The organism is Streptomyces sp. NPDC006332 (genome assembly GCF_040612855.1).
Taxonomy (GTDB): domain Bacteria; phylum Actinomycetota; class Actinomycetes; order Streptomycetales; family Streptomycetaceae; genus Streptomyces.
In genome coordinates, this window is the sequence record NZ_JBEXRA010000058.1 from 1 (window position 1) to 51,824 (window position 51,824).

At 70.8% G+C, this 51,824-nt stretch carries 51 protein-coding genes; 19 read left to right on the top strand and 32 right to left on the bottom strand.

Annotation, left to right across the window (positions count from 1 at the left end; genetic code table 11):
* Positions 1-88: 88 nt before the first annotated feature.
* From ABZ027_RS35715 to ABZ027_RS35725, 3 genes are read right to left on the bottom strand one after another with little or no spacing between them, the layout of a single operon-like run.
* Positions 89-868, bottom strand: a complete 780-nt coding sequence (locus ABZ027_RS35715) for a carbohydrate ABC transporter permease (RefSeq protein WP_356775896.1) — start codon at positions 866-868, stop codon at positions 89-91.
* A gap of 50 nt (positions 869-918) precedes the next feature.
* Positions 919-1,974 (bottom strand): sugar ABC transporter permease, encoded by a 1,056-nt coding sequence (locus ABZ027_RS35720; protein ID WP_356775797.1) that lies wholly within the window; start codon positions 1,972-1,974, stop codon positions 919-921.
* 1 nt (position 1,975) lies between these two features.
* The gene (locus tag ABZ027_RS35725; protein ID WP_356775799.1) at positions 1,976-3,253 is read right to left on the bottom strand and encodes an extracellular solute-binding protein; all 1,278 of its coding nucleotides are present in this window, start codon (positions 3,251-3,253) and stop codon (positions 1,976-1,978) included.
* Between the two features lie 337 nt (positions 3,254-3,590).
* On the opposite strand from ABZ027_RS35725, the gene ABZ027_RS35730 reads away from it, so the two are divergent.
* Both ABZ027_RS35730 and ABZ027_RS35735 read left to right on the top strand, forming a co-directional pair.
* On the top strand, positions 3,591-4,343 hold the full coding sequence (locus ABZ027_RS35730) for a DeoR/GlpR family DNA-binding transcription regulator (protein WP_356775801.1): 753 nt from the start codon (positions 3,591-3,593) through the stop codon (positions 4,341-4,343).
* Positions 4,340-5,701, top strand: a complete 1,362-nt coding sequence (locus ABZ027_RS35735; RefSeq protein ID WP_356775803.1) for a 6-phospho-beta-glucosidase — start codon at positions 4,340-4,342, stop codon at positions 5,699-5,701. Before ABZ027_RS35730 ends, ABZ027_RS35735 begins: the two co-directional genes overlap by 4 nt.
* A gap of 75 nt (positions 5,702-5,776) precedes the next feature.
* On the opposite strand, the gene ABZ027_RS35740 is transcribed toward ABZ027_RS35735, so the two are convergent.
* Positions 5,777-6,208, bottom strand: a complete 432-nt coding sequence (locus ABZ027_RS35740; protein ID WP_356775805.1) for a helix-turn-helix domain-containing protein — start codon at positions 6,206-6,208, stop codon at positions 5,777-5,779.
* Positions 6,209-6,293: 85 nt separating this feature from the next.
* Here ABZ027_RS35740 and ABZ027_RS35745 point away from each other — a divergent pair, with 85 nt between their 5' ends.
* From ABZ027_RS35745 to ABZ027_RS35760, 4 genes are all read left to right on the top strand, one after another.
* Positions 6,294-7,136: a class I SAM-dependent methyltransferase gene (locus tag ABZ027_RS35745; RefSeq protein WP_356775807.1), complete on the top strand. Its 843-nt coding sequence runs from the start codon at positions 6,294-6,296 to the stop codon at positions 7,134-7,136.
* A 72-nt stretch (positions 7,137-7,208) separates the two neighbouring features.
* Positions 7,209-7,430: a hypothetical protein gene (locus ABZ027_RS35750; protein WP_356775809.1), complete on the top strand. Its 222-nt coding sequence runs from the start codon at positions 7,209-7,211 to the stop codon at positions 7,428-7,430.
* A 422-nt stretch (positions 7,431-7,852) separates the two neighbouring features.
* Complete coding sequence (locus ABZ027_RS35755; protein WP_356775811.1) at positions 7,853-8,653, top strand: glucose 1-dehydrogenase; 801 nt, start codon at positions 7,853-7,855, stop codon at positions 8,651-8,653.
* A 16-nt stretch (positions 8,654-8,669) separates the two neighbouring features.
* Positions 8,670-9,419 (top strand): glucose 1-dehydrogenase, encoded by a 750-nt coding sequence (locus tag ABZ027_RS35760; protein ID WP_356775898.1) that lies wholly within the window; start codon positions 8,670-8,672, stop codon positions 9,417-9,419.
* Here the strand turns inward: ABZ027_RS35760 and ABZ027_RS35765 are convergent.
* From ABZ027_RS35765 to ABZ027_RS35845, 17 genes are all read right to left on the bottom strand, one after another.
* Positions 9,416-10,510 carry an MBL fold metallo-hydrolase gene (locus tag ABZ027_RS35765; protein WP_356775813.1) on the bottom strand — a complete coding sequence of 365 codons (1,095 nt, stop codon included), beginning with the start codon at positions 10,508-10,510 and terminating at the stop codon, positions 9,416-9,418. The genes ABZ027_RS35760 and ABZ027_RS35765 overlap by 4 nt on opposite strands.
* Positions 10,507-12,045 (bottom strand): class I adenylate-forming enzyme family protein, encoded by a 1,539-nt coding sequence (locus ABZ027_RS35770; RefSeq protein WP_356775815.1) that lies wholly within the window; start codon positions 12,043-12,045, stop codon positions 10,507-10,509. Before ABZ027_RS35770 ends, ABZ027_RS35765 begins: the two co-directional genes overlap by 4 nt.
* Positions 12,046-12,082: 37 nt before the next feature.
* The gene (locus tag ABZ027_RS35775; protein ID WP_356775817.1) at positions 12,083-12,403 is read right to left on the bottom strand and encodes an EthD family reductase; all 321 of its coding nucleotides are present in this window, start codon (positions 12,401-12,403) and stop codon (positions 12,083-12,085) included.
* 19 nt (positions 12,404-12,422) lie between these two features.
* Complete coding sequence (locus ABZ027_RS35780; protein ID WP_356775819.1) at positions 12,423-12,800, bottom strand: nuclear transport factor 2 family protein; 378 nt, start codon at positions 12,798-12,800, stop codon at positions 12,423-12,425.
* On the bottom strand, positions 12,797-13,147 hold the full coding sequence (locus tag ABZ027_RS35785) for a nuclear transport factor 2 family protein (RefSeq protein ID WP_356775821.1): 351 nt from the start codon (positions 13,145-13,147) through the stop codon (positions 12,797-12,799). The genes ABZ027_RS35780 and ABZ027_RS35785 overlap by 4 nt, the downstream gene beginning before the upstream one ends.
* A gap of 102 nt (positions 13,148-13,249) precedes the next feature.
* Positions 13,250-13,876, bottom strand: coding sequence for a TetR/AcrR family transcriptional regulator (locus ABZ027_RS35790; protein WP_356775823.1), 627 nt, complete (start codon positions 13,874-13,876; stop codon positions 13,250-13,252).
* A gap of 279 nt (positions 13,877-14,155) precedes the next feature.
* Positions 14,156-14,944 (bottom strand): enoyl-CoA hydratase-related protein, encoded by a 789-nt coding sequence (locus ABZ027_RS35795; RefSeq protein WP_356775825.1) that lies wholly within the window; start codon positions 14,942-14,944, stop codon positions 14,156-14,158.
* Entirely contained in the window at positions 14,941-15,711 is a 771-nt protein-coding gene (locus ABZ027_RS35800; protein ID WP_356775827.1) for an SDR family oxidoreductase, read from the bottom strand. The genes ABZ027_RS35795 and ABZ027_RS35800 overlap by 4 nt, the downstream gene beginning before the upstream one ends.
* Positions 15,708-16,484, bottom strand: a complete 777-nt coding sequence (locus ABZ027_RS35805; RefSeq protein WP_356775829.1) for an SDR family oxidoreductase — start codon at positions 16,482-16,484, stop codon at positions 15,708-15,710. Before ABZ027_RS35805 ends, ABZ027_RS35800 begins: the two co-directional genes overlap by 4 nt.
* Positions 16,481-17,695: an acyl-CoA dehydrogenase family protein gene (locus ABZ027_RS35810; protein WP_356775831.1), complete on the bottom strand. Its 1,215-nt coding sequence runs from the start codon at positions 17,693-17,695 to the stop codon at positions 16,481-16,483. The genes ABZ027_RS35805 and ABZ027_RS35810 overlap by 4 nt, the downstream gene beginning before the upstream one ends.
* A gap of 12 nt (positions 17,696-17,707) precedes the next feature.
* A complete protein-coding gene (locus ABZ027_RS35815; RefSeq protein WP_356775833.1) occupies positions 17,708-18,679 on the bottom strand; it encodes a phosphotransferase family protein in 972 nt (323 codons plus the stop codon).
* On the bottom strand, positions 18,676-19,887 hold the full coding sequence (locus tag ABZ027_RS35820) for an acyl-CoA dehydrogenase family protein (RefSeq protein WP_356775835.1): 1,212 nt from the start codon (positions 19,885-19,887) through the stop codon (positions 18,676-18,678). Before ABZ027_RS35820 ends, ABZ027_RS35815 begins: the two co-directional genes overlap by 4 nt.
* A gap of 28 nt (positions 19,888-19,915) precedes the next feature.
* Positions 19,916-21,064 (bottom strand): thiolase family protein, encoded by a 1,149-nt coding sequence (locus tag ABZ027_RS35825; RefSeq protein ID WP_356775837.1) that lies wholly within the window; start codon positions 21,062-21,064, stop codon positions 19,916-19,918.
* Positions 21,061-21,432 (bottom strand): OB-fold domain-containing protein, encoded by a 372-nt coding sequence (locus ABZ027_RS35830; RefSeq protein WP_356775839.1) that lies wholly within the window; start codon positions 21,430-21,432, stop codon positions 21,061-21,063. Before ABZ027_RS35830 ends, ABZ027_RS35825 begins: the two co-directional genes overlap by 4 nt.
* Positions 21,417-22,205: an enoyl-CoA hydratase/isomerase family protein gene (locus ABZ027_RS35835; protein ID WP_356775841.1), complete on the bottom strand. Its 789-nt coding sequence runs from the start codon at positions 22,203-22,205 to the stop codon at positions 21,417-21,419. Before ABZ027_RS35835 ends, ABZ027_RS35830 begins: the two co-directional genes overlap by 16 nt.
* 92 nt (positions 22,206-22,297) lie before the next feature.
* Positions 22,298-23,422, bottom strand: coding sequence for an acyl-CoA dehydrogenase family protein (locus ABZ027_RS35840; RefSeq protein ID WP_356775843.1), 1,125 nt, complete (start codon positions 23,420-23,422; stop codon positions 22,298-22,300).
* Between the two features lie 11 nt (positions 23,423-23,433).
* Positions 23,434-24,240, bottom strand: coding sequence for an SDR family oxidoreductase (locus tag ABZ027_RS35845; protein ID WP_356775845.1), 807 nt, complete (start codon positions 24,238-24,240; stop codon positions 23,434-23,436).
* Positions 24,241-24,299: 59 nt separating this feature from the next.
* Between ABZ027_RS35845 and ABZ027_RS35850 the strand changes: the two genes are divergently transcribed.
* From ABZ027_RS35850 to ABZ027_RS35880, 7 genes are all read left to right on the top strand, one after another.
* Entirely contained in the window at positions 24,300-25,367 is a 1,068-nt protein-coding gene (locus ABZ027_RS35850) for an alcohol dehydrogenase catalytic domain-containing protein (RefSeq protein ID WP_356775847.1), read from the top strand.
* A gap of 238 nt (positions 25,368-25,605) precedes the next feature.
* Positions 25,606-26,973 (top strand): FAD-dependent oxidoreductase, encoded by a 1,368-nt coding sequence (locus ABZ027_RS35855; protein ID WP_356775849.1) that lies wholly within the window; start codon positions 25,606-25,608, stop codon positions 26,971-26,973.
* A 161-nt stretch (positions 26,974-27,134) separates the two neighbouring features.
* Positions 27,135-28,004: a branched-chain amino acid ABC transporter permease gene (locus ABZ027_RS35860; protein WP_356775851.1), complete on the top strand. Its 870-nt coding sequence runs from the start codon at positions 27,135-27,137 to the stop codon at positions 28,002-28,004.
* 13 nt (positions 28,005-28,017) lie between these two features.
* Positions 28,018-30,552 carry an ATP-binding cassette domain-containing protein gene (locus ABZ027_RS35865; RefSeq protein ID WP_356775853.1) on the top strand — a complete coding sequence of 845 codons (2,535 nt, stop codon included), beginning with the start codon at positions 28,018-28,020 and terminating at the stop codon, positions 30,550-30,552.
* A gap of 76 nt (positions 30,553-30,628) precedes the next feature.
* Positions 30,629-31,786, top strand: coding sequence for an ABC transporter substrate-binding protein (locus ABZ027_RS35870; protein ID WP_356775855.1), 1,158 nt, complete (start codon positions 30,629-30,631; stop codon positions 31,784-31,786).
* 190 nt (positions 31,787-31,976) lie between these two features.
* The gene (locus ABZ027_RS35875; RefSeq protein WP_356775857.1) at positions 31,977-33,170 is read left to right on the top strand and encodes an MFS transporter; all 1,194 of its coding nucleotides are present in this window, start codon (positions 31,977-31,979) and stop codon (positions 33,168-33,170) included.
* 64 nt (positions 33,171-33,234) lie between these two features.
* Positions 33,235-33,975 carry a maleylpyruvate isomerase family mycothiol-dependent enzyme gene (locus ABZ027_RS35880; protein ID WP_356775860.1) on the top strand — a complete coding sequence of 247 codons (741 nt, stop codon included), beginning with the start codon at positions 33,235-33,237 and terminating at the stop codon, positions 33,973-33,975.
* Between the two features lie 18 nt (positions 33,976-33,993).
* On the opposite strand, the gene ABZ027_RS35885 is transcribed toward ABZ027_RS35880, so the two are convergent.
* Entirely contained in the window at positions 33,994-34,389 is a 396-nt protein-coding gene (locus ABZ027_RS35885; protein ID WP_356775862.1) for a MarR family transcriptional regulator, read from the bottom strand.
* Positions 34,390-34,474: 85 nt separating this feature from the next.
* Here ABZ027_RS35885 and ABZ027_RS35890 point away from each other — a divergent pair, with 85 nt between their 5' ends.
* Positions 34,475-35,992, top strand: a complete 1,518-nt coding sequence (locus ABZ027_RS35890; RefSeq protein ID WP_356775864.1) for an MFS transporter — start codon at positions 34,475-34,477, stop codon at positions 35,990-35,992.
* A gap of 83 nt (positions 35,993-36,075) precedes the next feature.
* A complete protein-coding gene (locus ABZ027_RS35895; RefSeq protein ID WP_356775866.1) occupies positions 36,076-36,360 on the top strand; it encodes a DUF6332 family protein in 285 nt (94 codons plus the stop codon).
* On the opposite strand, the gene ABZ027_RS35900 is transcribed toward ABZ027_RS35895, so the two are convergent.
* The 3 genes from ABZ027_RS35900 to ABZ027_RS35910 all read right to left on the bottom strand — a co-directional run bounded on the left by ABZ027_RS35900 (position 36,321) and on the right by ABZ027_RS35910 (position 39,038).
* Positions 36,321-36,986: a response regulator transcription factor gene (locus ABZ027_RS35900; protein WP_356775868.1), complete on the bottom strand. Its 666-nt coding sequence runs from the start codon at positions 36,984-36,986 to the stop codon at positions 36,321-36,323. The genes ABZ027_RS35895 and ABZ027_RS35900 overlap by 40 nt on opposite strands.
* Complete coding sequence (locus ABZ027_RS35905) at positions 36,983-38,218, bottom strand: sensor histidine kinase (RefSeq protein WP_356775870.1); 1,236 nt, start codon at positions 38,216-38,218, stop codon at positions 36,983-36,985. The genes ABZ027_RS35900 and ABZ027_RS35905 overlap by 4 nt, the downstream gene beginning before the upstream one ends.
* 121 nt (positions 38,219-38,339) lie before the next feature.
* Entirely contained in the window at positions 38,340-39,038 is a 699-nt protein-coding gene (locus tag ABZ027_RS35910; RefSeq protein ID WP_356775872.1) for a TetR/AcrR family transcriptional regulator, read from the bottom strand.
* A 153-nt stretch (positions 39,039-39,191) separates the two neighbouring features.
* Here ABZ027_RS35910 and ABZ027_RS35915 point away from each other — a divergent pair, with 153 nt between their 5' ends.
* Positions 39,192-39,647 carry a nitroreductase family deazaflavin-dependent oxidoreductase gene (locus ABZ027_RS35915; RefSeq protein ID WP_356775874.1) on the top strand — a complete coding sequence of 152 codons (456 nt, stop codon included), beginning with the start codon at positions 39,192-39,194 and terminating at the stop codon, positions 39,645-39,647.
* On the opposite strand, the gene ABZ027_RS35920 is transcribed toward ABZ027_RS35915, so the two are convergent.
* Positions 39,637-40,920 (bottom strand): geranylgeranyl reductase family protein, encoded by a 1,284-nt coding sequence (locus ABZ027_RS35920; protein ID WP_356775876.1) that lies wholly within the window; start codon positions 40,918-40,920, stop codon positions 39,637-39,639. The genes ABZ027_RS35915 and ABZ027_RS35920 overlap by 11 nt on opposite strands.
* A 134-nt stretch (positions 40,921-41,054) precedes the next feature.
* Here ABZ027_RS35920 and ABZ027_RS35925 point away from each other — a divergent pair, with 134 nt between their 5' ends.
* From ABZ027_RS35925 to ABZ027_RS35935, 3 genes are read left to right on the top strand one after another with little or no spacing between them, the layout of a single operon-like run.
* The gene (locus tag ABZ027_RS35925) at positions 41,055-42,410 is read left to right on the top strand and encodes a dipeptidase (protein ID WP_356775878.1); all 1,356 of its coding nucleotides are present in this window, start codon (positions 41,055-41,057) and stop codon (positions 42,408-42,410) included.
* A gap of 60 nt (positions 42,411-42,470) precedes the next feature.
* The gene (locus tag ABZ027_RS35930) at positions 42,471-43,169 is read left to right on the top strand and encodes an MBL fold metallo-hydrolase (RefSeq protein WP_356775880.1); all 699 of its coding nucleotides are present in this window, start codon (positions 42,471-42,473) and stop codon (positions 43,167-43,169) included.
* Positions 43,170-43,179: 10 nt separating this feature from the next.
* Positions 43,180-44,277, top strand: coding sequence for a protein kinase family protein (locus ABZ027_RS35935; RefSeq protein WP_356775882.1), 1,098 nt, complete (start codon positions 43,180-43,182; stop codon positions 44,275-44,277).
* Here ABZ027_RS35935 and ABZ027_RS35940 read toward each other — a convergent pair.
* The 6 genes from ABZ027_RS35940 to ABZ027_RS35965 form a co-directional block, all read right to left on the bottom strand.
* Complete coding sequence (locus ABZ027_RS35940) at positions 44,187-45,305, bottom strand: dipeptide ABC transporter ATP-binding protein (RefSeq protein ID WP_356775884.1); 1,119 nt, start codon at positions 45,303-45,305, stop codon at positions 44,187-44,189. The two genes, ABZ027_RS35935 and ABZ027_RS35940, sit on opposite strands and share 91 nt — an antisense overlap.
* 26 nt (positions 45,306-45,331) lie before the next feature.
* Positions 45,332-46,408 carry an ABC transporter ATP-binding protein gene (locus ABZ027_RS35945; RefSeq protein WP_356775886.1) on the bottom strand — a complete coding sequence of 359 codons (1,077 nt, stop codon included), beginning with the start codon at positions 46,406-46,408 and terminating at the stop codon, positions 45,332-45,334.
* A gap of 28 nt (positions 46,409-46,436) precedes the next feature.
* Positions 46,437-47,429, bottom strand: a complete 993-nt coding sequence (locus ABZ027_RS35950; RefSeq protein WP_356775888.1) for an ABC transporter permease — start codon at positions 47,427-47,429, stop codon at positions 46,437-46,439.
* Between the two features lie 75 nt (positions 47,430-47,504).
* Positions 47,505-49,172 (bottom strand): ABC transporter substrate-binding protein, encoded by a 1,668-nt coding sequence (locus tag ABZ027_RS35955; RefSeq protein ID WP_356775890.1) that lies wholly within the window; start codon positions 49,170-49,172, stop codon positions 47,505-47,507.
* A gap of 83 nt (positions 49,173-49,255) precedes the next feature.
* Entirely contained in the window at positions 49,256-50,287 is a 1,032-nt protein-coding gene (locus ABZ027_RS35960; protein ID WP_356775892.1) for an ABC transporter permease, read from the bottom strand.
* A 387-nt stretch (positions 50,288-50,674) separates the two neighbouring features.
* The gene (locus ABZ027_RS35965) at positions 50,675-51,715 is read right to left on the bottom strand and encodes an NUDIX domain-containing protein (protein WP_356775894.1); all 1,041 of its coding nucleotides are present in this window, start codon (positions 51,713-51,715) and stop codon (positions 50,675-50,677) included.
* Positions 51,716-51,824: the final 109 nt, after the last annotated feature.

Sequence of the window (51,824 nt, forward strand, 5' to 3'; positions counted from 1 at the left end):
GACCTCGTCGTGGAAGGCGTACATCCGCGAGTACACGTCGGTGTCGCGGCAGCTCCAGTCGCCCTCGTAGGCCCCGCGGGCCACGGGTTCAGCGCAGGGCGCCCTTGGTGGCGTCGGCGATGAAACCGCGGGCGAAGAAGGTGAACACCAGCACCAGCGGGATCACCGACAGCAGCACCCCGGACATCACCATGCTGTAGTCGGTGGAGTGGCCGGCGTACAGCTGGGCCAGCGCCACCTGGAGGGTGAGGTGGTCCGGGTTGACCAGCATCACCAACGGCAGGATGTAGTCGTTCCAGGCGGCGATGAAGGTGTAGATACCGAGGAACGCCAGGGCCGGGCGGACGCACGGCAGCACCACGTGCCAGTACAGGCGGAGGAATCCGGCGCCCTCGATCCGGGCGGCGTCCAGCAGTTCGTCGGGGACGCTGGTGGTGGTGTACTGGCGCATCCAGAAGATGCCGAAGGCGTTGGCGGCGGCGGGCACGATGAGTGCCTTGAGCGTGCCCAGCCAGCCCAGCTGCACCATGATCTCGTACTGCGGGATGATCGCCAGCTGGGTCGGCAGGATGTACATCGACAGGAGCAGACCGAACAGGAACTTCTTCGCGGGGAACTCGTACTTGGCGAAGGCGAATGCCGCCAGCGAGTCGAAGAACAGCACCAGCACCGTCGTACAGACCGCCACGGTCAGGGTGTTGAACATCGATCCGAAGAAGTCCATCTTGTCGAACAGGTGATGGATGTTGGTCATCAGGTTGCCGCCGAACCACAGCTTCGGCGGATAGGCGTAGATGTCCTGCGAGGTGTTCGTCGCCATGACGACGATCCAGTAGAACGGGAACACGGAGATGACGACACCGGTCATCAGGGCGACGTGAACGCTCAGTCCCCGGAGCCGGTTGCGGTTCTGGCTGTTCACGGCCGACGGTCCTTTCGCTGCACCAGGCGCCAGTTGACGAGGACGATGAGCAGGATCACCAGGAAGAAGGCCCAGACGATCGCGGCGCCGTAGCCGAAGTCGTTGTTGTCGAAGGCCTGGTGGTAGAAGTACAGCAACGTGGTCAGGCCCGCCTGGCCCGGCCCGCCGGAGTTGGGGTTGGTGGCCGCCTCGCTGCCGAACAGCACCTGCGGTTCGGTGAAGCTCTGCAGGCCGGTGACGGTGGAGATCACCACGGTGAACAGGATGATGGGCCGCAGCAGCGGGACGGTGATGGAGAAGAAGATCCGTACCGGGCGGGCCCCGTCCATCTTGGCGGCCTCGTAGAGCTCCGAGGGGATCGCCTGCAGGCCGGCCAGATAGATGATGGCGTTGTAGCCGGTCCACTGCCAGGTCATCAGCGCCGCGATCACCAGCTTGATCGTCCACTCGTTGCTCATCCATGGCACGGCCGACACGTGCACCGACCTGAGGATGGCGTTGATCAGGCCGAAGTTGTTGCTGAAGACCGCGCCGAAGAAGATCGCGATGGCCACCAGCGAGGTGATGCTGGGGATGAACAGGGCGACCCGGTAGAAGGCGGTGAGACGGCGGGTCGAGTTCACCAGCACCGCGAGCACCAGCGCGAGAAAGAGCATCGGAACGGTGGACAGCACCCAGATGACGAGGGTGTTGCGCACGGACAGCCAGAACACCGGGTCGTCCCACAGGAAGCGGAACTGCTGGAACCCGACGAAGTGCATGTCCCCGATGCCGTCCCACTTCTGGAACGCCAGATACACCGTGTAGAGCACCGGGAAGAGCATGAAGACCGAGAACAGCAGGTAGTACGGCGAGATGGCGAGGTACTGGGGCCAGTACCTGCCCGCCCGCCGCCGGGGCCCGCGTGGCGTTCCGGCCGACACCGGCCGGACCCGGCGGCCGTGCCGCCCCTGACCGCGTGGGCGGTCCGGGGTCGGCCGGTCGGTGGGCCCGGCATCGGATCCGGGGGTCGGCCCGATGGGGGCCGGCCCGGCTACCGGGCTTGACGACATGTCACTTCACTCCCTGACGCTCGGCGATCTGCTTGGCCTGGCTGACCGCGTCCTTCCAGGCCTGGTCGGGGTCCTTGCCCTTGGCCTCGATGCTGGTCAGCTCGCTGAAGTAGGGCGCGGAGACCGCCGCGTCGGCGGGCGCCTCGAAGACGCTGTGGATTTTCTCGGCCGCGGGCCCGAAGATCTCGATGGTCTTCTGGCCGCCGAAGAAGGGGTCGCCCCCGGTCAGTGCGGGCAGCTTGTACGCGGCCGGGGCGGTCGGGAACAGGGCCGCGTCGGTGAAACCGCGGGCCTGGTTCTCCGGGTTGAGGATCCAGCTGATGATCTTGAAGGCCTCTTCGGGGTTGCCGCTGGTCGCGGGGATGGCCAGGAAGGACCCGCCGAGGTTGGACGGCCCGCCGGGCAGGCTCGCCACCCGCCACTTGCCCTTGGTGCCCGGGGCGGCGTTGCTGACGTCCAGCGCGTGCCACGCGGCGCCGATCTCGGTGGCCAGGGCGCCGTTGCTGATCGCCGCGTTCCAGGTGTTGTCGTTGATCTTGGCGTCGATGCCGAGGGTGTAGGGCTTCACGGAGGTGAGCCAGGCGGCGCGGATGTGGTCCTGGTCGCCGATGAACTTGTTGTCCTCGTCGATGAACCGCTTGGAGCCCTGGCCGATGATCATCGTGAACACCGAGCTGATGTTGTTGATCAGGTAGGTCTTGGGTATCGCCTTGTGCAGCTCGACGCCGGCAGCGAAGTAGTCGTCCCAGGAGGCCAGCTCGGCGGAGACCTTGGCCGGGTCGGTGGGCAGACCCGCCTTCTCGAAGAGGTCCTGGCGGTAGTACGTGGCGCAGGGGCCGATGTCGATCGGGAATCCGATGAGCTTGCCGTCCTGCGTGGTGGCCTGCTTCAGCTTCCACGACAGGTACTGCGGGATCAGCTTGTCCGCGCCGACGGTCTTCAGGTCGATGAAACGGTTGGCGTTGGGCAGGAACGAGGCGATGTCCTCGCCCTTGACGCCGGTGATGTCCGGCGCGGACTGGGCGGCCCGCAGGCCGGTGAGCAGCTTGGTCTTGAAGTCGCCGCCGACCACCGAGGTCTTGAGGCTGATGTCGGAGAAGTGCTTCTTGGCGTCCGCGACGACCTTGTCGCTCAGGCCACCGGACCAGTACCAGAGGGTGAGGTTCTTGCTGTCCTTGCTGCCGCTAGACCCGGAGCCGCCACCACACGCGGCGGTGGCACCGGCCGTGGCGGCCGTCAGTACGGCGGCCTGAAGGAATCGTCTGCGGGAAAGGTCCACGATCTTCTCCTAGTTTTCGGCATGTCCGGCAAGGACCTGTGAGTCGTGGGACTGGGGGCGCGGCGGGGGCCGGATGGCTGAAGAGCATCGGCGTGGGTTGAACCCTTCAGCCACCCGGGGTGTTCGACCGGGTCCTCTCAGACGGTGCCGACGCGTCCATGGGTGGCGAAGTGCGCCGTTGGTCCGCTTCGGCCGACCGGAGTGGGGTCCGGACCTGGCTCTGAATTACGCAAGAGAGTGCACCCGGTGAGCAGGTTTGACAAGGGTCAAGCACGAATCGAGACATTCATGCGCGACTTTGCTTGAGTTTGGCGGGCTGGCGAGTATGGTCTGCGGCATGCTCCCTGACCGAAGACACCAGCTGATCCTGCGCGCCCTGCGCGCGGACGGGCCCGCCACGGTCGTCTCCCTGGCGGAGACGGTCGGCGCGAGTCAGGCCACCATCCGCCGCGATCTCGCCCAACTGGAGGACGAGGGGCTGCTCAAGCGGGTCTACGGCGGTGCCGCCCCCGTCGACGACGAGGACGACCCGTTCGCGGACGTGGCCGGGGTCCGGGTGGAGGCCAAGGACGCGTTGGCGGCGTGGTGCGCAAACCTCGTCAGGGACGGCGAGACGGTGCTGCTCGACATCGGCACCACGGCCCACCGGGTGGCCCGCCATCTGCACGGCCGGTCCCTGACGGTGATCACCAGCAACCTGGCCGTCTACGAGGAACTCCAGGACGACAAGGCCGTCCAGCTGATCCTGCTGGGCGGTGTGGTCCGGCGTGACTACCGCTCACTGGTGGGCTTCCTCACCGAGGACAACCTGCGGCAGATCCACGCCGACCGGCTGTTCCTCGGCACCAGCGGGATCCGCCCCGACGGCCAGGTGCTGGACACCACCGCCGTCGAGGTTCCCGTCAAGCGGGCGATGATCGCGGCCAGCGCCCAGGTGGTCCTGCTGGCGGACGCTGGCAAGTTCCCCGGCACCGGAATGGCCCGGGTGTGCGGGCCGGAGGAACTCGACGTGGTGGTCACCAACGCGTCCGCGGACGAGAAGACCTGCGGCCGGTTGCGCGAGGCGGGAGTGGAGGTGGTCCAAGTATGAGACTCACGATCCTGGGCGGCGGTGGCTTCCGGGTTCCGCTGGTCTACCGGGCGCTGCTGGGCGACCACGGCGAAGGACGGGTCACCGAGGTGACCCTGTACGACCTGGACGCCTCCCGGCTGACGACCATCCGCAAGGTCCTCGCCGACCAGTCCGCCGGACACCGCGACCCGCCCGTCGTCACCGTCACCACCGACCTGGACGAGGCGGTCACCGGAGCCGACTTCGTGTTCTCGGCCATCCGGGTCGGCGGGCTCGCCGGACGCGCGGCGGACGAGCGGATCGCCCTGGAGGAGGGCGTGCTGGGCCAGGAGACGGTGGGCGCGGGTGGCATCTCGTACGGGCTGCGCACCGTCCCGGTGGCCCGTGAGATCGCCCGCCGCATCGCCGCCCTGGCGCCCGACGCCTGGGTCATCAACTTCACCAACCCCGCCGGGATGGTCACCGAGGCGATGACCGCCCACCTCGGTGACCGGGTGATCGGTATCTGCGACTCCCCGGTGGGTCTCGGCCGCCGGGTGGCCGGGGCGCTCGGCGTCGATCCGGCCCGCGCCCGCCTGGACTACGTGGGCCTCAACCACCTGGGTTGGTTGTGCGGCCTGCACGTCGAGGGCCGCGACCTGCTGCCGTCCCTGTTCGCGAACGAGACCGCGCTGGCCTCGTTCGAGGAGGGCAGGCTCTTCGGCGCGGACCTGTTGCGCACACTCGGCGCGCTGCCCAACGAATACCTGCACTACTACTACTTCAACCGGGAGTCGGTCGACTCCGCGCGCACCGCCGAGCAGACCCGCGGCGCCTTCCTCCACTCCCAGCAGCAGCGCTTCTACGACGCCATGGGCACCGCCCACGAGGAGCCGCCCGCACCTCGCGCGGCCTGGAACGCCTGGGACGCCACCCGCCTGGAGCGCGAGACCACCTACATGGCCGAGAACCGCGAGGCCGTCGGCATGGGCGAACGGGACTCGTGCGATCTGGAGTCCGGCGGCTACGAGCAGGTGGCCCTCTCCCTCATGCGGGCCATCGCCCTGGACGAACGCGCCACCCTCATCCTCAACGTCCGGGGCCGCGGCCGGATCCCGGTCCTCGACGACGACGCCGTCATCGAGGCCCCCTGCCACGTGGACGCCAACGGCGCCCGCCCCATCTCCGGGGCCCCGCTGCCCGACCACGGAACCGGCCTGGTGTGCGCGGTCAAGGCGGTCGAACGCGCGGTCATCCACGCGGCCACCACGGGCGAGCGCGCCCACGCCGTCAAAGCGCTGACCATCCACCCGCTGATCGACTCGTACGCCGTCGCCAAGCGCCTGCTGGACGCCTACCAGCGGCACTTCACCGAACTCGCCTACCTGAACCGCTGAGCCTGCGCGCCCGTGGGCGTCGGGCGCGGAAGCGTCGGGCGCGGAGGCCCAGCACCAGCAGCGTGCGGGCCGGTTTCACCGTGATCCCGGGGCCCACTTCCTCGGCGGTGCGACCGCGCCGGACGCGGTGGCTTCGAGCAGGCGACGGAAGGTCGGGCATTCCATGTGGCGGGGCGCCGGACAGGACGCCGCGTGCCGCAGGGAGTCACGCAGCACGCCCAGTTCACGGATCTGTCGGTCCAGTTCCTCCGCTTTGGCTGCGAGCATCCGGCGGTCGAGGTGCGGCTCCTGGTCCGGCATGAACACGCGGGCGATCTCATCGAGCGAGAACCCCGCGGTGCGCCCCAGCGCGATCAGCGCCAGGCGCTCCAGCACACCGGGATCGTACTGTCGGCGCAGGCCCCGCCTGCCGACCGGCGTGATCAGTCCCTTTTCCTCGTAGAACCGCAGCGTCGAGGCGGGGACCCCGGCGCGTTGGGCCACCTCGGCGATGTCCAGGTCTGTCATCCTCTTGACCTCAAGTCGACTTGAAGCAGCACGCTGTCATCTCGGCCCCATGAAGACAAGCCGAAGACGGACACAGGAGGCGAACATGGACAGCGCGCGCAGGAGCGGTGACGAACAGGCGGCCCGTTGGAGCGGGCCCGCCGGCCACGCCTGGGTCGAGGCGCAGGGGGTGCTGGACGGGATGCTCAAGCCGTTCGAGGACCTGCTTGTCGAAGCGGTGTCCGTCGAACCCGGGGAGCGCGTGCTCGACGTCGGCTGCGGCACCGGAGGCACGACGCTGACCGTCGCGGAGCGGCTCGGTCCGTCGGGCGGATGCGTGGGCATCGACATCTCGGAACCGATGATCACCGCCGCCCGGGCACGCGTCGAGCAGGCGGACGTGCCGGTGTCCTTCATCCGAGCCGATGCCCAGGACCATGCGTTCGAACCCGGCACCTTCGACGCCGTCATGTCACGGTTCGGTGTCATGTTCTTCGAGGACCCGGTCCGGGCCTTCTCGAATCTGCGCCGTGCCGCGACGGACGAGGGCCGGCTCCGGTTCGTCACCTGGCGTGGCCCCGCGGAGAACCCGTTCATGACGACCGCCGAACGCGCCGCGGCACCGTTCCTGCCGGATCTCCCCGCCCGCCGACCGGACGAGCCGGGGCAGTTCGCCTTCGCGGACCCGGACAGGATCCAGCTCGTCCTGACGCAGGGCGGCTGGACCGGGGTCGACGTCCGGCCGGTCGACGTGGCCTGCGCTCTGTCCGAGAAGGAACTGGTGGGTTACTTCACCCGGTTCGGTCCAGTGGGCGCGACCCTGCCCGAGGTGGACGAGCGGACCCGCGCCCGCATCATCGACACGGTCCGCGCCGCGTTCGACAGCTACGTGCAGGGCGCGGAGGTCCGCTTCACCGCGGCCTGCTGGATGGTCGGCGCCCGGGCGTGAGCAAGCACCAAGCCGCCCCCAGAGCCGACCGCTCTGTCCCATCGTGCTACGCGCAGGCGCATACTGGAAGGGATGACAAAGCCAGCCGCACCCAAGCGCTATTTGCCCACCAGTCCCTTCAAGGCCCCGGCCACGCCCACTCCCAAGGAGTTCGCCGTGGGAGACCGGGTCACACACGACATCTACGGCCTCGGCCGGGCGATCGCCGTCGAGGACGGCATCGCGGTGCTCGTGGACTTCGGTTCGATGCAACAGCGGATCATGAGCCCGTACACCAAGATGAGCAAGCTGTAGGGCCACTGCTCCCGGCCTCGGCAGGCCGGGCGCGCTCCCTGTCCCGGTAACGATTGGAAGACTTCTCATCGACCTCCCCTCGCTGTTCTCGGCGCCGGAAACGGCGCCCCACTCTGCCACCGCCGCATCCCCGCCTCCGGCGACGAACCCCTTCCAGGCACCGGCCTTCGGGGATGACGACCTTTTCGTGCCCGAGGAGGCACAGGTGTCCACCTCGGGCACGGGTACGGCCCGACGCAGGGCCAGGTAGTTCCGGCGCGACAGTGGCCTCGGCAGTCGGCCACTGGCCGCTCGACCTCGTTCGGGTCTTCTCAGTCATGTGCGGAAACCTTGTCGCCCACACGGCAGGAAACTAGACTCGAAACCGAACTGAAGTTAGTTCAGGCGTGGCGGGACTTCCTGGGCAGACGGGAGCAGACGGCATGGTGGGTTCACTCGAGGGCAAGACCGCCCTCATCACCGGCGCGGGCCAGGGCATCGGGCGGGCGATAGCCGTGGAGATGGCCCGCCAGGGCGCGTCGGCCGTGGTCGCCGACCTGAACGCTGCCGGAGCGTCCGAGACGGCCGATCTCGTGCGCGCCGCCGGGGCGAAGGCCGAGGCGATCGTGTGCGACCTGCGGGTCCCCGACGACATCGAGGCCATGGTGACCCGCACGGCAGAACGCTTCGACGGGCTCGACGTCCTGGTCAACAACGCGGGGGTGATCGATTCCACGCTGACGACGGACCGGGACCACGGCGTCGGCTCACTCGCCGAGGACGTCTGGGACACCGTCTACGAGGTCAACCTCAAGGCCGTGTGGCTGACCACCAAGTTCGCGGCACCGTATCTGCGCCGCTCCACGCGGGGCCCGGCGATCGTCAACGCGGCCTCCGTCTCCGGCCTCGTCGGCTTCCCCAACTGTCCCGCCTACGGCGTCACCAAGGCCGGCGTCATCCATCTGACGAAGGTCACCGCCGTCGACCTCGCGCCGGTGCGCTGCAACTGCTTCTGCCCCGGCGTCATCGACACCCCGCTGGCACAGGGCTTCTTCGCCGCCGCCGAGGACCGCGACGCGATGGAACGGGAGCTGGTGGCGCCGCAGCTGGTGGACCGGCTGGGCAGGCCGGAAGAGGTGGCGCAGCTCGCCTGCTTCCTGGCCTCGGACAGCGCGGCGTTCGTGACGGGCGCCGCCTACGTGATCGACGGTGGGGCGCTGGCCTGGCGCGGGGTCAAGGGCTGAGGGCGGGGTGGGCATGATGGACGCGAGGCTGGCGGGCCGGGTGGCCCTGGTGACCGGCGCCACCGGAGGCATCGGCGACGCGGTGGTACGGCGGCTCGCGGCCGAGGGCGCCGCGGTCGTGGTGACCGACGTCGACGTTCGACGTTGCGAGAAGCTCGCCGAGGAGGTGGGAGGCGGGGCGCTGGGGCTGGCCCTGGACGTCTCCGACGAGGCGGCGTGGCAGGCGGTCGTGGACCGTGTGATGGCCGAACTGGGCGTGCTGTCCGTGCTGGTGAACAACGCCGGCATCGCCGCGATGGGCACCGTGGAGACGGAGACCCAGGAGACCTGGGACCAGGTGATCGCGGTCACCCAGACCGGCGTCTGGCTCGGCATGAAGCACGGCGGTGCGGCCATCGAGCGCTCCGGCGGCGGCTCCGTGGTCAACGTGGCGTCGATCTTCGGTACGGTCGGCGGCTTCGGCGCCCAGTTCTCGTACCACGCGGCCAAGGGCGCCGTACGCCTCATGACGAAGAACGCCGCGCTGCACTGGGCCAAGCGCGGCGTCCGGGTCAACTCCCTGCATCCCGGTTTCATCGAGACGCCCCGGTCGCGTGAACTGTGGCGCGGGACGCCCCGGTTGGCGGCGATGATCGAGGGAACTCCGCTCGGCCGGCTCGGCACGCCCGAGGAGGTCGCGGCGACGGTGGCGTTCCTCGCCTCCGACGACGCGAGCTTCATGACCGGCTCGGAGCTGTACGTCGACGGAGGCTGGACCGCGCGCTAACCGGTGACGGCGGTGCGCGGGTCGGCGTCCGCTGGGACGGCGGTGTAGTGGTCGACCCCGTCGTCCGAGCGCGTGTGCCGGGCCTGGCCGCGGGCCACCAGCACGTCGAGGTGGGCCGCGGTCTCGTTGACGGCGAGCATCTGGTTGAAGGCGTTGAGGTCGGCGAAGGGCAGCTTGCGCCGGGTCCACCCCAACTCCCCCGCCACCGTGTGGGCGTCAAGGGTACGGTCGCCGAGGACCGTGAGGGTCTCGGCGAGCCGGTCGTCGTGGTGGGCGAGCAGCTCACCGACCCGGGCGTGCACGCTGTCCCCGACCGGCCCGTGCGCGGGCAGCAGCCGGGCGTCCGCGAGGGTGGTCATCAGGCGCAGGGAGTCCAGGTAGTCGCCCAACGGCAGTGCGGTCGGGCCGAGTTCGAAGCCGATGGACGGGGTGATGTGCGGCAGGACGTGATCCCCGGAGAACAGCAGACCCCGGGCCCGGTCCAGGTAGACGACGTGCCCCCGGGTGTGCCCTGGGGTCGGGATGACGGTCAACTCACTGTCCCCGAAGGGCAGTTCCTCCGCCTCCAGCCACCGGTCGGGGGCTTCCCACACGCTCGGGTCGAAGTCGCCGTGATCCATCGCGGCCACCTGCTCGGCGAGTTCGTGCGCACCGGCCCGCAGCAAGGTCTGGAGCGAACCGGCCGGCTGGGTCGTGGCCAGCGAGCCGAGCAGTTCCAGTCCGCGCCGTTCACCCGAACCGAGGTAGACCCGGGAGCCGAGCAGCCTGCGCAGCTCGACGGCCTGGGTGTAGTGGTCCCGGTGGATGTGGGTGACCAGGATGTGGCTGATCTCGCCCAGGTCGTGGCCGAGGCCGGCGAGCGCGTCCTCCAGTGCCTTGCGTGACTCGGGGATCGACCACCCGCCGTCGATCAGCACCAGTCCGTCCGCGAGGCCTTCCAGCGCGTAGACGTTGACCGCCCGCAGACCGTCGTCCGGCAGCGGGAGCGGGATGCGGTGGACACCGGGCCGTACGGTCTGGGCTCCCGCGTCCGCCCACCGGCCGCGGTCGAAGCGGGGGGTGGGGGTCGTGGAGGGTGTGGGGGGTGTCATGCATCTCCTTGGCGGTGCGGTTGCCGTGCCGGCTCCGCGGGGAGCCGGGCGTGCAGTTCGTTGGCGAGCCTGCGGGCCCCGGAGCGGTCCAGTTTGCCGACCGTCGTCTGGGGCAACTCATCGACGAGGAAAGCGTATTCGGGCCATTTGGCCTTGGAGAGGCCGGTGCGGTCGAGGTGTTCGGTGATCTCCTGGAGGCCGATGTCGTCGGCTCCGTCCTCGGCGACCACGAGCACGGCCGCGCGTTCGCCGAGCAGCGGGTCCGGTACCGGCACCACGCACACCCGGGCGACTCGCGGGTGGGCGGCGACGGCGCGTTCGATCTCGGTGATGTCGAGGTTGCGGCCGCCGCGGATGATGACGTCCTTCTCCCGGCCCATGATGGTGACCGTGCCGTCCTCGCCGGTCGTCAGCAGGTCCCCGGTCGGGAAGAAGCCGTCCGGGGTGAGGGCGGGCGGCTCGACCTTGCCGTCACGCGCGTAGCCGAGGAAGAGCGAGGGCCCGCGGACCTCGGCCCGACCCGTCCGGCCGGGGCCGAGGACGCTGCCGTCGGAGGCGACCGCGCGCAACTCGGTGCCGGGGAACGGCCGCCCGTCCCGGCCGAGACGGATCTCCTCGGGGTCGTCGGGCCGCGGCGAGGTGTGGCCGAGGCACTCGGACATACCGAAGACCCGCAGGATCCGGGTGCCCAGGGAGCGTTCGGCGCGGGCGAGAGCACCGCGGTCCATCGGGCCGCCGCCGACGGTGAGGGAGCGGACCCCTGCGAGGACGCGTGATCCGGCGGCCGCCGAGCCCATCTGCAGGGCCATGGTCGGCACGCACATGGTCCACCTGACCTCGTTCTCCGACATCCGCGTCAATGCCTCCGCCCTGTCCCACCGGCCGCTCAGCACCAGGGGGCCGCCGAGCGTCAGCGCCATGGAGACGCCGAAGCAGTACGCGGCGGTGGAGGACAGGGGCACGATGGCGGCCACCGCGTCGCCCTGGCGCAGCCCGTTGATGTCGGCGGTGCGGGAACACGCGTAGCGCAGCGCGCTCTCCGACTGGACGACTCCTTTGGGCCGCCCGGTGGAGCCGGAGGTCAGACCGATGAGTGAGCCGCCCGACCAGCGGGAGACGTCCCGCGGACCGTGACCGGCCAGTACCGTCCAGCCGTCGAGGGCCTCGGCCGTTCGGACGTTGCGCACACTCGGCCGCGCCTGCCATTCCTCGACCGCGGACGGTTCGGCGATCACGACGTCGGGGTGGATGTCCTCCAGGGCGGCGGCGAACTCGGCCTGGGTGGTGTGCCGGTTGACCAGTGCCAGGACACCGCCGGTCATCCCCACGGCGAGGGTCGCGGCGACGGTGCGCCACGAGTTGTCGGTCTGGAGCAGGACGGTTCCGCCGGGCGTCCCGTCCGGCGTCATGGCGTCGGCGAGTCGGGCCGCGCGCTCCAGCAGGTCGCGCGCGCCGTGCCGACCGAAGTCGTCGACGACGGCTGTGAAATCGGTTCTCTCGGCGTGTTCCTGGAACTCCCGCACTGTCTGGCGCATCAGCCTCTTCCTCGCCTCCTACGACCGACCGGAGTGATCAGCCGGCGTACAGCTCCGCCTCGCCGCCCATGACGGCGATCCGTCGGCCCCGCATGTCCCCCACCTGGGCGACCGCGGCCGCCCACTCGGGGCTGGCCAGCGCGGCCCGCAGGTCCTCGGCGGTGTCGAAGCCCAGGACGGAGACGCCGTCCCAGCCCTCGGAGCGCGGTTCGAGGGCCGTGTCGATGTCGGTGTGCCGCCAGGACCTCAGCCCGGGCAGGGTGCGGGTGAGTGCGGCGTGGTCGCCGCGCCACCAGTCGATGAACCGCTCGTGCGTCCACTCCGGTGGGCGGGCGGCCAGCAGGATCAGGTTGTACATGGGGCCCTCCTCGGGGTTGTCAGGTGAACAGCACCGCGGGCGACCGTGCGATGAGCAGCCGCCGCACCCGGCCGGCGTCGTCGAGCCGGGCGCTCGCCACGAAGGTGGCCTCCGGTACGCCGGAGCGCCGTACCTCGCCGAGGAACAGTTCGTCCTGGCCGACCGTGCTCGCCGTGAGCGGGTGGTGGGTGCGGACGCCCACCTGGCGCTGGGCGAGATAGCCCTCCATCTCGGCCCGGCCGCCGTGGAAGTCGGTCGCGCCGTCGCCCCCGGTGGAGAACAGGATGGAGAACGAGAAGTCGTCGGTGATCAGGTCGAGGATCCGGTCCGCGTCGTCACTGTCGAGGATCGCGAACCAGTTGGTCAGGAACGGGGCCGCGGCGGCGGGCGCGGTCACGGCCGGTCCACGAGATCGAACTCGGTGGTGAAGAAGGACTGGTAGCGGGCCATCAACCCGCGGGGCGAGACCTGTACGGCGGACAGGAACGCGCCGACGGTCACCCCCTGCTCGACGACGAAGCCGTACGCCGTCTCCACGTCACCGTCGACGGCGAACCGCTTGATCTCGTGCGTACGGTCCACCGCCTGGCGTCCGGCTATGTACGCGGCGAACTCCTCTCGAGACTGACCGCCGTGCTGACCGCCCGGCAGGGCGATGAGGAAACGGAAACCGGGTTCCACCAGGTCCAGGGCCTTCTCCGGGTCCTGGCCGTCCATGCGGGCCATGTACTCGCGCATCACCATTGCCGACCGCTCTCCTCACTGCCGCACACAACCTGAGTTCAGTTCAGTTTGACTGTAAGACGGCCGCCCCGCCCCCGACAAGAGGCGGGAGCGAGCCGGGATCTATTCGGCGACCATGCGCACCACGCATCCCTCGATCATCTCGCTGATCTCCGGAAGCGGGATCGCCCCGGTCGGCCGGTACCAGCGCCAGACGCTGACGATCATGCCGAGCACGCCCAGGCCCAGGGTGTGGGCGTCGCGCACCGGGAAGGCGCCCTGGGACATGCCGCGCATCAGCAGGTTCGTCCAGTCCCGCTCGACCATCTGCACCAGCTGGCGTGCCGCCACGCGCTCGGTCTCCTCCCGCTTGGACTTGCGGGGGTTGGCCAGCAGGGACATGTTGGCCTGGAGGATGCGCATCTGGCGGATCTCCTGCTCGGAGACCGCGAAGGCGGAGCGGGCCGCCGCGCGCAGTTCCTCGACCGGGTCCGTCACATCGGCCGTGGCCTCGATGAACATGTCGTGGGAACGCTGCAGCTCCAGGCGCATGATCGTGAGCAGGCAGTGAGCCTTCGACTCGAAGTAGTGGTAGAGGGCCGTCTGCCCGATGCCGACCCGGTCGGCGACCTCGGACCACTTGGTGCTCTCGTAGCCGTCCTCGCCGAACCGCTCCACGGCGGCCATCAGGATGGCCGCCCGCTTCGACCTGGGGCCCTCCTCCGGATCCACGATCCGCGCCCTTGCCATCGCCCTCTCCCTCTGCTCCACGGCCGGTTCCGATCACCGTCCGGTCGTCCGAGAGTAGACCCAAGTTCAGGTTGGCTCCGAATCACGGGGCACGCACGCTCCCGGCGGTTTCGCCGGCCACGGGGCGGCGCGGTCCGACGCCGGGTCGCCGATCACGGGAACGCCCTGCACAGGCCGCCGCACACGGCGCTCCCTGCCCGAAGCCCAGGCACCGGTCACGACCCCGCCACGGCCCGAACCCAGATCCCCGGTCCCCAGAACCCGATCCCCGATCCCCGATCACAGCGGTGCCCCCTGCCCGAAGTCCGGTCGTCGTTTGGCGAGGAACGCGGCCACGCCCTCCCGTCCTTCCGCGGACACCGCGGCCTCGGCCAGCCGGCCGGCCTCCGCGTCGAGCTGTTCGTGCAGCCCGGTCGACATCGCCCCGGCGACCAGCCGCCGAGTCACCCCGTAGGCCCCCGTGGCTCCGCGCGCCAGCGCCCTCGCGGCTTCCGCGGCCTCCTCCCGGAGCCGTTCCGGCGCCACGACCCTGCTCACCAGCCCGATCTCCAGCGCCTCGGCGGCGGTGACCCTGCGGTTGGTGAGGAGCAGGTCCAGCGCCCGCTTGGGGCCGACGAGGCGGGGCAGCAGCCAGCTCACCCCCGCGTCCGGCGAGTACCCGATCCCGGTGTAGGCGGCCGTGAAACCGGCGTCGGCCGCGGCGAAACCGAGGTCGGCGGCCATGGCGAGCCCGAGGCCGGCACCCGCGACGGCGCCCTGCACTGCCGTGACCAGCGGCGCGTCGAGGCCGGTGAGGATCCGCAGCGCTCCGTGCAGCGCGTCGGTGACGTCGGTGAGATGCCCGGAGAGCCGCTCCCCGGGCAGCGCGCCGAACTCACTCAGGTCGCCCCCCACGCAGAAGGACGGCCCCTGCCCGGTGAGCAGCACGGCTCGCACCCGCGCCCGCTCACACTCCCGCGCGGCCTCCAGCAGCCCCCTGGCCATCGCCAGGTCGATCGCGTTGCCCGCACCGCGGCACAGCTCGACATGGGCCACTCCCGCGTCGTCGACCTCGACCGTGACCCTCATCGCGCCGTCCACCCGCCGTCCACGGTGAGCACCTGGCCGGTGCAGTACGCGGACGCGTCCGAGGCGAGGTAGAGCAACGCCCCGTCCAGTTCGCCCTGTTGACCGCCCCGCCCCAGCATCGTGCCGCGCTCCACCCATCGGCGTGATCGCTCGTCGGCGAAGAGGCCGTCGGTCATCTCCGAGCGGAACCATCCCGGGGCGAGTGCGTTGACGCGGATCCCGCTCCTCCCCCACTGTCCGGCCAGCTCACGTGTCAGGCCGACCAGGCCCGCCTTGGAGGCGGCGTAGGCCGCGCCGCCGAGCGGGGCGCCGGACACGAGCCCCAGCACGGACGACACGTTCACCACCGATTTCGTGCCGTCATGGTCGGAGGGTGTCTCGGCCAGCAGCCGGGCCAGGTGGAAGGGTGCCACCAGGTTCACTGCCAGGACGTCCGAGAAGTCCCCGGGGCTCTCGTCCTGCGCCCGTACGGCACCGGACGCCCCCGCGTTGTTGACCAGGACGTCGAAGCGTCCGCCGTCCTCCAGCACGGCCGCGACGAGCCGTTCGCGGTCCTCCTCCCGCGACACGTCGCACACGACGGGGTGGATACGCGGGTCGCTGTCGGCCAGTTCCCGCAGCCGGTCCGGTCGGCGGGCCGCCGCGTACACGGTGGCCCCGGCCTCGGCGAGGACGGCGGCGAACCGGGCGCCGAGTCCCGACGAGGCGCCCGTCACCACAGCGGTGCGGCCCCGCAACGAGAACAGGTCCGCGGTCGTGGCCGTCACCCTTCCACCCCGATCGGCAGTGCGGTCGCCCCGCCGTCCAGGACCAGTGTCTGACCCGTCATCCACGAGGACGCCTCGGACGCCAGGAACACCGCCGCGTGCGCCACGTCCTCGACCGTCCCCAGCCTGCGCAACGGCAGCTTCGCGGTCAGGATCGGCTCCCTCGGCTCCCACACGGCCCGGGCCAGCTCCGTCTTGATCAGACCGGGCGCGATGGCGTTCACCCTGGCCCGCGGCCCGAGTTCGTAGGCGAGCTGCCGGGTCATGTGGAGCATGGCCGCCTTGGTGGCGTTGTACCAGCCGATCTGGGGATCGACGACCAGCCCCCCGACGGAGGCGATGTTGACGACGGCTCCCCCGTGCTCCCGCATCCACGCCCGCCAGGCATAGCGCGTCCAGGCGACCATGCCGTACTGGTTGACCTGTACGGTCTTCTGCGCGCGCGGCAGGTCCAGGTCGATGAGCGGGCCCATGTACGGGTTGGTGGCCGCGTTGTTGACCAGCACGTCGAGCCGGCCGAAACGGGCCATGGTCTCCTCGACGCACCGCTCGGCGTCCTCGGGGGCGCCGGCGTTGGCGACCACCTCGCCCACCTCGCCGTCGCCCTTGACGCGCAGCAACTCCGCGCGGGCGGCGGCGAGTCCGTCCGGCTTGCGGGCGGCGATCACCACGTGGGCGCCCGCTTCCCGGTACGCCTTGGCGATACCGAGGCCGATGCCCCGCGAGCCGCCGGTGACCACCGCCACCCGCCCGTCCAGCACCTGTCCGTTCACAGCGACTCCTCCGGGTACTTGGCCAGTTCGTGCCGGGCGACCGTCCGCAGATGCACCTCGTCCGGCCCGTCCGCGATCCGCAGCGCCCGGGTGATCGCGTACAGCCGCGCCAGGACGGTGTCGTCGCTGACCCCGGCCGCCCCGTGCGCCTGGACCGCCCGGTCGACCACCCGGTGCGCCACCTCCAGCGCGGCCACCTTGATCGCGGCGACTTCGGTGCGGGCGGCCGCGTTGCCCGAGGTGTCCATCAGCCAGGCCGACTTGAGGACGAGCAGCCGTAGCTGCTCGATCTCGATCCGGCTGCGGGCGATCCACTCGCGGACGACACCCTGATCGGCCAGCGGGCCCCCGAAGGCCGTGCGGGTCAGGGCCCGGCGGCACATCAGCTCCAGGGCCCGTTCGGCGAATCCGACGGCTCGCATGGCGTAGTGCATACGTCCGGGGCCCAGGCGCCCCTGCGCCAGGGCGAATCCCTCTCCCTCGCCGCCAAGCATCGCGGACACCGGCACGCGTACGTCCTCGAAGAGCACGTCACCGTGGCCGCAGCGGTCGGTGTAGCCGAACATCGGCAGATCGCGCAGGATCGTGATGCCGGGTGTGTCACGGGGGATCAGCAGCATGCTCTGCTGTCGGTAGGTGGGCGCGTCCGGGTCGGTGACCCCCATCAGGATGATCAGCCGGCAGTCCGGGTCGAGGATCCCGGACGTGTACCACTTGTGGCCGTTGACGACGTACTCGTCGCCGTCACGGGTGATCCGGGTACGGATGTTGCGCGCGTCGGAGCTGGCCACCTCCGGCTCGGTCATGGCGAAACAGGAGCGGATCTCGGCGGACAGCAGGGGCCGCAGCCAGCGGTCCTGTTGCTCGGACGTGCCGAAGAGGGCCAGCAGTTCCATGTTGCCGGTGTCGGGGGCCGAGCAGTTGAAGACCTCGGGGCCGAAGACCGAGCGTCCCGCCAGTTCGGCGAGCGGCGCGTACTCGAGGTTGGTGAGGCCCGCGCCCCAGTCGCCGTGCGTGAGGAAGAGGTTCCACAGGCCCTCGGCGCGTGCCTTCTCCTTCAACTCGCGCAGGATCGGCGGCAGTCGGTGCGGGTCGTCGGCCTCGGCGATCTGCCGGTCGTGGACGGGCTCGGCGGGCAGGACGTACTCCTCCATGAACGCGGCCATACGCGAACGGAGTTCGTCGGCCCTCGGGGAGAGTCCGAATTCCATGGTGGCGCTCCTTCAGAGCCGTCGGGCGAGAATGTCGCGAGCTGAGCGGATCATCTCCGCGATGGTCGGCGGCAGCCGCTCCTGGTCGGGGTCGTGATGCCTGCCCTCGCGGTGTCGGCGCAGGTTGTGGCCCATGATCGCGGCCATCTTGGCGCGGGCCAGGGCACGGAACCAGTCCAGGTCAGGGGGTTCGGGACGACCGTCGAGGTAGGCGGTGAGCAGGTCCTCCTCGGTGGGCAGGCCGGGGACGGCGTGGCCGAGCCGGGGGAAGTTGCGGTGATCGGCGAAGAGCAGGAACCACGCGAGGTCGATGCGCGGATCGCCGTACGCCCAGATCTCCCAGTCGACGACGGCGGCCGGCCGCTCGCCCTGGCACAGGACGTTGCCGAGTCGGAAGTCGCCGTGGGTGAGGGCCGCGGGAGTGTTGTCGGGGACGCGTGCGCCCAGGGCGTTCACCACGTCCTCGCCTCCGGGGCGGAGCGCTGTCGGCACCGCCCGCATGGTGCGGCTCCATCGCTCCAACTCCCGTGCGGGGTCAAGAGGTTCGGAGGTCAACGTCGTCGGTGTCCGGTGCAGGTCCCGCAGCACGCGGGCCAGGGCCAGCATCCGGGTCCGGCACAGCCCGGGGTCGAGCCGGTGTTCGTCCAGGACCGGCTCGATCGCCTCGCCGGTCACGAACTCCATGGCGAACCAGGCCGGTTCGTCCTCGTCCACGGCGACGACGCCCGGCACGGGCACCGCCGACCCCGCGAGCGCGCCCAGTACCCGCGCCTGGCGCAGCATGTCGTTGCGGCCGACGGGACGCTCTCCCGGTGGCACCGCCTTCACGACGTACGACACCTCTCCCGCGGTGAGCGAGTAGGTGAGGCCGGAGTGGCCGCCGGGCAGGGTGCGCAGGTCGCCGAAGAGCGCACCGGGGTGCCGCTCGGCGAGTCGCTCGCGCACCCGCCGCCCGAGTTCCGTCACCTGCGTCGTCGTACTCAACTGCTTGCCCCCTTCGGTTCCTTGGGCAGCCGGAGCACGCGCTCGGCCAGGATGGTGTGCTGGATCTCGTCGCTGCCTCCGGCGATGCGGTAGCCCGGGGCGCCGAGCAGGTGCTCGGTCCAGGCGAACGTGCCCCACTCCCCGGTGTCGGCGGCCAGCCGGGGCCCGAGGAGCTGCTGGACGAGGTCGGTGGTGGCGCGCATGGTCGCGGTGGCGTGCAGCTTGCCGACCGAGGCCTCGGCGCCCGGTTCACGTCCGGCCGCCAGGGCCGCCGTCACCCGCAGTCCGATGAGCCGTTGGACGAGGGCCCGCACGAACAGGTCGGCCGCCTGCTGTCGTTCCCCGCCGGTGAGCGGGCGCGGCAGGTGCCGTGCCAGGTCCAGGGCGCGGTCGGCGTTGTCCAGACCGAGGCCGCCGGAGTCCAGGCGTTCGGCGGCCAGGACGGTGAGGGTCACCCGCCAGCCCTCGCCGACGGGACCGAGCCGGTCGGTGTCCGGCACCAGGACGTCGTCCAGGTAGACCTCGTTGAAGCTGCTACCGCCGGTCATCTGGCGGATAGGGCGTACCGTCACGCCGGGCGCGTCCATACGGACCAGGAAGACCGTGATGCCCGCGTGTTTGGGCACGTCGGAATCGGTACGGCAGACGGCGACGCCCCAGGTGGCGACGCGGGCGCCGGACGTCCAGATCTTGTGGCCGCGCAGCCGCCAGCCGTCGCCGTCCCGCACCGCCCGGGTGCGGACGGCGGCGAGGTCGGAGCCCGCCTCGGTCTCGGAGAACAGCTGACAGGCCAGTTCGTCGGTGCGGAGCATGGGGGGCAGCCAGCGCTGCTTCTGCTCCTGCGTGCCCCAGACGCGGATGGCGGGGGCGACGAGCTGCTGGGTGACCGGGAAGATCTCGGTGCGCCGTGGCACGTCGAAGGACGCCTCCTCGGCCCGGTACAACTGCTCGTAGTACGAGGGAAGTTCACGCCCCCCGTACTCGGGTGGCCAGTCCAGCGCGCCCCAGCCCTGGTCGTACCGGAGGCGTTCCCAGTCCCGTATGCGGTCGGTCTGGGCGCGTTCCTCGGCGTCGGTCCGGTTCTCGAAGACGGCCACCGAGTCGTCGCCGTGACCCCATTCCTGGTGTGCGGCGCGCTCTTTCGCCACGCCGGTCAGCCAGTGGCGGGCCTCGGCGCGGAACTCGGCGGGCTCGGGGATGCCGCTCATGGTGCCTCCAACTCAGGGCGCGGCCGGATCAGCGGGTCAGCACGGTGCAGGCGCTGACGCCCGGCGCCCCGTACACGTGGGTGAAGCCGGCCGACGGATCGCCCGGCACCTGCCGTTCGCCCGCCCGGCCACGCAACTGCTGTACGACCTCGTGGACCTGGCGCAGGCCGGAGGCTCCGATGGGTTCGCCGTTGGCGATGCAGCCGCCGTCGGTGTTGACCGGCAGGGAGCCGTCGATCCGGGTCGCCCCGAACGGGATGAGTGACTCCTGTTCGCCGTGTTCGCAGAACCCGCACTCGGCCATGTGCATCACCTCCGCGCCGCTCTCGGTGTCCTGGAGCTGGCACACGTCGATGTCCCTGGGTCCCAGCCCGGCCTCCTCGAAGGCGTGGTGGGCGGCGTCCGCGCTCACGCTCGTCGGCGTCCCGGGCGGCGCCCAGGGGCTGAACACCTCGAAGGAGCCGAACCGCCGGGTGCGTACCACGGCCGCCCGCAGCGCGACCGGCACCGATTCGAGTTCGCGGGCCACCGCGCGGCTGCACAGGATCAGTGCGACCGCGCCCTGGCCCGGGGAGCAGAACATGTACCGGGTCAGTGGGTCGTTGACCATGCCGGACGCCAGGATCTCGTCGGCGTCGAGCGGTTTGCGACGCCAGGCGTGGGGGTTGAGCACTCCGTTCGCGTACGCCTTCTCGGCGACCTGGGCGAGCGTGCGCGGACTGATGCCGTGGTCGTGCATGTACCGCTGGATCTTCATGGCGAAGAACTGCGTGGTGACCATGAGCCCGTCGTGGCCGTAGGCCTCGTCGAGTCCCCAGTCGGCGGGCCGCGGGTCGAAGGCGCCGCGCGGATGCTTGTCGAAACCGACGGCGAGAGCCACGTCCGCCGCCCCGGACCGGATCGCGTTGACGGCCGACACCAGGGCGCTGCCGCCGGTCGCGCAGCCGTTGCGCACATTGGTGAACGGCACCCCGGTCAGGCCGAGTTCGGAGACCAGCGTGTCGGCGTTGCCGGCCGCGTCGCTGCCGCCGTAGGCGGCCCGCACCCGCGACCAGGGAAGCCCCGCGTCGGCGAGGGCGGACCGCACGGCCCGCACGGCCAACTGGCGGCCGCTGTCCTGCGTACGGGCGAAGGAGGTGATCCCGGCGCCGCAGACGAGTACCTCCTCGCCGCTCATACGGCCACTCCCCTGGCCCTCGGCACGCCGTCTCCCACCGTGATCGTCACCGGCATGCCGATCTCCGCCTCCTCGGGCGGCACATCGAGGGCGGCCAACACCCGTACGCCCTCCGGCAGTTCGACGTATCCGACGGTGAACGGCGTGAATCCGGCGGCGGGCGGGACGTACGGCGGCGACTTGGGCGCGTACCGCTGCACGGTCCAGGTCCACAGCGTGCCCGCGCAGGAGAGGACGACCGGCTCGGCCGGCCCCCCGCAGCGCGGGCACGCCGGGCCCGCCGGATAGGTGGCCACCGCGCAGTCGGCGCACCGGGAGCCGTGCAGTCGGCTCCCGGTGTCCGGCGCGGTGCTCAGCGGCCCTTCCACTGCGGCTCCCGCTTGTCCAGGAACGCCGCGACGCCCTCCGCCGCGTCCTCGGAGTTGAGCATCACGCCGACCGCGAGGTGCTCCATGACCATCAGCGACTGGGTGTCGGCGTCGAGGCTCCGGTCGATGGTCATCTTGGTGATCCACATGGTGAACGGGCTCTTGTCGGTGAGGTTCGCGGCGAACTCCTCGACGGTGGCGTCGAGTTTGTCGGCGGGCGCCGAGGAGTTGATGAGGCCGAAGTCGGCGGCCTCGACACCGGTCAGCAGCTTGCCGGTGAGCATCAGCTCCTTGGTCTTGCGGATCCCGATCATGCGGGGCACCCGGTAGATCGGCCCCGCGCCGCCGTACAGGGCGCGGCGGATGTGGAAGTCGCCGATCAGGGCGTCGTCCGCGGCGATCGCGAAGTCGCAGGAGATCATCAGCTCGAAGCCGCCCGCGGTGACGTAACCCTCCAGGACGGCGATCGACGGCGTCTTCATCGAGTACAGCCGGTCGCAGACCTTCGCCGACAGCACGGCGACGTTGAGGGCGTTCGACTTGCCGACGAAATCGGCCTGGAGGCTGTCCAGGTCGAACCCGGAGCAGAAGGTGTTGCCGCGGCCGCGCAGGACCAGTACGCGCAGCTCGGGGTCCGCGTCGACCTCGGTGATGATCTCGTCCAGCCGTTCCAGGATCGGAACGGTCACGCAGTTCTTCTTGTGCGGGCGGTTCAGCCAGACCCGCGCCACATGACCGTCCCGCTCGAACTGGATCTCGTCTTCGACTGCCATGAGAACTCCTTCAACCTGAACTGAATTCAGTACGATTCTGGGGGCAGTGGTGCCCGCTGTCAATGGATCGGGAAGCGGTGACCCGTGAGGGATCAGTGAGCGAGACCGAGCAGGCCGGCCAGGCGCAGGCGATGGTCGTCACCGGTGCCGAACAGCGCCTCGTCGGCCCGCGCCCGGCGCAGATACAGATGTGCCGGATGTTCCCAGGTGAAGCCGATTCCACCGTGCAGCTGAACGTATTCGGTGACGGCCAGGCGATAGGCGCCGGTGCACACCACCGCCGCGGCGCTCGCGGCGACCGGCAGCTGCGATGTGCGCGACGCGAGACAGGCGTTCGCGTACGCCGACGCCGAGCGGGCGCCCTCGATCTCGACCAGTAGGTCGGCCAGCCGGTGCTTGACCGCCTGGAACGACCCGATGACCCGACCGAACTGAGTTCGGTGGGACACATACTCCAGGGTGGCGTCCAGAGCGTGCGCACACCCGCCGACGTGCTCGGCGGCCAGCGCCACCCGCCCGGCGTCGAGGACGGCGTCGACGATCGCCGGGACCTGCCCGGCCTCGCCGACCGGATGGGCCGAGGCCCCCCTCAGGCGGACGAGCGCTTGACGGCGGGTCGGGTCGAGGACGCGGCGAGCCGTGCGGTCGCAGGTCGCGGCGTCCGGCACGCAGGCGAACAACCGCTCCCCGTCCGGCGCGCGGGCCACGACCAGCAACAGATCGGCGCCCTCCCCGTCGAGCACGAAGTCGGCCTCGCCGCGCAGTACCCAGCCGTCTCGACCGTGCTCGGCCGTCACCCTGCCGGGCTGCGGAATTCCGGCGACGGTGGCCGTGAGCGCACCCGAGGCGATGCCGGGCAACCAGCGTTCGCAGGCAGCCCGGTCGCCACTGTCCAGCAGTGCCTGCGCCGCCAGTACGACGGTGGGCAGCAGCGGCACGGGGCACAGCGCGCGCCCCGTCTCCTCCAGGGCGACGGCGAGTTCGGTGAAGCCGTACCCGGCCCCGCCGTACTCCTCGGGCAGGGCGAGTCCGTGCACACCGATCTCGCCGGCGAGCCGGTCCCACAGCGCCCGACTGTGTCCGCGCGGGCTCTCGGCCTGTTCACGGACCTCCTCGGTCCCGCAGGTATCGGCGAGCAGGTCCCTCAGGACTCCTCGCAGTTGGCGCCGCTCCTCGGTCTCGAGCAGCAGCGCGGGATCGGCATCCAGCCTGAACATCCGAATCTCCCTCACACCGTGAACCGCCCACCATTGGCCAGCAGCACCGCGCCCACGAGGTTCGCCGCCTCCTCGCTCGCCAGGAACAGGGCGATGTCGGCGATCTCCTCCGGCGTGGCGTACGGGCGGACCCGCGGATCGGCGAACCCCTGCCGCAGCGCCGCGGGCGTCCGCTCCGCCATGCCCGTCCGGGTCGGCCCCGGCGCCACCGTGTTGACCCGGACGCCGAAGGCGATCGCCTCCTTGGCGACGGCCTGGCTCAGTGCGTGCGCGCCGGCCTTCGACGCCGCGTAGTGCGGATAGCCGGCCAGGGTGTCGAAGGCCGAGGAGGAGCCGACGGTGACGACGGCGCCCTTCCCGTGGGGCCTCATGACCCGCAGGGCGGCGCGCAGCACATGGAAGGTGCCGTCGAGATTGACCCGCAGGACCCGCCGCCATGAGTCGTCACCGAGTCTCCCGGTCACCTCGAGCGGCAGGTCGGCGAGCAGCGCCTCGGCGATCCACTCCTTGGCCGTGGGATCGTCGACCCCGGCCGCGTGCACCACCACGTCCAGGCGCCCACGTGTCCGTACCGGCTCGTCGAAGGCCCGGTCCACCTGGGCGGAGTCCGCGACGTCCACGGTCAGCGCGTGCGCGCCGGGCATGTCCTCGGTGACGGCCGCGACGGCCGAGCCGTCGATGTCCGCGGCGAAGACCTCCGCGCCCTGGGCGGCCAGCCGCCGGGCGGCCGCCGCACCGATGCCCGAGCCCGCGCCCGTGACCAGAGCGACGTGCCCCGCGAAGCGTCCTGCGCGCCCGCTGCCGTTGTCGTCGTCCATGCCGGGTCACCACCTCTCCGATCTACTGAACTGACTTCATTTTTGCTACCGTCTCACACATGTCAACAGGCGGGAACAGAGCGGTCCGACTGATCAGCTGGGGCGGCCCACCGGTCCTCACCGAGGTGCCGCGGCCCGTACCGACAGGCGAGGAAGTACTGGTGCGGGTGGAGGCGGCCGGGCTGTGCCGGTCGGATCTGCATGTCATCGACGCACCGCCGGGCGCGCTCCCCTACCGCACTCCGTTCACGCTCGGCCACGAGGTCGCGGGCCGAGTGGCGGAGCGCGGCGGGCGGGCCACGGGCCCGGCGGTCGGCGAGCGCGTGGTCGTGTACGGGCCCTGGGGCTGCGGAACGTGCGCGAGGTGCACGTCGGGTGCGGAGAACTACTGTGACCGGCGCCCTGCCCTCGACGGGGAGCGGGCCGGTACGGGTGTGGGGCTCGGGCGGGACGGCGGGATGGCCGACGTGCTGCTCGTCCCGTCCGGACGCCTGCTGGTCCAGGTGGGTGACCTGCCCGCGATCCAGGCGGCGCCGCTGACGGACGCCGGACTGACCGCGTACCACGCCGTGAACACCGTCGGGCGCTCCCTGCTCGACGGCGGGAGCGTGGTCGTGCTCGGCGTCGGCGGACTGGGTCATCTGGCCGTCCAGATCCTGCGGGCCACCACGACCGCGCGGGTGCTGGCGGTGGACGTACGGCAGCAGGCGCTCGCCCTGGCCGACGAGTGCGGCGCGCATTTCGGCACCCTCCTGCGACCCGACACCGCGGAGGTCCTCCGGGGCCGGACGGGCGGGAGCGGAGCGGACGCCGTGCTCGACTTCGTGGGCAGCCCGTCGAGCCTGGAGTGCGCGATCGGCGCGCTGCGGGCGGGCGGGGAGCTCGCCGTGGTCGGGAGCGGGGGCGGCGAGGTGGCGGTCCGCAAACCCGGTGCGCTTCCGCCCGGAACCCGGATCTCGTTGCCCTTCTGGGGGACCCTGCCCGAGCTGGAACGGGTCGTCGCGCTGGCCCGGGAGGGAACCCTCAGGGTGGAGGCCGAGCAGTTCGCGCTGTCCAGGGCGACAGAGGTGATCGAGAGGCTCCGCTCCGGCGCCGTACGGGGACGCGCGGTCCTCGTTCCCGACTGAGCTCCGCCCATCGCGACCGATGCTCGGCTCAGCCGTGAGTGCGGCTACGACCGGTCGCGACTGGCGACGACCGGTCCTGACTGGTTGCGACCACCCCCGTCGATCCGGCCGAAAGTAACGCCTCCACACCGCGGGACGCGCGACCCCTCGACTACAGAAGTGAGTTCAATTAGCGTCGCCTTGTCACTCGGCGATGCGAACACTACGCGAAGACGACGCGAAGGCGGTGGAGCCGGCCATGGAGACGGACACAGTGGATCTGCTGGTGATCGGCGGTGGAATGGCCGGCCTCTCGGCCGCCGCCCAGGTCGCCGCGGAGGGCGGTTCGGTGGCGCTGGTGGAGAAGGGGGACCGCACCGGCGGCTCCGCCCGCTTCGCCGGTTTCGTGTGGACCACCCCGACCGTCGAGGAGTTGCGCCGGGTCAACCCGGACGGCGACCCGGAGCTGGCCGCGGCCCTGGTGGGCGGGTTCGGCGAGGCAGTCGCATGGATACGGTCGCTCGGCGTGGAGTGCCGGCCGCCGGTGCCGGTGCTGGGTTTCGGCCGCGGGCACCAGGTCGACACCAACCACTACCTCGACACCTGCGAGCGACTGATCCGCGACCGGGGCCAGGAGGTGCTGACCAGCACCAGGACCCGCGCCCTGCTGACGGAGAACGGCAGGGTGACGGGGGCCGAGTGCCTGCTGCCGGACGGTTCCCCGCGCCGGATCGAGGCCACCTGGACCCTGCTGGCCACCGGCGGCTTCCAGGGCGATCCCCGGCTGCGCGCCGAGCACCTCCACCCTCAGGCCGCGGACATCGGGCTGCGCGCCAACCCGCACAGCCAGGGCGACGGGCTCGCGCTCGGCTCAGCCGTGGGTGCGGCGTTCGGCGCGAAGGACGCGGGCTTCTACGGGCACCTGATGCCGGCCGGCGTCTCGCTGGCCGACCCCGCGCGCTTCGTCGACCTCGCGCTCTACTACAGCGAGCACGCCCTACTGTTCGACACGACGGGCGAGCGGTTCGTCGACGAGACGGTCGGGGACCATCTCACCACCATGGCACTGCTGGAACGGCCCGGTGCCCGCGGCCTGCTGGTGGCCGACGCACGGGTGCACCGCGAGTGGATCAGCGCCTCGTACGTCGAGGGCATCCCCGGCGTGGACAAGTTCCAGTTGTGCCATCGCGCCGGCGCCCGCAGGGCGGTGGCGGACAGCCTGGAGGACTTCGCCTCGATGCCCGAGGAGTGGGGCTATCCCGGCGCCACGATCCGTGACCGCATCGAGGAGTTCAACGCGACCGTGAGCGCGGGCCACGCCACGAACCCCGGACGTCTGCTCGACGCCCGGCCACTGGACGAACCGCCCTTCTACGTCATCGAGGCCGCCCCGGCGATCACCTTCACCTTCGGGGGCCTGCCGATCGACACCTCGGCCCACGTCCTGTCCGGCGCTGCGGGAGAGGACGGACACGGGCGGGTCCCCGGCCTGCTGGCGGCGGGCGCCGACGCGGGGGGCCTGTACCGGCGTGCCTACGCGGGCGGCCTCGCCCCCGCGCTGGTGTTCGGTCTGGCGGCGGCCCGGACCGCGCTCACCGAATCACCCGAGGCGACCGCCGGACACTGATCCCGTCCGGGCAGACGGCACAAATCCCGTGCACGAGTCTTGCCCGTCCGGCGCCGCAGTGCCTAGCGTACTGAATTGAGTTCACTTTGACTCAATCGCGCGTCATGTGACCGCGCCGCCCACCGTGTGGCGCGAACCCGCTCTTCTTCGAGGGAGGGACTGTGAGTCAGTTCCTGCTTGTCCTGGTCAGCGGTGTGGCCAGTGGAGCCGTCTACGGCCTCATCGGCCTCGGGCTGGTGATCATCTATCGGGCCACGGACGTCGTGAACTTCGCGATGGCGTCGCTCGCGACCCTGGGCCTGTATGTGGCTGTCTCGCTGCACGACCGCGGTGTGGCGACGGTGCTCGGGCTGCTCGCCGCCGTCGCGGTGACCGTCGCGGCGGGCCTGCTGGTGCGCGAGACGGTGATCAGACCGCTCGGTCAGGGCCAGCTGTTCTCCGCGCTCGTCGTGACCATGGGCGTCTCGCTGGTGGCCGAGAGCCTGGCCGGGTCGATCTGGACCGACCAGCCGCAGTCCTTCCCCAGCCTGGTCGACGGGACGGTGCGCTGGTCCGGCGCGGCCGTGCCGGTGCAGAGCCTGCTGACGATCGGCGTCGCCGCGGTGGCGATGGCGCTCGTGGGCTTCCTGTTCTCGCGCACCACGCTCGGCTCGGCCATGCGCGCCGCCGCCGAGTCGGCCGAGACGGCCCGGGTCGTCGGCCTCGGCGCGCAGCGTCTGGCCCGCATCTCCTGGGCGCTCGGGCTCGGTCTCGCCGCGCTCGGCTCCTGCCTGTACGCGCCACGGTCCGGGCTGGTGCCCACCGCGCTCGTCGCCCCGCTGTTCCGGGCCTTCGCCGGCATCTTCCTGGGCGGCCTGAACAGCATGTACGGCGCGGTCATCGGCGGGCTGACCATCGGTGTCCTGGACAACATGGCGGCGAACTACGTCTCCGCCAGCTTCCGGGACACGTTCGTGTTCTCGTTCACCGTGCTGGTCCTGCTGATCCGTCCGCAGGGCATGTTCGGCACCCGCACCTTCCAACGGGTCTGAGGGGTCTCATCCCATGGTCTTCAACCGTTCCCTGCTGGCCAAGGCCGCCATGGGGCCGGCCGCCGGCGCGGTGCTCATGGCGTTCATGGCCGCCGGCGCGATCCCGGCGTACCAGATGTACTCGGTGGCGCTGGCGGCCGTGTACACCATCGTCGTCCTGTCGGTCGGCCTGCTCGCCGGCTGGTCCGGCATCTGGTCGGTGGGCCATCCCGCGTTCTTCGCGATCGGCGCCTACTTCGCCGCGTACGGCAGCTCCCACGACTGGCCACTGGAGGCGGTGATCCTCGGTGCCGTCGCCACCGGCGCCGCCCTGGGCGCTTTCCTCGGGTACGCGGGAGCCAGGTTCTCGGTGCTCTACATCGCCCTGCTGACCCTCGCCTTCACCACGGTGACGCTGGAAGTGGTCAACCGCTGGAGCAGTGTGACGGGTGGCGACCAGGGGGTCCCGGTGGTCCAGTTGCGCAGTGTGCTGGGCCTCGGCACGTTCCTCGGGGGCGGCACCGAGCCCCAGTACCTCGCGGTGGGGGCCGCCGCCGTGATCCTCGCCCTGGCCGTGCCGGCCGGCGCCTCGGGCCTGCGGATGCGGCTGGTGGCCGCCAAGTCGCATCCCATGGCCGCGCGTACGGTCGGTATCGCGCCGGAGGCCCAGTCGTCGCTGTCGTTCGCGGTGAGCGCGGCGTGCACGAGCTTCGCGGGAGTGCTGCTGGGCCTGATCACCGGGTTCGTCAGCCCGGACCCGTTCTCGCTCGCCTTCGGCATCTCGCTGATCGCGGCGTGTGTGCTCGGCGGAGTGGGCACCGTCCTCGGTGCCGTGGTCGGCGGCGTCTATCTGACCTGGAGCCCTTCCCTGTCGTCCACTGTCGGGCTGGCCCAGCCGGTGGTGCAGGGCATCGTGCTGATCGGGATCCTCCTGTTCCTGCCGGGAGGGGTCGTGCCGTTCCTCGCCGCCCCCGCGCGAAAGCTGCTGCAGCGGATGGGGCGACGGCGGGGCGTCCGGCAGCCGCACACCCCCGAGCCCTCCACGGACCTCTCGCCGCTTCAGCGCCCGGCCAAGGCAGAGGGTGACGGTGCGGCACTTCTACACCTGGAACACGTGTCCGTTTCGTACGGCGGGCTCAAGGCACTGGAGGAGGCCTCGCTGTCCGTGCGGCAGGACGAGGTGCTGGCCGTCATCGGGCCCAACGGGGCAGGGAAGACAACGCTGTTGAACGCGCTGTCCGGACTGACCGGCAACGGACGGGTGAGCGGGACCGCCGAGTTCGCCGGGCGACCGCTGCTGAAGGCCAGGGCGACCGCGCGGCGGCGGCTGGGCATCGGCCGCACCTTCCAGCACGCGGAACTCTTCTCCGAACTCACCGTCGCCGAGAACGTGTTGTGCACCCGACGCTGGATCACGGCCCAGGACCGGGCCATGGTCGCGCGGCTGTTGCACTCGGTCGGTCTCGCGGACGTGGCCGACCGTCGGCCCGCGGAGCTGCCCTTCGGTCTCCAGAAGCGCCTCGACCTCGCCCGGGCGATCGCCGAACAACCAAGACTGCTGATCCTGGACGAGCCGTTCGGCGGTCTCGACGCGGGTGAACGGGACCTGCTGGCACAGCACATCAGGCGGCTGAACGCGGACGGGACCTCGGTGGTGGTCATCGATCACGTCCTCGACGACCTGTTCTCCGTCGCCCACCGGGTGCTCGCCTTCGACTTCGGCCGCACCATCGGCGACGGCACCCCGGACACCGTTCTGCAGGATCCGAAGGTGCGCTCGTCCTACCTGGGGACGGTCGGCAACCGGGCCGGCCTGCCTGAGCGCGTGGGCGAACGGAGCATGATCCGTCTGCGCGGGATCGGCCACTCGTACGGCGGTGTGGTCGCGCTGCGGGACGTCGACCTCGACGTCCGACAGGGGACCGTGCTGGGTGTCGCCGGGGCCAACGGCGCGGGCAAGAGCACCCTGGCCGGCATCCTGCACGGCTCGCTGCGGCCCGCCCGCGGCGACCGGGAGCCGGGCGGAGCGGTCCGCACGAGTCTGGCGCCCGAGGGCCGGGCGCTGTTCAAGACCCTGACCCTGCGGGAGAACTTGGAGGTCGCCGCGTACGCGGCCGGCATCACCGGCGCGGACCTGCGGGAACGGATGGAGGAGACGACCGAGTGGCTGCCGGTGCGGCTGCGCGACCGGTTGTCCGCCTCCACCGCCGGACTGTCGGGCGGAGAACAGCAGATGCTCGCCATCGCCCGGGCACTGATCGTCCGGCCGGACGTCCTGATCGTGGACGAACCGGCGCTGGGGCTGGCGCCGGTCCTGGTCGACGAGGTCTACGACCGGCTGGTCAGGCTGGCCCACGACGGGCTGACGGTGGTTCTGCTGGAGCAACTGCTCAGCCGGGCCATGTCCGTCTGCCACGAGGTGGCCGTCCTGCACGAGGGCGTCGTCGCCGCTCACGGACGGCCGGGCGACCCGGCGTTCGCGGCGGTCGCGGAATCAGCGTATTTCAGTGGTGCTCCGACGGCCCCCGAAGCCGCCGTGCCCACCACCCGGACATCCCAAGTGAACTGACATCACGTCGCAAGCGAGGTACATCGTGTTCCGGAACATCAGAAAGACTCGCCGCACGGCGGGAACCGTCGCCGTCATGGCCGTGGTGGCGCTGACCGCCAACGCGTGCGGGGGGCAGGACTCCGCGGGCTCCGGCGGCGACTCGTCGGAGATCCACATCGGCGCGTGGCTCCCCCTCACCGGCGCCACCGCCCCGTACGGCGTGGGCGAGAAGGCGGGCGCCGACGCGTACTTCAAGATGCTGAACGCATCCGGCGGCATCAACGGACGCAAGATCCGGTGGACCGTCAAGGACAACGCGGCCGACCCGCAGCAGACCGTGCAGATCGCACGCGAACTGGTCGGCCAGGACAAGGTGGTGGCGATCGTCAACGCGAACGGCACCGCCCAGGCGGAGGCGGCCTTCCCGTTCGTCCTCAACCAGTCCAAGGTGCCGGTCCTCAACGAGGTGGGCGGCACCGAGGCCTGGTACAAGCCGCCGCGCCCCGGCCTGTTCGGCACACAGACCCTGTACGAGGACCAGGCAGCTGCGGTCGCGGCCTGGGCGGCGAAGGACGGCGCGAAGAAGATCCTCGTCGTGCACAGTGACCCGGCCGCGTTCGTGAACGTGGCCAAGCAGGTGGAGCCGGCGGCGAAGAAGGTGAACCCCTCGGTCGAGGTCGACCGGCTGGCGGTCAAGTACCAGACCACCGACTACACGCCGGTGATCAGCAAGGTGAAGGCCGCGAAGACGCAGGCGGTGATCCTGATCCTCACCTCCCCCGAGGCAGCCGCCTTCGTGAAGGAGGCCAAGCTGCAGGGCCTCTCGCTGCCCACCTACGCCTACGCGCCGGTGGCCGCGGAGTCCACGATCGCCCTGGCCAAGGACGCCGCCGAGGGTCTCAAGGCCGTCCAACTGGTCAAGGCGCCCTCGGACGCCGACCCCTCGGTGAAGGAGTTCCGCACCGCCATGGCCAAGTACGAGCCAGGGCAGACCGCCGGGTTCCTGGCCCTGTGGGGATGGAGCAACGCGAAGGTGTTCGCCGAGATCGCGAAGACCGTCAAGGGCCCGGTCACGGCCCAGTCGATCACCGCCGCGTACCAGAAGGCGACCAAGGTGGACCCGGGAGTGTCGCCGGTGATGAACTTCAGCGCGACCAACCACCTCGGCACCCGTGATGTGCAGCGAGTGGAAGTCAAGAACGGTGTCTGGACCTCGGTCGGCGACTTCTACACGCCCCCGACCCGCGACTGAGCGCCCACCTCGGCACGGTGGGCCGCAGCGCGACACGGGGGCCGCGCTGCCCCGCCGCACTCCCACCGCGCCGAGGGCTCGGGCGTCCCGTGAGCCCGGCCTCGGCGCCCTCAACTCCCTTGCTCCCCTTCCGGCTCCCCCCTAGCCTGATTTTGTGCCGCTAATAAACAAAGCCCGAACGCACACCGCCGTGCCGGGCGACACCCTCACCCGGCTCCGCATCGTCCTCACCGTCTTCTTCGCCCTCGACGGCTTCATCTTCGCCGGCTGGGTGGTACGGATCCCCGCCATCAAGAACCAGACCGGTGCCTCCGCCAGCACCCTCGGGCTCGCCCTGCTCGGCGTCTCGGCCGGCGCCGTCGTCACGATGGTGCTCACCGGCCACCTCTGCCGCCGCTTCGGCAACCACCAGGTGACCGTCGTCTGCGCCGTGCTGCTCTCGCTCAGCGTCGCCCTGCCCCCACTGACCCACTCGGCGCTCGCGCTGGGCGCCGTGCTGCTGATCTTCGGCAGCGCGTACGGCGGGATAAACGTCGCGTTCAACAGTGCCGCGGTCGACCTGGTACGCGCTCTGGGACGCCCGATCATGCCCAGCTTCCACGCCGCGTTCAGCCTCGGCGGCATGGTCGGCGCCGGCCTCGGCGCACTGGTCGCCGGTGTGCTCTCCCCCACGCGACACCTGCTCGTTCTCACGGCGATCGGTCTGCTCGTCACCGCCTTCGCGGGCCGTACGCTGCTGCGGATCCAGCCCCCGCCCCCGCCGCAGACCGTCCCGCGGTCGCCGTCGGCACCGCGCCGACCGGGGGCCCGCACTCGCCCCCTCGTGATCACTTTCGGTCTGATCGCGCTGTGCACGGCCTACGGCGAGGGGGCCCTGGCCGACTGGAGCGCCCTGCACCTGGAACAGGACCTCGACGCCGCACCGGGCGTGGCGGCTGTCGGCTACTCCTGCTTCGCGCTCGCCATGACCATCGGCCGTCTGACGGGCACGCGACTGCTCGAACGGCTGGGCCAGACACGCACCCTGGTGGTCGGCGGCACGACCGCCGCGGGCGGCATGCTGCTCGCCGCGCTCACTCCCTGGCTGTGGGCCGCGCTCGCCGGCTTCGTGATCACCGGGCTCGGTCTCGCGAACCTCTTCCCCGTCGCCGTGGAACGCGCCGGCACGCTGGCCGGCCCGGACGGCGTCGCGATCGCGTCCACGCTCGGTTACGGCGGCATGCTCCTCGGACCGCCCGCCATCGGCTTCATGGCCGACTGGTTCTCCCTTCCGGTGGCGCTGACCAGCGTCGCCGTACTCGCGGCGGTCGCCACCCTGATCAGTCTCACCGTCCTGCCCACGGCCCCGGCCGGACAGGCCCCGGCGCTTTCGCGAGACGAGTAGTGGGCCACCGGCCCCTTCCTCCGTAAGCCCCCTTGGAGCGCGCTCCATCCGGCACACTCACCCCATGGAGACTGCCGAGTTCGTAGCGATCCTGGACCGGGAGGGCCGGTCGCTGGCCACCGCCGCCGAGCAGGCCGGCACCGACGCGAAGGTGCCGACCTGCCCGGAGTGGCAGGTGCGCGACCTGCTGCGGCACACGGGTGCGGTGCACCGTTGGGCGACCGCGTTCGTCGCCGAGGGACACACGTCCCCCCGCCCCCTCGGGGGCCCGCCCGACCTGGACGGCGCCGCGTTGCTCACCTGGTTCCGGGAAGGACACGGACGCCTCGTCGACACACTCGCCGGCGCCTCGCCCGACGTCCGGTGCTGGCAGTTCCTGCCCGCCCCGTCGCCGCTGGCGTTCTGGGCCCGGCGGCAGGCGCACGAGACGGCCGTGCACCGCTTCGACGCCGAGTCGGCCAGGGGCGGCACGCCCACCGGGATCGGGCCCGCCTTCGCGGCGGACGGCATCGACGAACTGCTGCTCGGCTTCCACGCCCGCGACAGGAGCAGGGCGCGCACACCGGAGCCCCGGGTTCTGCGGGTGCGGGCGACGGACGCGGACGGCGCCGTGTGGACCGTACGACTGTCCCCAGAGCCGCCGGTGGCCCAGCGGGGCGATGCCGGACCCGGCGAGGAAGCCGACTGCGAAGTAGCCGGCCCTGCTGCGGAGTTGTATTTCGCGCTATGGAACCGAGTGCCGTTCCCCGCCGTGACCGGTGACACCTCGGTCGCCGAGTTGTGGAGGGCCAAGTCGGCCGTGTGATCTGGAGCCGAGCCCGGCTCAGTTCGTCGCCAGCATCCTCTTCAACACCGCGCGCTGTACGGGCAGCAGGTCACCGTGCAGCGCGCGCCCCTTGTCCGTCAGGGCCACCCGCACACCCCGCCGGTCCTCCGCGCACATCGCGCGCTCGACGAGACCGTCCTTCTCCAGCCGGGCGACCAACCGCGACAGCGCGCTCTGACTGAGGTGAACGCGCTCGGAGATCTCCTGCACGCGGTACGCGCACACGCCGTCCACCGGGCGCCCCTCGGACAGGACGTCGAGAACCTCGAAGTCACTGCCGCACAAGCCGTGTTGATGCAGTGCGCGGTCGAGTTCGCACTGGGTGCGCGCATGCAGCGCCAGGATGTCCCGCCACTGCTCCGCGAGCGCACGCTCGGCCTTCTTCGCCGCCATGGGCGCACCGTAGCAGAAAACCGAATTTGTTGCGCTGGAATTAAATGCAGTTGCATCGCATGCATGTGCATGTAGTGTCTGCGCCATGACCTCTCCGCTCACCACCTCCGCGGCCCCCTCCGCGACGGTTCGCTGGACGCCCCGGCTGTGGGGCACCCTCCTGGTGCTCTGCGCCGCGATGTTCCTGGACGCGCTGGACGTGTCGATGGTCGGCGTCGCCCTGCCGTCGATCGGCGCCGACCTCGGCCTGTCGACCTCGACCCTGCAGTGGATCGTCAGCGGTTACATCCTCGGCTACGGCGGCCTGTTGCTCCTCGGCGGACGGACCGCCGACCTGCTCGGCCGGCGTCAGGTCTTCCTGATCGCCCTGGGTGTCTTCGCGCTGGCCTCGCTGCTCGGCGGGCTCGTCGACTCGGGCCCGCTCCTGATCGCCAGCCGCTTCATCAAGGGCCTGAGCGCGGCCTTCACCGCACCGGCCGGCCTCTCGATCATCACCACGACGTTCCCCGAGGGCCCGCTGCGCAACCGCGCCCTGTCCATCTACACCACCTGCGCCGCCACCGGATTCTCGATGGGCCTGGTGCTGTCCGGCCTGCTCACCGAGGCCAGTTGGCGTCTGACCATGCTGCTGCCCGCACCCATCGCCCTGGTCGCCCTCGCCGCCGGACTGAAGCTGCTGCCGCGCAGCCCGCGCGAGAAGGACCACAACGGGTACGACATCCCCGGCGCCGTCCTCGGCACCGCGTCGATGCTGCTGCTGGTCTTCACCGTGGTCCAGGCACCGGAGGCCGGTTGGACCTCGGCGCGCACCCTGCTGTCCTTTCTGGCCGTCGCCGTCCTGCTCACCGTGTTCGTCCGGGTCGAACGGCGCTCGGCCGGCCCGCTGATCCGGCTCGGCGTACTGCGCTCCGGCAGCCAGATCCGGGCTCAGCTCGGTGCCATGGCCTTCTTCGGTTCGTACGTCGGTTTCCAGTTCCTGGTCACCCTGTACATGCAGTCACTGCTCGGCTGGTCGGCGCTGCACACGGCGCTCGCCTTCCTGCCCGCGGGCGCGCTGGTGGCGCTGTCCTCGACGAAGGTCGGCTCCTTCGTCGACCGGTACGGCACCCCACGGCTGATCGCGACGGGCTTCGCGCTCATGGTCGTCGGGTACGCGCTGTTCCTGCGCGTCGACCTCGACCCCGGGTACGCGGCCGTCATCCTGCCGTCGATGCTGCTCATCGGCGCCGCCTGCGCCCTGGTCTTCCCCTCGCTCAACATCCAGGCCACCAACGGCGTCGAGGACCACGAGCAGGGCATGGTCTCCGGGTTGCTGAACACCTCGGTCCAGGTGGGCGGCGCGATCTTCCTCGCTATCGTGACGGCCGTGGTGACCGCGGGCGCTCCCGAGAACGCCACCCCGCAGGCAGTCCTCGACAGCTACCGGCCCGGACTGATCGTGGTGACCGTGGTCGCCGCGGCCGGCCTGCTGATCACACTCTCCGGCCTGCGGACCACGCGAGGGGCACGACCCTCCGTCGTGATCGCCAAGTCCACCGCGAAGGAGACGGAGACTCGGACGGAGACGGAGACGGAGACGGAGCGCGTTGTCGTACGCGACTAGAGGTGCCTGAAGGGTCGTCTCGATGCCGTGCGCCCGGCGGGGCCTGCTTGCCCGCCGGGCGCGCCCCTGTGAGACTTCCGGGGGTGGAGACCTATGGGGGACGGCGCGGTCAGAGCGAGCGGGACGCGATCACTGTCGAGATCGGGTACGCGCTGGTCAGTGCGGCGTTCGCGGCTGCGGTCGTCTTCGGGGCGGTGGCCGGTCCGGCGCTGCTGTTCGAACTGCCGGGCACCGTGGAGCTTGTGCTGGTCCGCACCGCAGTGGTGCTCGCGCCCGTCCTCTTCCTCGCCCGGGTCGTCAGTGTGCTGGTCCGTTTCCGGAAGGCACCTCAGCCCAGCCAGCCCGGCCGCACCAGCCCCGACTCGTAGGCCAGCACCACGAGTTGGGCCCGGTCGCGGGCGCCCAGCTTGACCATCGTGCGGCTGACGTGGGTTTTCGCGGTGAGCGGGCTGACGACCAGGCGTCGGGCGATCTCCTCGTTGGACAGGCCGATGCCGACCAGGGCCATCACCTCCCGTTCCCGCTCGGTGAGTTCGGCGAGGGCGCCTGCGGCGGCCGGTTCCTTGGACCGGGCCGCGAACTCGGCGATCAGCCGTCGGGTGACACCCGGCGACAGCAGCGCGTCGCCACCGACCACCGCCCGTACGGCGCGCAGGAGTTCCTCCGGTTCGGTGTCCTTGACCAGGAAACCGGAGGCACCGGAGCGGATCGCCTCGAAGACGTACTCGTCGAGTTCGAAGGTGGTGAGCATGACCACCTTGACCTGCCCGAGCGCCGCGTTCTCGGTGATGCGCCGGGTCGCGGCCAGGCCGTCGAGGAGCGGCATGCGGATGTCCATCAGGACGACGTCGGGGCGCAGTTCGCGGGCGGCGCGCAGCGCCTCCTCACCGTCGGAGGCCTCTCCGGCCACCTCGATGTCCGGCTGGGCGTCGAGCAGCGCCCGGAAGCCGGCCCGCACCAGTGACTGGTCGTCGGCGAGCAGCACACGGATCACCGGTCCTCCTCCTTGACCTTCGACGGCAGCACCGCCAGCACCCGGAACCCTCCGTCTCCGCGCGGGCCCGCCTCGATGGTGCCACCGAGGGCGGCGGCCCGCTCGCGCATTCCGGCCAGACCGTTGCCACCGCCGCCCGCCTCGGCCCCGGTCGCCGGTCCGTCGTCGTCGATACGCAGCCGTAGTGCCCCGCCGTCGTGTGCGAGCCGCACCCGCGCGTGCCGTGAGCCGGAGTGCCGTACGACGTTGGTGAGGGCTTCCTGGACGATACGGAAGGCCGCGAGATCCGTCCCGGGCGCGAGGCGTGGCGGATCGCCGGTGACCTCGACGGTGAGACCGGCGCCCGCCGCCTGCTCCACCAGCTCGGGCAGCCGGTCCAGGCCGGGTGCCGGCGCACGCGGCGCGTCTCCGGGCGCGCGCAGTGTGCCGAGGACCTGGCGGACCTCGCCGAGCGCCTCCTTGCTTGCCGCCTTGATGGTGGTGAGCGCCGTGCGGGCCTGTTCCGGGTCGGTGTCGAGGAGCGCGAGGCCGACGCCCGCCTGCACATTGATGACCGAGATGCTGTGCGCGAGGACGTCGTGCAACTCACGGGCGATCCGCAGCCGCTCCTCGTCCGCGCGCCGACGGGCCGCCTGAGCGCGCTCCGCCCGCTCGCGGGCCCACTGCTCGCGTCGGGTGCGGGCCAGTTCCGAGACCGCGACGATCGCCACCGTCCAGGCGGCGATCACGATCTCCTCGTCCCAGGAGGCGGCCGGATCACCGGCGGGCGGCAGCCAGCGGTACAGCCAGTGCGCGACCAGGACATGCCCGGCCCAGAGCATCCCCAGCGCCGCCCACGCGGCTGAGCGGTGCCCCGCGACGACGGCGCTGAAGCAGGCCAGGGCGACGGCCAGGAACACCGGCCCGTACGGATATCCGGCGCCCAGGTAGACCATGGCCGCCGCCGCCGTGATGAACACGACGACCACCGGATACCGAAGCCGCCACAGCAGTGCTACCGAGGCCACCACCAGGAGCAGCCGCGCGAAGGGGGTGAGGGAGGCCCGCTCGCCCTCCTGCACGTGCGCCGCGAAGGTCGAGCCGGCGAGCACGAACACGGTGAGCAGCAGGGTGGAGAGCCAGGGCCACCGGCCGCTTCGCTCCCGCTCGTCCCAGCGGTTCCACCACGCCGGCCCGTTGCGCCACCATCGGGGCGCCCCGCTGCCGACCGCGGACCTCTCGTGCTCGTCCATGACGGCCACGCTAGACGCCCGCGGTCCCGGTGGCGTCCGCCGAACGCGGTGATCAGACGTACTCCCCGTGAAGTACGCCGGGTCCCGCCCCACCCGCTCGGCGGCTCACCTCCCTGGGGTGTCAGGCAGGGCCCAGCCCCACGCTGTGGGCGAGCCGGGTCACCGCGTGCCGGAAGAACGGTGCGCGGTCCTCCACGACCCCGTTGAACTGCCCGAAGAGCTCGAAGCTGATCAGCCCGTACAGCTCGGCCCAGGCCGCGACGAGCGCCCCCAGTGCCTCCGGCGGGAGCTCGGGGGCGAAGTCGGCGGCGATCCGCTCGGCCTCGGGCCGCAGTTCGGCGGGCAGGGGCGTCAGGGAGAGACCAGGGCCCTGGTGCGCGTCGCGGACGATGCCGATCAGGACGAGGCCGGTCCGGGCGGCGGCCGGGATCGTCGTCTCCGGCGCGCTGTAGCCGGGCACCGGCGATCCGTGGATCAGCGCGTACTCGTGCGGGCTTTCGAGCGCCCAGGTGCGCAGGGCCTCGCACACCGCCGTCCAGCAGCGGACGGGACCGGCGTCGACAGCGGCGGCGTACGCCCCTTCCGCGCGCTCGCCGACGGAGTTGTAGGCGTCGATGATGAGAGCGGTGAGCAGGTCGTCGCGACTGGGGAAGTAGCGGTACAGCGCGGAGGAGACCATGCCGAGTTCGCGGGCCACGGCCCGCAGCGACAGCTTTGCGGCGCCCTCGGCCGCGAGCTGTCTGCGCGCCTCGTCCTTGATGGCCGCGGTGACTTCGATCCGGGCGCGGGCTCGGGCGCCGCCTGGGGTGCTGCTGCTCATACGGCTCAGTGTCCCATGAGAACAGAGCAGTGCACACAAAAGAGAGCACTGCTCTTGATTTGGAGCACCGCTCTCGTGCAGACTGTTCTCAAGCGAGAGCAGTGCTCTCGGAAAGGGTGAGAGCTCCGCTCTCACGACCACCAGGGAGTCCCCATGTCGACGTCATCGCCGTACTACCTCCAGGGCAGCCCGATGAACATCCGGCTCAACAACGTCATCGGATGGCTGGCCCGGCACGGATTCAGCCTCGCCGGGACGGCCGAGATGTCGGTCCGCGGCCGCAAGAGCGGGCAGTTGCAGCGCATCCCCGTCAACCCGCACACCTACGAGGGCGGGCAGTACCTGGTCTCGGCCCGCGGGCACTCCCAGTGGGTGCGCAACATGCGGGCGGCCGGCGGCGGGGAGCTGCGGGTGGGCCGCAAGGTGCGCGCGTTCACCGCGGTGGAGCTTCCCGACGCGGAGAAACTCCCGATCCTGCGGACCTACCTGGAGAAGTGGGGCTGGGAGGTCAACCAGTACTTCAACGGGGTCACCGCCAAGTCCACCGACGAGGAGATCGTCGCGGCCGCCGGCGACCACCCGGTCTTCCGGATCACGGTCACGAAGTGACCTCGCCGCCCGAGGGGTCCGAGGGGGCGGCGGAAGCCGAGGGGTCCGCGGGCCGCCGGTCCATCGCGGTCAGCGCACGTTGGGCGAGCGGGTGCGCGCGGACGAGCTCGCCCAGTGACGTGGCCCCGCGCGTGATGTCCATGAACGCCTTCCAGGCCGGGCGGAAGCCGGTCAGGGCCGCGTGGAACAGGCCGGGACGCCGCTCGAAGAGCGTCAGCATGCTCTTGCCGACGGCCATCTCGACGCCGAGCCCCGCCTTGATCGCGAACGCGTAGTTCAGCGCCTGGCGGCGGGTGTCCACCGCGTCGTGCGCCTCCGCGATCCGCACCGCCCACTCCCCCGCGAGCCGGCCCGAACGCAACGCGAACGAGATGCCCTCGCGGGTCCACGGCTCCAGCAGCCCGGCGGCGTCCCCGCACACCAGCACCCGCCCGCGCGACAGCGGCGAGTCGTCGGCCCGGCACCGGGTCAGGTGGCCGGAGGAGATGCTCGGTTCGAAGCCGGCCAGCCCCAGCCGCCCGATGAACTCCTCCAAGTACCGCTTGGTGGCCGCCCCTTCACCGCGCGCCGAGATCACCCCGACCGTCAGCGTGTCGCCCTTCGGGAACACCCAGCCATAGCTGCCGGGCATCGGCCCCCAGTCGATGAGCACCCGCCCCTTCCAGTCCTCGGCGACCGTCTCCGGCACCGGGATCTCCGCCTCCAGGCCGAGGTCGACCTGGTCGAGCTTGACGCCGACATGAGCCCCTATGCGGCTCGCGCTGCCGTCCGCGCCGACCACGGCGCGCGCCAGCACCGTCTCGCCGCCCTGCAGGACGACCGCGACCGTGCGCCGGTCCGGCACGGACGAGCCGTGCTGCTCGACCCGCTGGACGGTGACGCCCGTACGCAGATCCGCGCCCGCCTTCTGCGCGTGCTCGACCAACTGCTGGTCGAACTCGGGCCGGTTGATCAGCCCGAACAGCATGTGCCGGGAGCGGCGGGTACGGCTGAAGCGGCCGTTGTTCGAGAAGGTCACCGCGTGCACGCGGTCCCGGAACGGCAGCTCGAAGCCGGGCGGCAGGGAGTCGCGCGAGGGGCCGATGATGCCGCCGCCGCAGGTCTTGTACCGGGGCAGTTCGGCCTTCTCCAGCAGGAGCGCGCGCCGCCCCGCGACTGCCGCCGCGTAGGCCGCCGAGGCGCCCGCGGGTCCCGCGCCCACCACGACGACGTCCCACACCCGCTGCCCGTCGTCCGTCGAAGAGTCGTCCGCCGAAGAGTTCTCGCTGCTCACGATGGTCTACTGCTCCTGATCAAACCGCTGCCGCACCTGTCCCCCCGCATCCTACGGCGGTCATCGCCGCAGGCCACTGTGGGAGGATCTACGCCACTCACTGGTACAACGTCGCACCCACAAGGAGCGTGCCCATGTCGTCGCATCCGGTCGCCGAGACCGTCGCCTCGCTGATGCCGAGGGCGAAGGCGGAACTCACCGAACTGGTTGCCTTCAAGTCGGTGGCTGACTTCGAGCAGTTCCCCAGGAGCGAGAGCGAAGGCGCCGCCCGGTGGGTCGCGGACGCGCTGACCGCCGAGGGCTTCCAGGACGTGGCCCTGCTCGACACCCCCGACGGCACGCAGTCGGTGTACGGCTACCTGCCCGGCCCCGAGGGCGCGAAAACGGTCCTGCTGTACGCGCACTACGACGTGCAGCCGCCCCTGGACGAGGCCGGCTGGACCACCCCGCCCTTCGAGCTGACCGAGCGGGACGGCCGCTGGTACGGGCGCGGGTCCGCCGACTGCAAGGGCGGCGTGATCATGCATCTGCTGGCGCTGCGCGCACTGAAGGCGAACGGCGGCGTCCCGGTCCATGTGAAGGTCATCGCCGAGGGCTCCGAGGAGATGGGCACCGGCGGCCTGGAGCGCTACGCCGAGCAGCACCCCGGCCTGCTGGAGGCCGACACCATCGTCATCGGCGACGCCGGCAACTTCCGGGTCGGGCTGCCGACGGTCACCTCCACGCTGCGCGGCATGACCATGGTCCGGGTGGCGATCGACACCCTGGAGGGCAATCTGCACTCGGGTCAGTTCGGCGGCGCCGCCCCCGACGCGCTCGGCGCGCTGATCCGTGTCCTGGACTCGCTGCGCGCCGAGGACGGCTCGACCACGGTCGACGGCCTCACCCCCGAGTCCCGGTGGGACGGGCTGCGGTACGAGGAGGAGCAGTTCCGCCAGGACGCCGGTGTGCTGGACGGCGTCGAGCTGATCGGCTCCGGTACGGTCGCCGACCGGATCTGGGCCCGCCCGGCCGTCACCGTCCTCGGCATCGACTGCCCGCCGGTCGTCGGCGCCACCCCGTCCGTGCAGGCGAGCGCCCGCGCGCTGGTCAGCCTTCGGGTGCCGCCGGGCGTGGACGCGGCCGAGGCGACCAAGCTGCTCCAGGCGCACCTGGAGGCACACACCCCGTGGGGCGCCCGGGTGCGTACCGAACAGATCGGGCAGGGGCAGCCGTTCAGCGCGGACACGAGCAGCCCGGCGTACGCGGCGATGGCCGAGGCGATGGCGGTCGCGTACCCGGGCCAGGAGATGCAGTACGCCGGCCAGGGCGGCTCCATCCCGCTGTGCAACACCCTCGCCTCGCTGTACCCGCGCGCGGAGATCCTCCTGATCGGTCTGAGCGAGCCGGAGGCCAGGATCCACGCGGTGAACGAGAGCGTGTCCCCCGAGGAGCTGGAGCGCCTGTCGGTGGCGGAGGCGTTGTTCCTGCGCAACTACGCGGCGAGCTGACCGCTCTGCCCACAGCTAAGGGCCCCCACCTGCGGGCGGGGGCCCTTCTACGGTCGTCCCATGGACGTCGTAGAGCTACTCCCCCGTCTCCACCTCCTTCGCTTCCCGGTCGGCCAGGCCTATCTCTGGCGCGACGGCGACGACCTGACGCTGATCGACACCGGACCAGCGGGGTTCGCGGCGGCGATCTCCGCCTGCGCGAAGGGCGGCCTGCGCCGGATCGTGCTCACCCACTTCCACGAGGACCACGCGGGCGGCGCGGGCGAGTTGGCCGCACTGACCGGTGCCGAGGTGCTGGCCCACCACCTGGACGCTCCCGTCGTACGGGGTGAGGTCCCGGGTCCGTCACCGGTGTTCGAGGACTGGGAGCGCCCGCTGTACGCAGAGGCCGCACGGCACCTCCCCGCTGACGGCTACCAGCGCCCGTCGAGGGTCACCGAGTTGTCCGACGGCGACGCCCTCGACTTCGGGGGCGGGGCCCGGGTCGTCCACGTCCCCGGGCACACGGACGGCAGCGTCGCCCTCCATCTCCCGGAGCACGGCGTGTTGTTCACCGGAGACACGATCGCCGCCTCGCCGGTCGACGTCGGCGTGATACCGGGCGTGTTCAACCTCGACCGCTCCCGGGTTCTCGCCGCCTGTCACCGGCTCGCCGCTCTCGATGCGGACGTTGCCTGTTTCGGTCACGGCGCCCCGATGGTCGGCCGGGCCGGGGCCGCGCTGCGCGAAATGGCCGACACCTACGGGGCCCGGGGATGACCATGGGGGCATGCCGTCCACCACGCGCCTCACCGCCCACACCGACCTCGCCACCTCACTCGCCCTGCACAGCGACCGCGAACTGGCGGACCTGGTGGCCTCGGGCGTGCCGGCCGGTGCCGGGATCGGCGGACGGTCGACGCTCCTGGAGGTCGACGGCACCCCCGTCTTCGTGAAGCGGGTGCCCCTCACCGACACCGAGCGCCGCCCGGAGCACGTCCGCTCCACCGCCAACCTCTTCGACCTGCCGGCCCACTGCCACTACGGCGTCGGTGCCGTCGGCAGCCCCGGTTTCGGCGCCTGGCGTGAGCTGGCCGTGCACGAGATGACGACCAACTGGGTGCTGTCCGGCCGTTTTCCGGGCTTCCCGCTGCTGCACCACTGGAGGGTCCTGCCGGACACACCCCAGCCCCTCCCCGACGAACTCGCCGACGTGGAACGGGCCGTGGCCTACTGGGGCGGATCACCGGGGCTGCGGGAGAGCATCGAGGGCCGGCGCACGGCGTCCGCGAGTCTGACGCTGTTCCTGGAGCACGTGCCCTGCACCCTCCACGACTGGTTCGCGGCCCGGCTCCGCACGGACGAGGCGGGCTTGGCCTGCGCCCTCGTGGAGCAGGGCCTCGACGCCGTCACCGGGTTCCTCCACGAGCGACGGCTCCTGCACCTCGACGCCCACTTCCGCAACATCCTCACCGACGGACACCAGCTGTATCTCACCGACTACGGCCTGTCCCTGTCGTCCCGCTTCCGACTGGGCGCGGAAGAAAGCGACTTCTTCGACCGCCACCGTTCCTACGACCGCGCCTACGCCTTCTCCTACCTCGTCCACTGGCTGGTCGTCGACCAGTACGGCCTCGGCAGGGACGAACGTGAGGAGTTCATCCGCGCCTGCGCCGACGGCGGGCGACCCGAGGGCATCCCGGGGGCCGCCGCGGAGCTCATCTCCCGGTACGCCCGACTCGCCGTGGTGATGGGCGACTTCAACCGGCGCTTCGAACAGGACAGCAGGCTCACTCCCTACCCTGACGAGGAACTCGAAGGCGTCACCGCCGGGTCGAGGACGATGTCCTCCTCACGACCCACGATCGTCGGCTCCTCCGGGAAATGACAGGCCGTCAGGTGTCCCTCCGGGTTCCCCTCGACCCGGACCAGCGGCGGCTCCTCGATCGCGCACCGGTCCTGCGCCTTCCAGCAACGGGTACGGAACCGGCACCCGGAGGGCGGGTCGACCGGTGAGGGGACATCCCCTGCCAGCCGGATGCGTTCCCGGCGCCGGACGCCGTCCGGGTCGGCCTCCGGGACCGCGGACAGCAGCGCGTGCGTGTACGGGTGCCGGGGCCGGGTGTAGAGCGTCTGCCGGTCGGCCACCTCGACGATCTTGCCGAGGTACATCACCGCGACGCGCTCGCAGAAGTGACGCACGACCGCGAGGTCATGGGCGATGAAGACGAACGCGATGCCGAACTCCCGCTGGAGGTCCTGGAGCAGGTTGACGATCTGCGCCTGGATGGACACGTCCAGCGCCGACACCGGTTCGTCGGCCACGATGAGCTTGGGCCTGAGGGCGAGGGCCCGGGCGATGCCGATGCGCTGGCGCTGCCCGCCGGAGAACTCGTTGGGGTAGCGGTTGTAGTGCTCGGGGTTGAGCCCCACCGTCTCCAGCAGCTCCTGGACCCTCTTCCGGTGGCCCTGGGGCGGGTTGATGCCGTTGAGCCGCATCGGCGTCTCGACGATGGTGCCGACGGTGTGCCGCGGGTTCAGCGAGGAGTACGGGTCCTGGAAGATCATCTGGAGGTTGCGGCGGGCCTCCTTCATCCGGGTCGCGGGGGTGTGGGTGATGTCCTCACCGTCGAACACGACGGTGCCGGCGGTCGGTTCCAGCAGCCGGGTGACCAGGCGGCCGGTGGTCGACTTGCCGCAGCCGGACTCCCCGACCAGCCCCAGCGACCGGCCGGCCCCGACCGTGAAGTCGACGCCGTCGACGGCGTGCACGGCACCGATCTGGCGCTGGAAGACGATGCCGTGCCGGATCGGGAAGTGCTTGTGCAGACCGCTGACCTCGAGCAGGCTCTCGCCGGCCGGTTGCTCGACGGCGGGAACGCCCTGCTCCGCGGGAAGGGGCTGGGTGGTGCTCACGGCGTGCTCCTGTTCGTCCGCCGCCCTCACTGCGCGGCCCCGGCGGCCCTGCGGCCGCGGATCTCGTCCTTGGTCTCCGGTGTCAGGTGACAGGCGGCGAGATGCCGTTCGGTGCCGGAGACGGCCAGCAGTTCGGGCCGCTCGACCGAGCAACGCCCGTCGCTCACCCAGCCCTTGTACGTGCACCGGGGGTGGAAGGCGCACCCGCCAGGTGGGTTGATCAGGCTCGGCGGCGAGCCGGCGATCGGGTTCAGCCGACGTTCCACGTCACCGGTGATCTGCGGCATCGACTCCAACAGGCCCCAGGTGTAAGGATGTTCGGGCTGTTTGAGCACGTCCCGGACGGTGCCGTACTCGATCCGTCGGCCGCCGTACATCACCAGGATGTCGTCGGCGATGTCGGCCACCACGCCGAGGTCGTGCGTGATGAGGATGACGGCGGAGCCGAACTCCTCCTGGAGGTCGCGGATCAGATCCAGGATCTGTGCCTGCACGGTGACGTCCAGGGCGGTGGTGGGCTCGTCGGCGATGAGCAGTTCGGGGTCGCAGACCAGCGCCATGGCGATCATGGCGCGTTGCCGCATGCCGCCGGAGAACTGGTGCGGATAGTCCTTCGCCCGCCGCTCGGGCTGAGGGATGCCGACCCGCTTCAGCATCTCGACGGCGCGGTCCCGGGCCTCCTTCTTGGAGACCTTGTGGTGCACCTGGTAGGCCTCGGCGATCTGGGCGCCGACGGTGAAGTAGGGGTGCAGGGCGGACAGCGGGTCCTGGAAGATCATGGACACGGTCCGGCCGCGCAAGGCGCGCATCTCGTGCTCCGGGAGGGCTACGAGCTCGCGGCCGGCCAGCCGTATCTCGCCGGAGACCGTGGCGCGGGTGCCCTTGTGCAGGCCGAGCAGGGCCAGCGAGGTCACCGACTTTCCCGAGCCGGACTCGCCGACGATGCCGAGGGTGCGGCCCTTCTCCAACGTGAAGGAGACACCGTCGACGGACTTGACGACGCCGTCCTCGGTGGGGAAGTGCACCCTCAGGTCCCGTACGTCGAGGAAGGATTCGGCGGCGGGCGGGAGGCCCGCGGGCTGTGGAGAGGTCTGCAGGGACACTGGGCATTCCTTACGCGGCTGTGGGGTCTCAGGCGAGGCGTACACGGGGGTCGACGAGGCCGTACACGACGTCGACGACCACGTTGGCGAGCACCACGAAGGTGGCGGCGAAGAGCGTGGTGCCGAGGATGACCGGCAGGTCGGAGTTCTGCACCGAGTCCACCGCCAGCTTGCCGATGCCGTTGATCCCGAACACCGACTCGGTGATCACCGCGGAGCCGCCGATCAGCGAGCCGACGTCCATGCCGAAGATGGTGATGATCGGGGTGATCGCGGCCCGCAGTCCGTGTTTGAGGACGACCTTGCCGACCGGCAGCCCCTTGGCCCGCGCGGTGCGCATGTAGTCCTCGGCGAGGACCTCCAGCATCGAGGAGCGGGTGAGCCGGGTGTACATCGCGAGATACACGATGACCAGCGTGGCCCAGGGCAGGACGAGCCCCTGGAACCAGGCGGTCGGGTCCTGGGTGAACGGCGTGTAGCCGGCCGCGGGCAGGATCTGCCACTTGTCGACGAACAGGAACAGCAGCAGCAGACCGATGAAGTAGATCTGCACGGAGACGCCGACCAACGCCAGTCCTACGGCCGCCTTGTCGGCGGCCCGGCCCCTGCGGACCGCGGCCACCAGGCCCAGGCCGACGCCCAGCACCAGGAAGACCACCGCGGCGCCGAGACCGAGCGACAGGTCCGCCGGGAAGTCGCTCAGCAGGGTGGTGAGGACCGGGGTGTCGGTCTGGAAGGAGAGCCCGAGACAGGGCGCGCCGCAGTGCACGCGCACGCTCTGGTCGCCGTAGTCGCGGCCGACGAAGAGCCCCTTGAAGAACTCCCAGAACTGGGCCATGAAGCTCTGGTCGAGCCCCAGGGAGTGCCTGATCTCGGCGAGCCGGGACGGGGAGCAGGTCTTGCCGCAGGCCAACAGGGCGGGGTTGGACGGCAACGCGAAGAAGATGACGAAGGTGATGACGGTGATCACCAGCAGGATCACGGCCGCTGCCAGCAGACGTCGGATGAGATAACGGAACATGGGGCGCTGGAACCTGACGTGAGTGGGGTGCCCGCCGGCGGCCGGGGACCGCCGGCGGGTCTCAGAAGGGGTGCGTCAGTTCTTGACGTAGGCGTGGACGAGGCTGGGCTCGGCCATGATCGTGTCGTCGATGACTCCGCCGACCTTGGAGCCGCTCAGGTCGCTGAAGTTCATGTACATCAGCGGGGCCACGGCCGCGTCCTTCAGGATCTGCTCGTCCAGGTCCCCGTAGGCGGCGTTGCGCTGCTTGATGTCGGTCATCTTGCCGATCTTGTCGATCTGCGCGTTGATCTTGGGGTCGTTCAGGTACGACAGGTCGTTGTTGGACTGCGGGAGGTTCTTGATCTGCCGCCCGTCGAACAGGGTGGGCAGCACGGTGGAGGCGTTCGGCCAGTCCGCGATCCAGTCGCCCCAGGTGAGGTCGTACTGGTTCTTCACGTTGTCGACGATGCTGAAGTAGTTGTTCTTGTCGAGCGGTGAGATGTTCACCGTGATGCCGATCTTCGCGAGCGCGGTCTTCACGGCGTCGGCGAAGTGTTCGTGCGTGGGAATGTTCTCCACCGCCAGCGACATGGTGAGCTTCGGGTCGCCGGCCTGCTTCATCAGCGCCTTCGCCTTGGTGATGTCCCCGGCGGGGTCGGAGCTGTACAGGTTGAAGTTCTTGTGGCCGTCGATGCCGGGGGCCAGCATCGAGGTCGCGTAGTCGCCGTAGGCCGAACCGCCGAAGGCACCGCGGACGGTGGTCTTGTCGATGGCGTCCTCGATCGCCTCACGGACCCTGATGTCCTTGACCCGGCCGGTGTTGATCGCCAGGTAGTTGATGCCCGGGGCCGCGATCTTGTAGTAACGCGACTTCAGCGACGGGTCGTTGGCGATCGCCGTCAGGTCGGAGCCGGCGATCGGGGTCTGAGTGATCGAGGTCTGGGCGGCGCCCCCGTCGGACTTGAGCTGCTGGTCGATGGCGGCCTGGTCCTGCCCGAACTTGGCGTCGATCTCGTTGACGTTCTGCTCGCGGATCGGGTCGGTCGACCGGCTCCAGTACTTGTTCCTGACGAGGACGAGTTCCTTGCCATGACTGTACGACTTGATCATGTACGGCCCGTCGGACCAGACGTGCAGGTCGTACGTGGCACCTGTGTCGTGCGCCTTGGGCACCGCCGACCACCCGGTCATCGTCGTCGTCTCGTTGAAGTCGGCGACCGGCTGGTTGAGGTGGAAGACGATCGTGTACTTGTCCGGCGTCTGGATCGAGCTCAGCTGCTGTCCCTTGAAGGGGCCCTTGTAGGAGGCGCCGCCGACCAGCCACTGGCTCGCGTACGGCGGGCCGCCGTTGATGTCCGGGGAGAACGCCCGCTCGACGCCGTACTTGACGTCCTGCGCGGTGACCTCCGTACCGTCCTGCCATTTCACGCCGTGGCGCAGGTGGTAGGTCCACACCGTGGCGCCCTGGCTGGGTGTTCCCGTGTCGGTGGCCAGGTCACCGACCAGCTTGGGCTGCGATCCCGTCTCGTCCCATCCGGTGAGGGTGCGGACGATCTCGTAGTCCATGCTCGAACCCTCGGTGGTGTACGTCCGCTGAGGGTCGATGTGGTTGTAGTCCGCGTCGTTGAGGATGGTCAGCGTGCCGCCCTTCGACGGGGAGCCGCTGCCGGTGGTGCTGGAGGAGCCACCGCAGGCGGTGACCCCCAGGGCGATCGCCGCGGCGGATGCCGTCAGGGCGATCCTGCGCTTTCTGCGCGTCATCAGGTAACTCCGTTCTTGTACGGACTCGGCTGCGGCGGTCCGTCGGGGACCGTCCGGGCCGGTGTTCGGGGGTGGAAGGGGCGTCAGCCGCGGGCTGCGCGGGGATCCAGGGCGTCCCGGACGCCGTCTCCGAGGAGGTTGAGCGCCAGGACGAGGATCAGGAGCAGGACGCCGGGGATGAACAGGTACATCGGGTCCTGCAGGAAGTACGCGGAGGCGTCCGACAACAGGGATCCCCAGTCCGGGTTGGGCGGGATGACGCCGACGCCCAGGTACGACAGGGCCGCCTCGGTGGTGATGTTCTGCGGGACGGCGAGCGCGAAGGAGATCAGGATCGGCGCCCACAGGTTGGGCAGCAGCTGACGGAAGAGGATGTGCGCGCGGCCGGCGCTCATGATCCGGGCCGCGTCGACGAACTCCCGCTCGCGCAGGGACAGCACCTGGCCGCGTACCAGGCGGGCGGTGTAGGCCCAGGCGAACCCCGCGATGTTGAGGACCAGGACCAGCAGTCGCAGGTTCTCGTCGGTGCCGCCGTGGGCGTTGGTCTGCAGGGCGTTCTGGATGACCGGGGTGAGCGCGATGATGAACAGCAGTTGCGGGAACGCCAGCATCACGTCCATGACCCGCGACAGCACCGAGTCGACCCAGCCGCCGGAATAGCCCGCCGCCAGTCCGGCCACGACACCGACGGCGGTGGACAGCACGGCCGAGGCGAAGCCGACGAGGAGCGAGGTGCGCAGGCCGTGCACCACCCGGGCGAACAGGTCGTATCCGGTGCCCGGTTCGACACCGAGCAGATGGTGCGGGCTGATGCCGCCCAGCGATCCGTAGGGGAAGTTGCCGGTGTCCGGGTCGATCGCCCCGCCGTCCGGGGTGATGGGCCCCCAGCCGGTCAGCGCGGTGAGCACCGGGGCCAGCAACGCGATCACGATGAACAGGGCGGTCACCACGAAGGCGGCCAAGGTGACCTTGTCGCGCCTGATCCGGTTCCAGGCCATCCGGGCCGGTGAGCGCCCGGCGACGGTGGGCACGGCGGCCGGAAGGGCTCCGGCCGGTTCCCCGGCCTCAGGCGGGGTGCCGGTGGCGTTCAGGACCGGCTGATGCTGCGTGGTCATCGTACGGACGTCCCGGGTGTGAGCTGGGGCTGCCGCGGGGTGGCCGCGGTCGCCGGGGGAAGGGACGCGTCAGGGGACGGGCCCCTGGGCGAAAGGCCTGGACGGCGTCCGGTGTCGGCGCCGTGAAGACTGAGCGGACTGTCGCAATGCCGCTTCGGCCCGGTCAAGGCGGAACAGGGGCGGAAAAGTGATTGTTTGCGGAGGTTGCCAAGAGTTGACGAGAGCGAGAGGTTTCGTTAGCTCTGGCATAGAGGTATCGCGACGCACTCTTGGCCGGCGCGCGGTGCACGGCGGCGTCGGCCGGCCCGTACGCACGGGGCTCCGGACGAGTCGGTGTACAGGTGAGATCCCCGCCGGCACCAGGTGGCGGCGGGGGTCTCCCGGCGGTCAGCCGACCGGGATCCCGGCCTCGAGGTACAGCGCCGCTCCGCGTTCTCGCGCTCGCAGGGCCCAGCGCAGCCGCTCGTAGCGGACCGGCGGCAGCAGGTCGGCGGCTTCTTCCTCGGAGGCGAAGCACCAGTCGCGCAGTTCGGGCCCGGGCAGCAGCAGCCGCCCCGCCTCGGTGGAGTCCAGGCGTCCGCCGTCGAAGAGGAGGCGCAGCCCGCCGTAGCCGGGCGGCGCGGGCGGCTCCCAGTCGACGACCAGGAGGCGGGGTACGTCGTCGAGTCGGATGCCGGTCTCCTCGGTGACCTCGCGCATGCCGGCGCGGGCCGGAGCCTCACCGGGTTCGACGACCCCGCCGGGGAACTCCCAGCCGGCCTTGTAGGTGGGGTCGACGAGCAGCACCCTGTCCTGCTCGTCGAAGAGGAGGACACCCGCGGCGAGCGTCTCGGCGGTCGGTTCGGGCGTCTGCACGATGTCGCAGACGGGCACGGTGCCGTGGCTGACCGCCTCGGCGATCCGCGCGGCGCTCTGGTGCGGCGTGAGGGCGCTGGTGTCGATCGGGTACGCGTCCGCGGTGAGCCAGGAGGCGAGAGCGGATCGGTACGTGTCCAGGTGGTCGTACGACCACTGCCGTATGCGTATCTCCCCGTCCGTGATGCCCGGCGGGAGCGCGCGTCGGGCCACGCGCTCACGCAGGATCGTTTCCGCCGGGGCGAGGAGAACATGCCGGACGTTGATCCTGCGTGCGGCCAGGCCACCGAAGATCTCGTCCCGGTAGTCCTGGCGCAGAAGGGTCATCGGAACCACCAGGGTCCCGCCCAGCTCCGCGAGCATCGCGGCCGCCGTGTCGATCACGAGGCGTCGCCAGCTCGGCAGGTCCTGGACGTCGCCGACCTCGGCGAGGTGCTTGGGCGGCAGCAGCTGCGTGAGTGCTCCGCCGATGACCTCGGGGTCGAAGAGCGTGCTGTTCGGGATCAGTTCGATCAGTTCCCGTGCGGTGGTGGTCTTCCCCGCACCGAACGCGCCGTTGATCCAGACGATCACGTTTCCCCCTCTTCAGCCGGCCCCCTGAGGCTTGCCCGCTCCACCCTGCCACGGAAACCAGCCGTAGTAGAGGGCGCACAGACGTGGCGCCGGTGCCCCCTGAGCTCGT

Excerpts from the sequence above, each read along its gene's own strand:
- ABZ027_RS35935 (WP_356775882.1), top strand. The coding sequence starts at position 43,180 with ATGCCGTCCACCACGCGCCTCACCGCCCACACCGACCTCGCCACCTCA.
- ABZ027_RS35835 (WP_356775841.1), bottom strand. The coding sequence starts at position 22,205 with ATGGCAGTCGAAGACGAGATCCAGTTCGAGCGGGACGGTCATGTGGCG.
- ABZ027_RS35765 (WP_356775813.1), bottom strand. The coding sequence starts at position 10,510 with ATGACACCCCCCACACCCTCCACGACCCCCACCCCCCGCTTCGACCGC.
- ABZ027_RS35820 (WP_356775835.1), bottom strand. The coding sequence starts at position 19,887 with ATGAGCGGCATCCCCGAGCCCGCCGAGTTCCGCGCCGAGGCCCGCCAC.
- ABZ027_RS35880 (WP_356775860.1), top strand. The coding sequence starts at position 33,235 with ATGGAGACTGCCGAGTTCGTAGCGATCCTGGACCGGGAGGGCCGGTCG.
- ABZ027_RS35775 (WP_356775817.1), bottom strand. The coding sequence starts at position 12,403 with ATGTACAACCTGATCCTGCTGGCCGCCCGCCCACCGGAGTGGACGCAC.
- ABZ027_RS35855 (WP_356775849.1), top strand. The coding sequence starts at position 25,606 with ATGGAGACGGACACAGTGGATCTGCTGGTGATCGGCGGTGGAATGGCC.
- ABZ027_RS35905 (WP_356775870.1), bottom strand. The coding sequence starts at position 38,218 with ATGGACGAGCACGAGAGGTCCGCGGTCGGCAGCGGGGCGCCCCGATGG.
- ABZ027_RS35785 (WP_356775821.1), bottom strand. The coding sequence starts at position 13,147 with ATGGTGATGCGCGAGTACATGGCCCGCATGGACGGCCAGGACCCGGAG.
- ABZ027_RS35795 (WP_356775825.1), bottom strand. The coding sequence starts at position 14,944 with ATGAGGGTCACGGTCGAGGTCGACGACGCGGGAGTGGCCCATGTCGAG.
- ABZ027_RS35810 (WP_356775831.1), bottom strand. The coding sequence starts at position 17,695 with ATGGAATTCGGACTCTCCCCGAGGGCCGACGAACTCCGTTCGCGTATG.
- ABZ027_RS35825 (WP_356775837.1), bottom strand. The coding sequence starts at position 21,064 with ATGAGCGGCGAGGAGGTACTCGTCTGCGGCGCCGGGATCACCTCCTTC.
- ABZ027_RS35750 (WP_356775809.1), top strand. The coding sequence starts at position 7,209 with ATGACAAAGCCAGCCGCACCCAAGCGCTATTTGCCCACCAGTCCCTTC.
- ABZ027_RS35950 (WP_356775888.1), bottom strand. The coding sequence starts at position 47,429 with ATGTTCCGTTATCTCATCCGACGTCTGCTGGCAGCGGCCGTGATCCTG.
- ABZ027_RS35760 (WP_356775898.1), top strand. The coding sequence starts at position 8,670 with ATGGACGCGAGGCTGGCGGGCCGGGTGGCCCTGGTGACCGGCGCCACC.
- ABZ027_RS35730 (WP_356775801.1), top strand. The coding sequence starts at position 3,591 with ATGCTCCCTGACCGAAGACACCAGCTGATCCTGCGCGCCCTGCGCGCG.
- ABZ027_RS35870 (WP_356775855.1), top strand. The coding sequence starts at position 30,629 with ATGGCCGTGGTGGCGCTGACCGCCAACGCGTGCGGGGGGCAGGACTCC.
- ABZ027_RS35735 (WP_356775803.1), top strand. The coding sequence starts at position 4,340 with ATGAGACTCACGATCCTGGGCGGCGGTGGCTTCCGGGTTCCGCTGGTC.
- ABZ027_RS35840 (WP_356775843.1), bottom strand. The coding sequence starts at position 23,422 with ATGTTCAGGCTGGATGCCGATCCCGCGCTGCTGCTCGAGACCGAGGAG.
- ABZ027_RS35885 (WP_356775862.1), bottom strand. The coding sequence starts at position 34,389 with ATGGCGGCGAAGAAGGCCGAGCGTGCGCTCGCGGAGCAGTGGCGGGAC.
- ABZ027_RS35930 (WP_356775880.1), top strand. The coding sequence starts at position 42,471 with ATGGACGTCGTAGAGCTACTCCCCCGTCTCCACCTCCTTCGCTTCCCG.
- ABZ027_RS35755 (WP_356775811.1), top strand. The coding sequence starts at position 7,853 with ATGGTGGGTTCACTCGAGGGCAAGACCGCCCTCATCACCGGCGCGGGC.
- ABZ027_RS35890 (WP_356775864.1), top strand. The coding sequence starts at position 34,475 with ATGACCTCTCCGCTCACCACCTCCGCGGCCCCCTCCGCGACGGTTCGC.
- ABZ027_RS35745 (WP_356775807.1), top strand. The coding sequence starts at position 6,294 with ATGGACAGCGCGCGCAGGAGCGGTGACGAACAGGCGGCCCGTTGGAGC.
- ABZ027_RS35845 (WP_356775845.1), bottom strand. The coding sequence starts at position 24,240 with ATGGACGACGACAACGGCAGCGGGCGCGCAGGACGCTTCGCGGGGCAC.
- ABZ027_RS35715 (WP_356775896.1), bottom strand. The coding sequence starts at position 868 with ATGACCGGTGTCGTCATCTCCGTGTTCCCGTTCTACTGGATCGTCGTC.
- ABZ027_RS35770 (WP_356775815.1), bottom strand. The coding sequence starts at position 12,045 with ATGCGCCAGACAGTGCGGGAGTTCCAGGAACACGCCGAGAGAACCGAT.
- ABZ027_RS35790 (WP_356775823.1), bottom strand. The coding sequence starts at position 13,876 with ATGGCAAGGGCGCGGATCGTGGATCCGGAGGAGGGCCCCAGGTCGAAG.
- ABZ027_RS35850 (WP_356775847.1), top strand. The coding sequence starts at position 24,300 with ATGTCAACAGGCGGGAACAGAGCGGTCCGACTGATCAGCTGGGGCGGC.
- ABZ027_RS35910 (WP_356775872.1), bottom strand. The coding sequence starts at position 39,038 with ATGAGCAGCAGCACCCCAGGCGGCGCCCGAGCCCGCGCCCGGATCGAA.
- ABZ027_RS35960 (WP_356775892.1), bottom strand. The coding sequence starts at position 50,287 with ATGACCACGCAGCATCAGCCGGTCCTGAACGCCACCGGCACCCCGCCT.
- ABZ027_RS35915 (WP_356775874.1), top strand. The coding sequence starts at position 39,192 with ATGTCGACGTCATCGCCGTACTACCTCCAGGGCAGCCCGATGAACATC.
- ABZ027_RS35740 (WP_356775805.1), bottom strand. The coding sequence starts at position 6,208 with ATGACAGACCTGGACATCGCCGAGGTGGCCCAACGCGCCGGGGTCCCC.
- ABZ027_RS35720 (WP_356775797.1), bottom strand. The coding sequence starts at position 1,974 with ATGTCGTCAAGCCCGGTAGCCGGGCCGGCCCCCATCGGGCCGACCCCC.
- ABZ027_RS35955 (WP_356775890.1), bottom strand. The coding sequence starts at position 49,172 with ATGACGCGCAGAAAGCGCAGGATCGCCCTGACGGCATCCGCCGCGGCG.
- ABZ027_RS35925 (WP_356775878.1), top strand. The coding sequence starts at position 41,055 with ATGTCGTCGCATCCGGTCGCCGAGACCGTCGCCTCGCTGATGCCGAGG.
- ABZ027_RS35865 (WP_356775853.1), top strand. The coding sequence starts at position 28,018 with ATGGTCTTCAACCGTTCCCTGCTGGCCAAGGCCGCCATGGGGCCGGCC.